The sequence below is a fragment of the Pedobacter jeongneungensis genome (genome assembly GCF_000633455.1).
GTDB lineage: Bacteria > Bacteroidota > Bacteroidia > Sphingobacteriales > Sphingobacteriaceae > Pedobacter > Pedobacter jeongneungensis_A.
In genome coordinates, this window is sequence record NZ_AYMG01000036.1 from 1 (window position 1) to 57,671 (window position 57,671).

At 36.9% G+C, this 57,671-nt stretch carries 50 protein-coding genes, 2 tRNA genes and 1 riboswitch (1 of these 53 running past the window's edge); of the genes, 34 read left to right on the forward strand and 18 right to left on the reverse strand.

The annotated features are described in order from the left end of the window. The 3 genes from U859_RS30715 to U859_RS0126635 form a co-directional block, all read left to right on the forward strand. The coding region (locus U859_RS30715) for a hypothetical protein (protein ID WP_037505867.1) at nucleotides 1–868 on the forward strand (868 nt) is incomplete at its 5' end. Nucleotides 869–984: 116 nt separating this feature from the next. Beyond that, the gene (locus tag U859_RS0126630) at nucleotides 985–1,557 is read left to right on the forward strand and encodes a hypothetical protein (RefSeq protein WP_162800060.1); all 573 of its coding nucleotides are present in this window, start codon (nucleotides 985–987) and stop codon (nucleotides 1,555–1,557) included. Then, complete coding sequence (locus tag U859_RS0126635; protein WP_025146282.1) at nucleotides 1,554–1,985, forward strand: hypothetical protein; 432 nt, start codon at nucleotides 1,554–1,556, stop codon at nucleotides 1,983–1,985. Before U859_RS0126630 ends, U859_RS0126635 begins: the two co-directional genes overlap by 4 nt. Nucleotides 1,986–2,056: 71 nt before the next feature. Here U859_RS0126635 and U859_RS0126640 read toward each other — a convergent pair whose 3' ends face one another. From U859_RS0126640 to U859_RS0126665, 5 genes are all read right to left on the reverse strand, one after another. Further along, complete coding sequence (locus U859_RS0126640; RefSeq protein WP_025146283.1) at nucleotides 2,057–3,373, reverse strand: HlyD family secretion protein; 1,317 nt, start codon at nucleotides 3,371–3,373, stop codon at nucleotides 2,057–2,059. Between the two features lie 49 nt (nucleotides 3,374–3,422). Further along, nucleotides 3,423–5,672, reverse strand: a complete 2,250-nt coding sequence (locus tag U859_RS0126645) for a peptidase domain-containing ABC transporter (protein ID WP_025146284.1) — start codon at nucleotides 5,670–5,672, stop codon at nucleotides 3,423–3,425. A gap of 1,452 nt (nucleotides 5,673–7,124) precedes the next feature. Beyond that, on the reverse strand, nucleotides 7,125–8,342 hold the full coding sequence (locus tag U859_RS0126655; RefSeq protein ID WP_025146286.1) for a site-specific integrase: 1,218 nt from the start codon (nucleotides 8,340–8,342) through the stop codon (nucleotides 7,125–7,127). A 249-nt stretch (nucleotides 8,343–8,591) separates the two neighbouring features. Then, a tRNA-Glu gene (locus U859_RS0126660) sits at nucleotides 8,592–8,663 on the reverse strand. A 70-nt stretch (nucleotides 8,664–8,733) separates the two neighbouring features. Continuing rightward, nucleotides 8,734–8,809: transfer RNA gene (locus tag U859_RS0126665), tRNA-Met, on the reverse strand. 114 nt (nucleotides 8,810–8,923) lie between these two features. Here U859_RS0126665 and era point away from each other — a divergent pair. From era to U859_RS0126685, 4 genes are all read left to right on the forward strand, one after another. Further along, entirely contained in the window at nucleotides 8,924–9,820 is an 897-nt protein-coding gene (gene era, locus U859_RS0126670; RefSeq protein WP_025146287.1) for a GTPase Era, read from the forward strand. Between the two features lie 16 nt (nucleotides 9,821–9,836). Then, entirely contained in the window at nucleotides 9,837–10,343 is a 507-nt protein-coding gene (locus U859_RS0126675) for a TlpA family protein disulfide reductase (protein WP_025146288.1), read from the forward strand. Between the two features lie 155 nt (nucleotides 10,344–10,498). Then, entirely contained in the window at nucleotides 10,499–11,800 is a 1,302-nt protein-coding gene (gene der, locus U859_RS0126680; RefSeq protein WP_025146289.1) for a ribosome biogenesis GTPase Der, read from the forward strand. 285 nt (nucleotides 11,801–12,085) lie between these two features. After that, nucleotides 12,086–12,595, forward strand: a complete 510-nt coding sequence (locus tag U859_RS0126685) for a GNAT family N-acetyltransferase (protein WP_025146290.1) — start codon at nucleotides 12,086–12,088, stop codon at nucleotides 12,593–12,595. Nucleotides 12,596–12,701: 106 nt separating this feature from the next. On the opposite strand, the gene U859_RS0126690 is transcribed toward U859_RS0126685, so the two are convergent. The 4 genes from U859_RS0126690 to U859_RS0126705 all read right to left on the reverse strand — a co-directional run bounded on the left by U859_RS0126690 (nucleotide 12,702) and on the right by U859_RS0126705 (nucleotide 17,022). Continuing rightward, entirely contained in the window at nucleotides 12,702–13,208 is a 507-nt protein-coding gene (locus U859_RS0126690) for a GNAT family N-acetyltransferase (protein WP_025146291.1), read from the reverse strand. Between the two features lie 243 nt (nucleotides 13,209–13,451). Beyond that, on the reverse strand, nucleotides 13,452–14,048 hold the full coding sequence (locus tag U859_RS0126695; protein WP_025146292.1) for a short chain dehydrogenase: 597 nt from the start codon (nucleotides 14,046–14,048) through the stop codon (nucleotides 13,452–13,454). 79 nt (nucleotides 14,049–14,127) lie between these two features. Beyond that, the gene (locus tag U859_RS0126700) at nucleotides 14,128–15,261 is read right to left on the reverse strand and encodes a histidine decarboxylase (RefSeq protein ID WP_025146293.1); all 1,134 of its coding nucleotides are present in this window, start codon (nucleotides 15,259–15,261) and stop codon (nucleotides 14,128–14,130) included. Nucleotides 15,262–15,414: 153 nt separating this feature from the next. Beyond that, complete coding sequence (locus tag U859_RS0126705) at nucleotides 15,415–17,022, reverse strand: S41 family peptidase (RefSeq protein WP_025146294.1); 1,608 nt, start codon at nucleotides 17,020–17,022, stop codon at nucleotides 15,415–15,417. Between the two features lie 189 nt (nucleotides 17,023–17,211). On the opposite strand from U859_RS0126705, the gene murQ reads away from it, so the two are divergent. From murQ to U859_RS0126755, 10 genes are all read left to right on the forward strand, one after another. After that, nucleotides 17,212–18,015: an N-acetylmuramic acid 6-phosphate etherase gene (gene murQ, locus U859_RS0126710; RefSeq protein ID WP_025146295.1), complete on the forward strand. Its 804-nt coding sequence runs from the start codon at nucleotides 17,212–17,214 to the stop codon at nucleotides 18,013–18,015. A 115-nt stretch (nucleotides 18,016–18,130) separates the two neighbouring features. Beyond that, nucleotides 18,131–18,697 (forward strand): hypothetical protein, encoded by a 567-nt coding sequence (locus U859_RS0126715; RefSeq protein ID WP_025146296.1) that lies wholly within the window; start codon nucleotides 18,131–18,133, stop codon nucleotides 18,695–18,697. A 37-nt stretch (nucleotides 18,698–18,734) separates the two neighbouring features. After that, the gene (locus tag U859_RS0126720; RefSeq protein WP_025146297.1) at nucleotides 18,735–19,490 is read left to right on the forward strand and encodes a Bax inhibitor-1/YccA family protein; all 756 of its coding nucleotides are present in this window, start codon (nucleotides 18,735–18,737) and stop codon (nucleotides 19,488–19,490) included. Continuing rightward, nucleotides 19,490–19,663 carry a hypothetical protein gene (locus tag U859_RS32115; protein ID WP_162800061.1) on the forward strand — a complete coding sequence of 58 codons (174 nt, stop codon included), beginning with the start codon at nucleotides 19,490–19,492 and terminating at the stop codon, nucleotides 19,661–19,663. The genes U859_RS0126720 and U859_RS32115 overlap by 1 nt, the downstream gene beginning before the upstream one ends. 117 nt (nucleotides 19,664–19,780) lie before the next feature. After that, nucleotides 19,781–19,886: riboswitch (SAM riboswitch) on the forward strand. A 134-nt stretch (nucleotides 19,887–20,020) separates the two neighbouring features. Further along, nucleotides 20,021–23,722 (forward strand): methionine synthase, encoded by a 3,702-nt coding sequence (metH, locus tag U859_RS0126730; RefSeq protein WP_025146298.1) that lies wholly within the window; start codon nucleotides 20,021–20,023, stop codon nucleotides 23,720–23,722. Between the two features lie 159 nt (nucleotides 23,723–23,881). Beyond that, nucleotides 23,882–24,835, forward strand: a complete 954-nt coding sequence (metF, locus tag U859_RS0126735) for a methylenetetrahydrofolate reductase [NAD(P)H] (RefSeq protein WP_025146299.1) — start codon at nucleotides 23,882–23,884, stop codon at nucleotides 24,833–24,835. 207 nt (nucleotides 24,836–25,042) lie between these two features. Beyond that, entirely contained in the window at nucleotides 25,043–26,434 is a 1,392-nt protein-coding gene (locus U859_RS0126740; protein WP_025146300.1) for a pyridoxal phosphate-dependent decarboxylase family protein, read from the forward strand. A 45-nt stretch (nucleotides 26,435–26,479) separates the two neighbouring features. Then, nucleotides 26,480–26,782, forward strand: a complete 303-nt coding sequence (locus U859_RS0126745; RefSeq protein ID WP_025146301.1) for a hypothetical protein — start codon at nucleotides 26,480–26,482, stop codon at nucleotides 26,780–26,782. A 78-nt stretch (nucleotides 26,783–26,860) separates the two neighbouring features. Beyond that, nucleotides 26,861–27,274 carry a tail fiber domain-containing protein gene (locus tag U859_RS0126750; protein ID WP_025146302.1) on the forward strand — a complete coding sequence of 138 codons (414 nt, stop codon included), beginning with the start codon at nucleotides 26,861–26,863 and terminating at the stop codon, nucleotides 27,272–27,274. Nucleotides 27,275–27,413: 139 nt separating this feature from the next. Beyond that, nucleotides 27,414–28,838: a sugar MFS transporter gene (locus U859_RS0126755; protein WP_025146303.1), complete on the forward strand. Its 1,425-nt coding sequence runs from the start codon at nucleotides 27,414–27,416 to the stop codon at nucleotides 28,836–28,838. Between the two features lie 98 nt (nucleotides 28,839–28,936). Here the strand turns inward: U859_RS0126755 and thrC are convergent, their stop codons facing one another. The 5 genes from thrC to thrA all read right to left on the reverse strand — a co-directional run bounded on the left by thrC (nucleotide 28,937) and on the right by thrA (nucleotide 34,911). Continuing rightward, entirely contained in the window at nucleotides 28,937–30,244 is a 1,308-nt protein-coding gene (gene thrC, locus U859_RS0126760) for a threonine synthase (protein ID WP_025146304.1), read from the reverse strand. Between the two features lie 91 nt (nucleotides 30,245–30,335). Further along, the gene (locus U859_RS0126765; RefSeq protein ID WP_025146305.1) at nucleotides 30,336–31,316 is read right to left on the reverse strand and encodes a homoserine kinase; all 981 of its coding nucleotides are present in this window, start codon (nucleotides 31,314–31,316) and stop codon (nucleotides 30,336–30,338) included. A gap of 46 nt (nucleotides 31,317–31,362) precedes the next feature. After that, nucleotides 31,363–32,001, reverse strand: coding sequence for a LysE family translocator (locus tag U859_RS0126770; RefSeq protein WP_051584787.1), 639 nt, complete (start codon nucleotides 31,999–32,001; stop codon nucleotides 31,363–31,365). Then, entirely contained in the window at nucleotides 32,001–32,453 is a 453-nt protein-coding gene (locus U859_RS0126775) for a DinB family protein (RefSeq protein ID WP_025146307.1), read from the reverse strand. The genes U859_RS0126770 and U859_RS0126775 overlap by 1 nt, the downstream gene beginning before the upstream one ends. A 4-nt stretch (nucleotides 32,454–32,457) precedes the next feature. Further along, on the reverse strand, nucleotides 32,458–34,911 hold the full coding sequence (gene thrA, locus U859_RS0126780) for a bifunctional aspartate kinase/homoserine dehydrogenase I (RefSeq protein ID WP_025146308.1): 2,454 nt from the start codon (nucleotides 34,909–34,911) through the stop codon (nucleotides 32,458–32,460). An 898-nt stretch (nucleotides 34,912–35,809) separates the two neighbouring features. Between thrA and pckA the strand changes: the two genes are divergently transcribed. The 9 genes from pckA (at nucleotide 35,810) to U859_RS0126830 (ending at nucleotide 46,586) form a co-directional block, all read left to right on the forward strand. Then, on the forward strand, nucleotides 35,810–37,405 hold the full coding sequence (gene pckA / locus U859_RS0126785) for a phosphoenolpyruvate carboxykinase (ATP) (RefSeq protein WP_025146309.1): 1,596 nt from the start codon (nucleotides 35,810–35,812) through the stop codon (nucleotides 37,403–37,405). A 298-nt stretch (nucleotides 37,406–37,703) separates the two neighbouring features. Then, nucleotides 37,704–38,534, forward strand: a complete 831-nt coding sequence (locus U859_RS0126790; RefSeq protein ID WP_025146310.1) for a MotA/TolQ/ExbB proton channel family protein — start codon at nucleotides 37,704–37,706, stop codon at nucleotides 38,532–38,534. A gap of 79 nt (nucleotides 38,535–38,613) precedes the next feature. Beyond that, nucleotides 38,614–39,228 (forward strand): biopolymer transporter ExbD, encoded by a 615-nt coding sequence (locus U859_RS0126795; protein WP_025146311.1) that lies wholly within the window; start codon nucleotides 38,614–38,616, stop codon nucleotides 39,226–39,228. Nucleotides 39,229–39,231: 3 nt separating this feature from the next. Next, nucleotides 39,232–39,738, forward strand: coding sequence for an ExbD/TolR family protein (locus U859_RS0126800; protein ID WP_025146312.1), 507 nt, complete (start codon nucleotides 39,232–39,234; stop codon nucleotides 39,736–39,738). Between the two features lie 18 nt (nucleotides 39,739–39,756). After that, nucleotides 39,757–40,575: an energy transducer TonB gene (locus U859_RS0126805; RefSeq protein WP_025146313.1), complete on the forward strand. Its 819-nt coding sequence runs from the start codon at nucleotides 39,757–39,759 to the stop codon at nucleotides 40,573–40,575. A gap of 242 nt (nucleotides 40,576–40,817) precedes the next feature. After that, nucleotides 40,818–41,717: a PstS family phosphate ABC transporter substrate-binding protein gene (locus tag U859_RS0126815; RefSeq protein ID WP_025146315.1), complete on the forward strand. Its 900-nt coding sequence runs from the start codon at nucleotides 40,818–40,820 to the stop codon at nucleotides 41,715–41,717. 134 nt (nucleotides 41,718–41,851) lie between these two features. Continuing rightward, nucleotides 41,852–43,522 carry a tetratricopeptide repeat protein gene (locus U859_RS0126820; protein ID WP_262496825.1) on the forward strand — a complete coding sequence of 557 codons (1,671 nt, stop codon included), beginning with the start codon at nucleotides 41,852–41,854 and terminating at the stop codon, nucleotides 43,520–43,522. A 221-nt stretch (nucleotides 43,523–43,743) separates the two neighbouring features. Further along, nucleotides 43,744–45,927 carry a peptidase domain-containing ABC transporter gene (locus U859_RS0126825; RefSeq protein ID WP_025146317.1) on the forward strand — a complete coding sequence of 728 codons (2,184 nt, stop codon included), beginning with the start codon at nucleotides 43,744–43,746 and terminating at the stop codon, nucleotides 45,925–45,927. Nucleotides 45,928–45,974: 47 nt separating this feature from the next. After that, nucleotides 45,975–46,586 carry a hypothetical protein gene (locus tag U859_RS0126830; RefSeq protein WP_025146318.1) on the forward strand — a complete coding sequence of 204 codons (612 nt, stop codon included), beginning with the start codon at nucleotides 45,975–45,977 and terminating at the stop codon, nucleotides 46,584–46,586. Nucleotides 46,587–46,640: 54 nt separating this feature from the next. Here U859_RS0126830 and U859_RS0126835 read toward each other — a convergent pair whose 3' ends face one another. From U859_RS0126835 to U859_RS0126850, 4 genes are read right to left on the reverse strand one after another with little or no spacing between them, the layout of a single operon-like run. After that, entirely contained in the window at nucleotides 46,641–47,531 is an 891-nt protein-coding gene (locus U859_RS0126835; protein ID WP_025146319.1) for a thiopeptide-type bacteriocin biosynthesis protein, read from the reverse strand. A gap of 1 nt (nucleotide 47,532) precedes the next feature. After that, the gene (locus tag U859_RS0126840; protein ID WP_025146320.1) at nucleotides 47,533–49,734 is read right to left on the reverse strand and encodes a lantibiotic dehydratase family protein; all 2,202 of its coding nucleotides are present in this window, start codon (nucleotides 49,732–49,734) and stop codon (nucleotides 47,533–47,535) included. Between the two features lie 13 nt (nucleotides 49,735–49,747). Continuing rightward, nucleotides 49,748–50,932: a lanthionine synthetase LanC family protein gene (locus U859_RS0126845; RefSeq protein ID WP_025146321.1), complete on the reverse strand. Its 1,185-nt coding sequence runs from the start codon at nucleotides 50,930–50,932 to the stop codon at nucleotides 49,748–49,750. Between the two features lie 52 nt (nucleotides 50,933–50,984). After that, on the reverse strand, nucleotides 50,985–51,179 hold the full coding sequence (locus U859_RS0126850; protein WP_025146322.1) for a class I lanthipeptide: 195 nt from the start codon (nucleotides 51,177–51,179) through the stop codon (nucleotides 50,985–50,987). A 257-nt stretch (nucleotides 51,180–51,436) separates the two neighbouring features. On the opposite strand from U859_RS0126850, the gene U859_RS0126855 reads away from it, so the two are divergent. The 8 genes from U859_RS0126855 to U859_RS0126890 form a co-directional block, all read left to right on the forward strand. Beyond that, nucleotides 51,437–51,808 (forward strand): NADH-quinone oxidoreductase subunit A, encoded by a 372-nt coding sequence (locus tag U859_RS0126855; protein WP_025146323.1) that lies wholly within the window; start codon nucleotides 51,437–51,439, stop codon nucleotides 51,806–51,808. A 229-nt stretch (nucleotides 51,809–52,037) separates the two neighbouring features. Continuing rightward, nucleotides 52,038–52,580, forward strand: coding sequence for an NADH-quinone oxidoreductase subunit B (locus U859_RS0126860; RefSeq protein ID WP_025146324.1), 543 nt, complete (start codon nucleotides 52,038–52,040; stop codon nucleotides 52,578–52,580). Beyond that, nucleotides 52,580–53,080: an NADH-quinone oxidoreductase subunit C gene (locus U859_RS0126865; protein ID WP_025146325.1), complete on the forward strand. Its 501-nt coding sequence runs from the start codon at nucleotides 52,580–52,582 to the stop codon at nucleotides 53,078–53,080. Before U859_RS0126860 ends, U859_RS0126865 begins: the two co-directional genes overlap by 1 nt. A 3-nt stretch (nucleotides 53,081–53,083) precedes the next feature. Further along, entirely contained in the window at nucleotides 53,084–54,298 is a 1,215-nt protein-coding gene (locus U859_RS0126870; protein ID WP_025146326.1) for an NADH-quinone oxidoreductase subunit D, read from the forward strand. Further along, the gene (gene nuoE / locus U859_RS0126875) at nucleotides 54,291–54,803 is read left to right on the forward strand and encodes a complex I 24 kDa subunit family protein (protein ID WP_025146327.1); all 513 of its coding nucleotides are present in this window, start codon (nucleotides 54,291–54,293) and stop codon (nucleotides 54,801–54,803) included. Before U859_RS0126870 ends, nuoE begins: the two co-directional genes overlap by 8 nt. 135 nt (nucleotides 54,804–54,938) lie before the next feature. After that, a complete protein-coding gene (nuoF, locus tag U859_RS0126880; RefSeq protein ID WP_025146328.1) occupies nucleotides 54,939–56,306 on the forward strand; it encodes an NADH-quinone oxidoreductase subunit NuoF in 1,368 nt (455 codons plus the stop codon). Nucleotides 56,307–56,365: 59 nt separating this feature from the next. Then, nucleotides 56,366–56,905, forward strand: coding sequence for an ORF6N domain-containing protein (locus U859_RS0126885; RefSeq protein WP_025146329.1), 540 nt, complete (start codon nucleotides 56,366–56,368; stop codon nucleotides 56,903–56,905). 69 nt (nucleotides 56,906–56,974) lie between these two features. Further along, nucleotides 56,975–57,671, forward strand: partial view of a 2Fe-2S iron-sulfur cluster-binding protein gene (locus U859_RS0126890; RefSeq protein WP_025146330.1) — the 5' portion only. 314 nt of this gene lie beyond the right edge of the window; the window shows 697 of its 1,011 coding nt (coding positions 1–697); the start codon lies at nucleotides 56,975–56,977; its stop codon lies beyond the right edge, outside the window.

Consider the following 57,671-nt stretch of genomic DNA (forward strand, 5'->3'; position numbering starts at 1 on the left):
TACTATTGCCGAAATCCCCACCACTTATAAAATACTAATTAATATTGAAATTACGTTTAATATATTTTTATTCATTAAAAAAACAATTATCTTCACGAATAATTTAACTTTATACATGAAAAGAAAAGCATTAAACTTTGACGAATTAGGCACATTCGAACACTTACAAAAAAGTGAACTGCTTTCCGTAAAAGGCGGAGAGTGGGAATGGGGAGTAGATCCTAATGGTAATTTTTACTACAGAGCAGTTGGAAGTGATACATGGGTAGGCTTTCAAACACTGGAAGCTACTGCTTCAGGTAGCTCAAATTATTCATCAATTAGTTCAACAACGCATCCGACATACGGTAATGTAAATATGACTCCTGGCCTAAGCGGGGCAGGTGGTGGTACTGGTGGATATACCGGTACATATAATCCTATTCTAGGAACGACATCAACGACTCTTTTTGGACATACAAATACAGTATTTGAAACGGCATTATTTGATAAATTATCAACAACAGTTTATAGCGGTGTGATAATGGGAGAGGAGGGATCCGCAGTTACGATAAATACAACATTGCTTAATGGTAAGCCATCTAGTTATAATTTGACGATTGGTAGTCAAACATTTTCAATATTGACAGATTGGGGAATTGGCATGAGTAATACTAGCGGTAATGTAATAACCAGTACTAGTATATCTTTGGCGGGGATTACCAATGGGTATGCCACATCTCAAAATGGTGTTGTAAATGGAGTTGATATTACCTTCAGACCTGGTGGGGTTACTGTAGGAGCAGCACTGTTAATTGCATTTGCACCAGAATTGGCGGCATGGTTTGCCGAGGTAGGCGCTGCACCAGCTTATGTTCCTGCATTCTAATACTACAAATGCGAGTTGCAAAAAGAATTTTTTTCTCGATAGCGATAGTATTAGTTGGTATATATATATTTAGTCTATCATCTAATATAAGCAAATTGGTAGTCTTACAGAAAGATGTGAAGCTACCAAACAAATCCAATCTATATAATTTTTTATTTAAAAATGATGTCAAGAAACTGAAATCTGGTTATACCTTCTATACTTCAAGCCGTAATCCTGTTTCAGTCTATTATTTAGATGACAATAAATATGAAATTATAATTACAAAGCTTGATTACAGCTCAACCATAGGGTTGTCCAAATCTCTAATGGTTAAACAGAAGTCATCTGCGCCGACCAGAGAGGAGGTTTATGACACTTCAATCATGTTAAGCACATTAAATTATGCAAGATTAGAACAACGGCCTAATTATGCAAAGTTATTATTGAATATTGATGGTGAAAATGAGATGATTGCAAGAGATGAAAATAATTTTTATCTCCGTTTTAATGTAAATAAAATTGGGTTGATAACGAACACAGGTGAAACTGATTATTATATTGAGAAGAAGTTTAATTTTGGTTCCAAAAAACCTTATTCTGAATTATTAATCTCCAAAAGACAAGATTCATTTTATCTTATATTACTAAGTTCTACTGAATTTTCAGCTGTCAATAGCCCGGACATCCTAAAAACAATTTTGAAATGAACTTTAATTTAAAACAATATTTATTAGTTAGCCTGATTTCAACTACTACGTTAATTTCTTGCAAATTTAACGTCACTCGTACTAATAATAAAGATGACATTAATGCCGCAAACTCCGTTGTTGACAAATATTATAGCTATCTGAATGACAAAGATTACCCTAAAATAATAACAATAATGGGCCCGACGTTTTTAAAAAATAATAACGTAGAACAATTTCTTAAAAATATCCAGACTGCAAATGTTGTCCTTGGTAAACAAAATGGTAAGTCATTATTAAATGCTACCTCGAAAATCACTAATGAGGTTGGAGGTTGTGTGCTAAGTTATAAGGTTTATTATCAAAATGATTCGACAAAACAGGATTTTGTTCTTGAAGATTCAAATGGCATTTTTAAAATCGCCAGTATGAGGATAACGAAGCTTTAAGTAAAGTTTACTAGAAGTGAGGATGCTCATGATTTAAACCATGAGCATCTATCGTTTAAGTAAAATCAAAACTATTTTCTTAAGGCATATCTTAAGTTATCAAATAGTCTTTCAATTAAACGACGATTATTCGTCACTATTTCAGCAGTTCCTTTGGTTTCAGCTTTAAAATTTAACTGGCTGCCATAGTTGGTTTTCATTTGGTTCGGGAAATTTACGAGGATCATATAACTTTCAGTTTCTGTTTTATCTATGTGAATGGAACTGCTGGCGAATGCAATAGCTGTGACCCTACCAGTTATAGAGCCATATTCCATATAGGGAAACGCATCTAGTTTTACAATTACTTCCTGCCCTTTTTTAATTTTTCCGCTACCTAAAGAAGGAACGATAACTTGCCCGATAAAACTTTGATTTTCTGGTACAATCGTAATTATTGGATCACCCGACTGAATAAATTGATTGTCTGCGTAAAATTTTTGGAATTGTAATTTCCCATCAAACGGGGCTCGGAATGTATACTTTTCAATCCAGCTTTTGATCCCATCATCTAAGTTGTTGTAGCTTGATATTAGACTAATCATTAATGCTTTTTGTTTTTCAGGTTTTTGAATTTTTATCTCTTGCAGTTTGCCTAAAGTTTGTTGGTAAGCTTGTTTTGCATTGATCATGCTATTTAACGCGTTTTGATAACCATCTCGACTTGATAGGTAATTTAATTTACTTTTGTCAAACTCGGATTCACTAATTACTTTTTTATGGAAAAGAATAGAGTCCCTATTATAAGATTTATGTATGAACTCCATGCTGCTGGAAGATAAGCTTACTTTCTCTAAAGCAGACGTTATGGCTTTCTTTTGTTCGGTCAGGAGCATCTGATAATTATTTTCCCCTTTCTCTAGAAGCCTATCCTCCTGATAATTTAACAATTCTTGTAGACTATTCGTAAACTCATAATATCTGGCATTAAGCTCACCTAATGAAAGGTTGATAGGCAGGGTTTTCTTAAAGTGCGAGAGATTTTCGTCATTCGGGTTGAAATTTCCCATGAGACTATCAATATGCAGGACTGTCTTGGCATCGGCCGAATTGTCGATGTAAGCAATAAGATCCCCCGCCTTTACGGAGGCCATTGATTTTAATTTGCCAAGTTTTAGTTTCCCGGAAATATTCGCAACAAGTTTCAGCGGGGCGCTTTGCGAACTGACGTTTATTTGGCCTTTAACAACATCAGGATACCTGATTAGATAGCCAAAGGTAATCAAAAGAAAAAAAATCAAACCTATAATCAATGAAACAATAAAGCTAAATCGTGTAGGCATTCGTTCGATTATATTCTGTACCTCTTCAGTTCTATGGTTTTGGAAATCTAAATTGTCGGGTTTCATTAATTTTGTAATTGCATTATAGATAATTAACTTTTAAAAATACAGATAACTACATTGTTTCAGTCAAAGAGATATGTAATTGGGATTGTACGAGCTGGTTGTAACGCCCATTCCGAGACACAAGATTCTCATGTGTACCGATTTCGACTACCATCCCATTCTGCATTACAACAATCTGGTCTGCCTTCCTTATGGTACTCAGCCGATGGGCTACAACAATAACTGTTTTATCTTTAAAAACATTATCTAAAGCGTCGACTATTTTTTGTTCATTGATTGAGTCCAAGCTATTTGTAGCCTCATCAAAAAATAAATATTCCGGATCCTTATAAAGCGCACGAGCAATTAAAAGCCTTTGCTTCTGACCTCCGCTGAGGCCTCTTCCCTGTTCTCCCATCATAGTATGATATCCTAATGGTAACTGTTCAATTTCTTGAGCGATATTTGCTGCATCCAAAGCTACCCTCAATCTTGTATAATCTATTTTTTCATCGTCCAGAACAATATTATTCATAATAGTGTCGTTAAAAATTTTACCATCCTGCATAACGGCGCCGCACTTATCACGCCATTGGCGCAAGTTTATGTTATTGATGTTCATGTTTCCGATCATAATATCTCCATGGCTGGGTTTATACAAACGGAGCAGAAGTTTTAATAAAGTCGATTTTCCACTACCACTGTCCCCAACAATTGCCGTGACCTTTCCTTCTGGTATAATCAACCTAATTCCGCTTAATACAACACGCCCGTTAGGATTATATTGAAAAAATACGTTATTCAAGGATAGACTCTTGTTTTGTGGAAGATCAGCATCGTTGCTTCCGACATTTTCGTGTTCGTCCTCTAACTGGTGAATTTCATTCAACCTCAGAAAACTTGTCTTAGCGAATTGAAATGAAATTATAAACTGTATGAATTGAATAACAGGAGCATTCAACATTCCAATAATAAATTGAGTTGAAATCATTACGCCGAATGTGATTTCACCTGAGATAACTGCTTTTGCACAATAAAAGGTTATAAATAGGTTTTTCATACTGTCAATGAACTGGGCTCCCAGATTTTGAGTATTTGTAACACTTAAAACCTTTATATTGACCTTATACAAACGGGCTTGGATATCTTCCCATTTCCAGCGTTTTTTCTTTTCATAATTGTTAATCTTGATATCCTGTATACTATTTATGGTTTCAACCCAATAGCTTTGATTTTTACTGACAAGATCAAAATATTGCCAATCTAATTTTTTACGTAACCGCATAAATGCCATTACCCAAATAATATATATAATACTTCCCGCCAGAAAAATATAAAAAATTACAGAGTTGTAGATGAACATTATAACTGCAAACACAAGAAAAGTTAATGTTGAGAAAATCATGTTCAATGAATTGTCCATTAAAAAACTTCTAATCCTTTCATGGTCTTGTGCTCTCTGCAGTATATCACCCGCCATCTTGTTCTCAAAAAAAGTTATTGGTAGCCGCATTAACTTTATTAAATAATCAGAAATTAACGCAACATTGACCCTAGCTGTAATATGAAGCATAATCCAATCTCTAACTAAATTGCTGAGTAGGACACTTAGGACAATAGATATATTGGCAATTAATACAATATTTACAAAATCTATATCCTGAGTCTGAATGCCTACATCTATAACGGCCTTACTGATGAAGGGTAAAAAGCCCTGTAATATTGTAACAAGAAGCATAACAATAAACAAATTGATGAAGCTTTTTTTATAGAGTGTAAAATAGCTTAGGAAATTTTCGAAAGTTTTTTTCCGCTCGATTTTTTCGTTTGCTTCTTTCTGGTAAAATTCCGCTTGAGGTTCCAGAGCCATCAATACACCTTTTTTGCTATCGCCCTTGATCCATTTTTCAGAAAATTCTTTAACATTGTATTTGACATGGCCTCTAGCAGGGTCAGAGACATATATTGTCGCATCAATAGGTAAGTCATCATCCCTTTTTTCTCTTGCGATTGTCTTTATATTATTGACTTTGTAAACGATAACGAAATGACTATTATTCCAATGAATTATAGCTGGAAGTGGCACCTTAAGTACTAAATCCTCTACGGTACATTTTATTGAGTGGGTCCGAAGACCTATTTCTTCTGCGGCATGGCTGATGTCTAAAAATGAGACGCCTTCCTTTGAAATACCACACTTATCACGTAAATATTGCAAGGAATAGAATTTCCCATAATATTTTGCTATCATTTTTAGGGTTGCTGGCCCACAATCCATCATATCAAGTTGCCTGTCGTTCGGAAAAGAGCTTAGTCTCATGTTGGGTATCGGTTATTGTTTTTGCGTTAAAAAAAATATGTAAATCATCCTTGCTTGATTTCAGGCCTTTACATATATCCTATAATAAATTTTTCACTGAAATGAACTTTGAGAATCTTTAGATTTCACGAGTTTCCTCAAATAATGATCATTTTGGATTGAGACAGTTACTAGGAATCACTAGTTATTGGTCTTAACTTAGTTGAGCGAAGATAAAACGAATTATTATTATTATCAAATCATTTGGCAGGCTGGGAATCTCGCCGAAAATGTATGCGCCTGTCAGGTTCCGGATAATCTGCAAATATTAAACTTATCCTGCATTTAGAGAAAAAAGAATTACCGCCACCATTTCTAACTGCCGAGATGGAGAGAAGCAGGGCAGAGAATGAAGCCGGCAAATCTTTGACAGGTTTTGACCGGAACAGACCGTGCATTTCCGTTATGGTACGCTACTAAGGGCTAGCTAACGTAGTAATATATTATTAATCACTCCCGGATGTGCACTTCGGAATGAAATGATGTGGCTACTTCTGGGTTCTTCTTCGGTTTTGTGCTACCCGATAACCATATTTGAATGCATCCAATAAAAAATCTTTACCACGGATACTCTAAAATATTCGACAGGCGGATCAGCTATTCCATGACAAACTGTACGCGCCGAACGAAGAATCAAACTTTTCTTCTAGGGCACCTCCCCCTAATTTTTTTAATTCAGTCCAAAATAAGGGCTTAGGCGTTAAAACCGCATTTAACATGATTTTATTGTTTAATGGGATTTGATTGCTTCAGGGTATATTTTAAGATATCCATCTATTTTTCCTGCTGTGGTACATTACCGGACTGAAGGAAGGGAAGGATGTCGTATTGACCGAGTTAAAGTGAGGGCCTGCAGGAAGAAAGAAACTTGAAGCCCGTGATCTTATGCGTTCAGAGGGAAAGGGACAATTTGGAATTGCCGGGCAATCAAATCCCCGTATAGTTCGACCTGAAAAAACTTTACAGCTTTGGGTTCTTCCCCACTTTTGCCGAAATACCCACTTCACAAAATAAACCATAATTATTGAACGCTTGAGATCGTATTAAATGCAACAGTAAACTTTGTGTCAAATCTGGCATCAAGAAACTATATTTCTTCAGTCAAAGATCTTTTCAGTACAAAATTAAAAATGCCAGTCTTTTAAAGGAGGAAGCGAGTATTCCTGGTAAAGAGGTGGCGTAGATCTTCCACTCAAATTCAACGTTTGGAAATAAGTCATAGGCAGTAAATCCAGAATTCCTTAACACTATAAATGCCCTTTGGTAGATTGTGAGAACCTCTTTCTTTGCATTGCTTAACAGTAATGCCATATGTATTTGGTTAAAGTCCCGTACAATCGGCCAACGAAATATTATAAAATGTACAAAGCCGCATATAGTTTTTGTGGCTTTGTACATTTATTAAATTATATTTTATATGTGGCTGAACCGCTGTTTAAGCTTGCCCATATCCTGGCTGACCTTGATGTCAAGAACCTTTGCATAGTGCTGAGTAGTTTTTAAAGCAGTATGTCCAAGTATTTTGCTTACTGTCTCGATTGGTACCCCATTCGAAAGCGTGATAGTTGTTGCGAATGTATGCCTGGCGATATGGAATGTCAAATGTTTATCTATGCAACAAACATCTGCTATTTCTTTTAGGTAAGCATTCATTTTTTGGTTGCTTAATACTGGTAATACCAAATCCCTATATTCGCATTCAGGATTTTCCTTATAACGATTTATTATTTCAAAGGCACTTGGTAAAATTGGTATATGGGATGATGTATCAGTTTTTTGTCTCCTTGTAAATATCCACTTTTCGCCATCTATCCCTATAACGATTTCTGTCCGTTTTAGTTTTTTGACATCAGCATAGGATAGTCCTGTAAAGCAACAAAAAATGAAAATATCCCTAACTTGTTGCAACCTCCCTATAACAAACTCTTTGACTATAATCTTATCTATTTCCTCTTGGGTTAGGTAGCTGCGTTCTTTGGCTTTTGCTGTTGATTTATAACCGATAAAGGGAGCGTGTTTTAGCCAGCCATTTGCCATACAGTGGTTGACCATCTTTTTAAGGTGTTTAATATATTTTGCGGCAGAAATATCGCTACACTTGCAATCGGCCCGTAGATAATGTTCAAAATTGTTAATGAAGGCATAGTTTAGTTCACTTATTTGGATATCATCCTTGACGTACTGTTTTCGAAGGAAACCTGTTAAGTGTTTTTCAGATGTAATGTAGCCTTTTAGTGTATTGGCTTCAAAGCCATTGCCAATTAATTCCTTTACCCTAGCATTGTGTTCTGTAAATAACTTCATTAGATAGATGCTTTTTTTTGATTTGCCGGTAAACTGTCCTTGTAGGCTCACTGCTGTAACCTGTTGCCCTGTGTCGAGTAAAGCCTGGTGAGCTATCCTCATCTTGCTTTGCAGACTATCGAGATAGGTGTTGAGTGTTCGGACATCTTCCTTTGTGCCAACAGCACGTCCGGCTGAACTATTCCATTTTCCGGGTTCACATTCACGGCCTATAGACATTTCCGCCCGTTTACCGCCTACGGTAATGCGCATATAAATGGCTTTTGGGCCTCCTTTGTAGACTTTTTGCTTTCTTAGATAATAAAGCAGATGGAAATTACTTTTCATAATTACTTACTTAGAGTGAAACAAAAGTAAGACAGCAGCTACCCCATGTCAAGATGTTTAGCGACTGAACATGTTAGTGTACAGTTTGTTATTGGGAATTCGGTGCGTAGTATTTTCCATTTTTGATACACACCGAAATACACACTTTTTTATTGCAATTTGGTGTGTATTTTAGGTTTTTGATATCAATAAAAAACCCTGCAAATGTTTGATTTGCAGGGTTTTGACATCATTTGACATTGATTTTTGTAGCCCGTAGGGGAATCGAACCCCTGTTTCCAGAATGAAAATCTGGCGTCCTCACCCCTAGACGAACGGGCCATTTTTCAGTTTCAAATTTCCAATTTTCAGTGGGCAATTAAAACTGCCAACTGAGAACTACCAACTGAATTGGTAGCGGGGACACGACTCGAACGTGCGACCTTCGGGTTATGAGCCCGACGAGCTACCAACTGCTCCACCCCGCACTCTATACAACTCGTTTTTTCTTTTGAATTAAATCCTTAACTCTGTTTCCGAATTGGAATGCAAAGATATAATTCGTTTCTTTGTGCTGCAAATTTTTTTTAAAAAATATTTTAATGGCGCATAAAGCAGGTTTTGTAAGTATAATAGGTAAACCAAATGTAGGTAAATCCACCCTCATGAATGTGCTTGTAGGCGAGCGGCTTAGCATTATCACTCCTAAAGCACAAACCACAAGACACCGCATTTTAGGGATCGTAAATGAAGAAGAATATCAGATCGTTTTTTCTGATACCCCAGGTATAATTAAGCCAAAATACATTTTACAAGAGAGTATGATGAGCTTTGTTAACGGATCTTTAACCGATGCAGATGTACTTTTATTTGTAACTGATATTAATGAAGAACATGATGAGGAAGACGTTCTGGAGAAAATCCTGAACCGCAATATCCCAACAATTGTACTCATCAATAAAATTGATCAGGCGAAGCAGGAAAAGGTTGAAGAGAAGATTGCTTACTGGCAGGAGAAGTTAAATCCGGTTGCGATTTATGCAATTTCGGCTTTACATAAACACAATGTAGACGGATTATTGGATCGCGTGTTGGAAATGTTGCCAGAGCATCCGCCATATTACGACAAAGAAGATTTAACCGATCGCTCTGAGCGTTTCTTTGTTTCGGAGATTATCCGCGAAAAAATCTTCCTCAATTATCAGAAAGAAATTCCTTACAGTACCGAAGTAATTGTAAAGAGCTTTAAAGAAGAGGAAATGAAAAATGGTAAAGGTGCAATGATCAGGATTACCGCAGAAATTGTGGTAGAACGCGATTCGCAGAAGAACATTTTAATCGGCACGGCTGGTAGTATGCTGAAGAAAGTTGGTACAGAAGCACGTTTGGAAATTGAGAAGTTTTTAGATAGCAAGGTTTTCCTGGAAATGTTCGTAAAGGTTATCCCTGATTGGAGAAGTAAAAAGAATTACCTGAAAAGCTTTGGTTACGACAATTAATTTCGATTTTTAGGGTATGAAAAAAAGTCTGACGTTTCTCCTGCTTTTAATTGGTATAGCGGCCTTCGCTCAGGAATCTAACAATGGTAAGAAATTGTGGGCTAAATCCATCCTGAATGAAAAAGCGCCGGAATTTGTGGTTGAAAAATGGATTTCAAAACAGCCCGATACCAAAGGAAAATTTGTGCTGATTGATTTTTGGGCAACCTGGTGCGGGCCATGCAGGGCATATATTCCTACCTTGAACGATCTTCAGAAAAAATACGCAGATAAACTTATAATTATTGGTGTTTCTGATGAGACGGAAGAAAAAGTTGAAGCTTTTGACAATCCAAAAATAAATTATTTTGAAGCCATTGATACCAAAGGAACAATGAAAGATCTGATTGAGGTTAAAGGCATTCCACACGCCATTTTTATCGACCCGAAAGGAATTGTAAGATGGGAAGGCTTTCCTTTGTTGCAGGGGAACCAGCTGACAGAAGAAGTAATAAAAGGACTTTTAGATAAGTATAAAAATTAATATTAATGGAGGTTACGAAAAATAACCGTACCTTTGCAGCCCGAAATAAATCGGTTAGTAGTTGATAGTCAATGGCTGATAGCCAAATAGTTTGAGCAGCTTGCATAAACATCACGACCGTTAACTATAAGCCATTAACTATCAATAGAACACCCATGAGTAATATTATAGCCATCGTAGGCAGGCCAAACGTAGGCAAGAGTACCCTTTTTAATAGATTAACAGAAAGCCGTAAGGCCATTGTAGATGATGTAAGCGGTGTAACCCGCGACAGGCATTATGGTGTAGGCGAGTGGACAGACAGACAATTTACAGTAATTGATACTGGTGGTTATGTAGCCAACTCGGAAGATGTTTATGAAGCTGCCATCCGCGAGCAGGTAATGATTGCCATAGAGGAAGCCAGTGTATTGATCTTTATGGTTGATGTAACTACAGGCATTACCGATCTTGATGATGATATTGCCCAGGTACTTCGTAGAAGTAATAAACCGGTTTATGTAACCGCAAACAAGGTAGATAATACCGCTTTATATAACGAAATTCATACTTTTTATGGTTTCGGATTGGGTGAAGTTTATCCATTATCTTCTATGACTGGATCTGGAACAGGCGAGTTGTTGGATGAAATTGTTAAAAATTTCGAAGATATTCCAGAAGAGGAAAATCAGTTGCCTAAAATTACAATTGCAGGTCGCCCAAATGTGGGTAAATCTTCTTTGGTTAATGCTTTAATCGGTAAAGAGCGTAATATCGTTACTGCAAATGCAGGTACCACCCGCGATTCGATCAAAATCCATTATAACCAGTTTGGTCATGAATTTATGCTGATCGACACTGCAGGATTACGTAAAAAAACCAAGGTTAAAGAAAACCTGGAGTTTTATTCGGTAATGCGTACCATCAAAGCTTTAGAAGAGGCTGATGTTGTGGTATTAATGATTGATGCGGTAGAAGGGATCGAAAGTCAGGATATCAATATTTTTCACTTGGCTGAGAAGAATAAAAAAGGTATTGTAATTTTGGTTAACAAATGGGATTTGATCGAAAAAAATACTCAAACGATGAAAGCTTTCGAAGAGCAGATTCACGAGCGTATCCGTCCTTTTACCGATGTGCCGATTGTATTTACTTCGGTATTAAACAAGCAACGTATTTTCAAAGCCATTGAAGCGGCTTTAGAGGTTTATAAAAACCGTAGTAAGAAAATTCCTACGTCTAAATTAAATGATGTAATGTTGCCATTGATCGAGAAATTCCCACCACCGGCATTAAAAGGAAAATTCATTAAAATTAAATATATCACTCAAATTAATGCGACTTCGCCAATGTTTGCTTTTTTCTGCAACCTGCCACAGTACATTAAAGATCCGTATAAACGTTTCATCGAGAACAAATTGAGAGAGAACTTCGATTTTTCTGGTGCACCAATTCAGATTTATTTCAGACAGAAATAGGTTTGAGGTAGAAGGTTTAAAGGTGAAGGACTTAAGGCCATATCCCTAAAAACAATATTATTTAAAAACAGAGTTGCATTCTATATGAAAGCAGCTCTGTTTTTGTTTATACAGCATTGTCATTCTGAAAGGTTTTTTTTAAGGAACATTGGGCTGCAGCGATTTTTATAGTGAGATCGTCATTGCCAACCCGATAGCAATCGGGTTGATTGGGAATCCTAATGCACTATTCAAAAGACGGGATTGCAAATCCCGACTAACGAGATAAAAATTTACCTTTACCACATGCAATTACAAGTAAAAAATAGCCAGCCAACAGATATCGATACCATTTTTGAATTTTATGATATGGCCATTGCCCATCAGAAAAAGGTTTTTAACAAGCATTGGCAAGGCTTTAGCAGAGAAATGGTACAAACTGAGATTGATGAAAATCGTCAGTATAAGATTTTGGTAGATGGCGTTGTTGCCTGTGTTTTTGCGGTTACGTTTAACGATCAGTTAATCTGGGGCGAACGCGACCATGATGCGATTTATATTCACAGGATTGTAACCCATCCCGAATTCAGGGGCTATTCTTTTGTAAAGGAAATTATTAAATGGGCTAAAGTTTTTGCTGCAGAAAACGGGATTAAATTTATCAGAATGGATACCTGGGCTGATAATGAAAAACTGCTCGAACATTATACCGCATGTGGTTTTGATTATGTTGGTGTGGTAACCATGGATAAAACCGAAGGATTGCCAAAACACTATGAAGGCATTAGTTTGAGTTTATTTGAGATTGTATTGTAATAAGCAATGGCAGGGAACAAGGTAGTCTTTATGCTATAGCTGTGCAAGCGAACATTATTCCGTGATTTTCCATGTCTACGTGGTAAATTACTCAGCGTAAGCAAACTTACTTCAACTCAATCTTCCAGCTCAACATATCATCTACTTCTCCAATATGGATAAAGTTGTTTTTTTCTAAAATAGAATAAGAAGCCACATTATCTTTCGTAGTGGCCGCAAAAACTGATTTCACCTTAGGTTGCTCCTTTGCCCATTCGATTATTCTGCCAACAGCCTCTGTCATAAATCCTTTACCCCTAAATTCTTCATAAGTACCATAACCGATTTCAATTTCACCATTTGGATCAGGTTCGCCTACGAAGCAGATATCGCCCACCATTCTATGATCAGGTTTTGATATAATGGTCCATAGCGTATGGTAGAGGTAATCTTTGTCTTTATCAAAAACATTAGGCAGTATGGTTTGCTCTAAAGCATCATGCAGAGAAGGTGAGATATTTTTTCTGGTGGGTAAAAGATCAAATTCCTTTTCCAGCGAATGATCGTCTTTAATATATTTTAAGAGCTGATTGTGTGTTAAAGGTTTTAAAATGAGGCGTTCAGTTTCTATCATAATTGCGATTGTTAGATAGACTAATATAATAGTTTGGCTTTTGAATAAGCAAAATTTTAGAACAAGCTTTTGTTAAAAAAAAATGGGATTAAAAAATATAGAGGATGTATCATAAATATTGAATTGTCAGCCTGAGCTTGTCGAAAGGCCTTCCCTAATCGCCTTTCGAGGCGTTTCGACAGGCTCAACGTGACAAACTTAGAGATCAAGTATGCTTATGATACAACCTCTTTTAAAAGAAAATTAATAAACTTTAATCACCTGTCCGGTAACAATACCCAGCACACTTTTCTCAAAAGCTTTTACTACTTTCTCCATCGTCACCGGGATTTCCCCTGGGAATGAATCAAAATAGGCCGGCGAATCTTCCACTACATTTGGACTGATTGCGTTTATACGTACCTCATTTTCGAGCTCTGGAGCGGCTGCCACTACAAAAGAATTTAAACCTCCATTTACAGCGCTTAGTACGGCTCCGGCAGCTATCGGATGATCGGCCAATATTCCGGAGGTTAAGGTAAACGAGCCACCTTTGTTAATGTAGTGCTGACCAATAAGTACCAGGTTAACCTGACCTAATAACTTGTCGAGTAATCCGCTTTTAAATTTTTCGCCTGTCATTTGCTTTACGGGTACAAAGGGGCCTTTTCCACTCGTACTGATCAGCGCATCAAAAGCGCCAATTTTTTCGAACATGGCTTTGATGGAGGATTCATCTGTAATATCAACCTGAACATCCCCTTTTGTATTCCCTACTCGGATCACTTCATGTTTTTCGGCGAAAGCATCGGCCACCTTTTTGCCCAATGTTCCTGTTGCGCCCACAATTATTATTTTCATATGGATCTGTTTAATGTTTATACCTGCTAATTTAACATTTGCTATTAAACACTAAGGTCATTTAAAAGTTTGTATTGACTCAATCCTGTAAGATCATTTCTGCTTTTAAGTCGTTGATAAAAAGATTGATATGCGCCTCGCTTACATTAGGCATGCATATGATGTGAGAATTTCCCTGTTCGGCAGCCAATTGCCACTTTTTACAAATCGGAGCAGATGGGGTAGGGAAATTCACGGTAATGGCATTTGGGTTCCGCCATGCAGCTATGCCCATTTCCTTAAGCTTCTCTTCAGTATAAGCTGCTGTTGCCAAACTGTACATCGCCCTGGCTTTTAAACCCGCAAGTCCCAGCCGCTTAATGGTGTGCCATAAAAATAGAGGGCTATGCCCGTTTCTCGATCCGGTAATGGTGGTATCAACACTTCCGATGTAAGCAACAGAACGGGCAATCCGATCGCGGTTCGATTTTTTGGCAACTACCACACCGCATGGCATTGGTGAACCGAAAAACTTATGCCCGCTAATCGCGATGCTGTCTGCACCATCTTCAAAGTCGAAAGCTGGCCTGGGTTCGATCAAAGCACTATAGGTTCCCGATAGTGCGGCATCGGCATGGATGTAATAATGCTGGATGGCCAGTCTTTTTAAAATAGTTTTGATCTTGGCCACATCATCACGGGCCTCGGTCATGGTGGTACCAATATTGGCCATAATAATTACTGGCATGTGGCGGTTCATCCTGATGGTATGTTCAAGATCCTCGTAATCGATTTCGCCGTTTTCCTGTGTGCGTATTACAATGTTACCCATATTAAGCAGGTGCAGGTTTTTTTGTACGCTATAGTGTGTGGCTTCAGAATAATAAACCATTCCTTTTGGATGTAGCTCTCTGGCCAGGTATAAGCCGTACAGATTGCCTTCTGAGCCACCATTGGTTACATAACCCCACCAATTATCTGCGGGAGCACGGAATAGTTCTGCAAAAAACTGTACGACTTCTTTTTCCAGTTCACGTGATCCAACACCATAGGTAGAAGTAACAAAAGGATCACCCAGGTTATTCATCGGATATTTTAAAAAATCAGCTAGTGCCTGATAATCAAAATCTTTCGAAACCGGATAACCCAGAAATAATTCGGTTTGTACCTTAACTTTTTCCAATAAATCGTTTAAAACTTCCTGATCTTTTGCCTGTAATTTTCTCGCGTCCATAACTGATGTGATTTGCAGACAAAATTAGCTAAATCAAAATATAGTATTAATAATTTAGCTTAAATAAGAATATTATGTTGATTTTTAAGTTAAATTCGGAATTTAAATCTAATTTAGGTTGTTGATCTAACCCAGGTGTAGTATAAAATATGGCTATTGCAGGTTAAGCAATGCCTGCCTTACCGCATTATCGGTTTGGTTTGCTGCTTTATAATAACCAACATCACCCAAATAGTACCGGCAAAGCAATGCTTTTAAATCATTTAATATTACGTTTTTTGCGCTGTATAATTGAAAACGATCTATAGGGACATTTTTACGTTGAAGAAATCCAATAAAATCTTTGAAGTCGTTATCATTTATGGTGAAAATATTGATGTTCTGTTCTACAAAACTGGCGTTATACTTTGTGGTTAATACATTAAATACATAATCAGAAAGTACCTTTTTACTCACCAGATTACTGTAGAATTTATTGTAACCAGTAGTATCCAATTTTACAAATACATCAGGCTGAATACCTCCTGTAGGTTTAATCTTTTTCGATGGCTGAACATTTACGCCTTCTGTTTTTTCAATAGAATCCTGAAAAGAGGTACGGTCACCTGTAAGTTCTCCGTCCATCATGCGTTCATCCAGTTCATGTTTGTAGGCGTCGTATCCTTTTTTGTAAGATTTTTGGATGCTGCGGCCCGATGGGGTATAATACCTGGCAATGGTTAAGTTAAGTGCTGATCCATCGTCGAAAGCAAATTGTTCCTGTACCAAGCCCTTACCAAATGAACGGCGGCCAACAATAATGCCCCTGCCTAAGTCCTGGATGGCTCCGGCTACAATCTCACTGGCGGAAGCCGTATTTTCATTAATCAATACTGCCAGTTTGCCATTTTGAAAGGCGCCTGTGCCGGTAGAAAAATAATCCGTACGGGGTTCGTGTTTGCCCTGTGTATAAACAATGAGTTTGTTTTCTGGTAAAAACTGATCGGCTAAGCCAGTTGCTGCGGTGAAATATCCCCCACCATTATCACGCAGATCGAGGATCAGCTTTTTCATGCCCTTCGCTTTAAGGTTGTTTGCCGCAACAGAGAAATCGTTATCGGTATTGGCCCCAAATTTACTGATGCGCACATAGCCTGTTTCATTATTGATCATGTAAGCCGCATCAATGCTGCTGATGTTAACCTTGCCGCGGGTAACCATAATCCGGTTACTTTGCAGGGCGTTGGGATGTAAGAGAACTACACTTACACCGGTTCCTGCTTTGCCTTTAAAACGGCCTGTAAGCTGATCTTTCGGCAAGTTTCTTCCACTTACGGTAGCGGTATCTATGCTAAGGATTTTATCTCCCAATTTTATACCTGCCTGGTACGCCGGACCATCTTTAACAACGCCCGTAACCATCATCGTATCATTAAGCATATAGTATTCTATACCAACACCTTCGAAATTGCCTTCGAGGTTATCGGTCATATCCTGCGCATCAGTTGGAGGCAGGTAAACGCTATGCGGATCGAGTTGATGTAAAACGCTGTCTATCGGTAAATTTTGAAGTGAATCGGTATTGATGTCATCAACATAATTACCGTTGATGATGTGAAGGATCTCGTTTAATTTTTCGTCGCTGTTTGCAGCAAGCTGCGGACTTTTTTTAACGCCAAATCCTTGATCTTTAATAAATTTTATGCCCAAAAACATGCCCGCTATTAAAATTACAGAATAGCTCGTGGCGATCAGTATGTTGTTCCGGGTATTTTTTTTCATCAGCGTTATGCAAATTTATGAAAATTAGCGGGTTGATATATTTTTTAACTGCATTTTAGTGTCTTTTGTTTCTAATTTTTAACATTAATTAACGCAAAGAATGGATTGATTGAAATTTATGAGCGATATTTTTGATTTTTTAGGGTAGATTTTAGAAAGAATTTACCGAATTTTATCAAAATTAAATTTATGAACAGAGTTACCGAGCAAGAATCTAACTATCAGCACATCGATCAGATGTCGGTTTTGGAAGTTCTGCAGGGCATTAATAACGAAGATAAAACAGTTGCTTATGCAGTTGAGAAATCTTTGCCTCAGATCGAAAAATTAACATCGGCAGTTGCTGAAAGGATGAAAAAAGGTGGCCGTCTTTTTTATATTGGTGCAGGTACCAGTGGCCGTTTAGGTGTAGTTGATGCCTCAGAGTGCCCGCCTACCTACGGTGTTCCCTTTGATTGGGTAGTGGGTATTATTGCAGGTGGAGATACGGCGATTAGAAAAGCAGTAGAATTTGCAGAAGATGACGCCGAACAGGCCTGGAAAGATCTTCAGGAATTCAATATCAATGAAAAAGATTGTTTGGTAGGTTTGGCTGCTTCCGGCACTACGCCTTATGTTATCGGTGGATTGAACACGGCACGCAAACATGGTATTTTAACCGGTTGTATTGTTTGTAATACTGGCGGACCAATAGCGGCAGAATCGGATTTTCCGGTTGAAGTGGTGGTTGGCCCTGAGTTTGTTACCGGATCTACCCGCATGAAATCGGGCACGGCACAAAAAATGGTTTTAAACATGCTGAGTACCACCGTTATGGTGCAGTTAGGGCGCGTGGTTGGCAATAAAATGGTCGACATGCAGTTAACTAACCATAAATTGGTCGATCGCGGTACACAAATGGTTGCCGACGAACTGAATATCGGTTATGATGAAGCTGCCGAGTTGCTAACCCGTTACGGTAGCGTACGTAAAGCAGTAGAAGCAGGACATTAAGAAATAAGAGAAGGATAGAATAATTGAATGATAGAAGGATTGAAGAAACGAGTGGGCGATGAAAATAAAAACATTCACTCATTCAAAACTCAATCATTCATTAATTACAAAGAGCATGCACGAGATTGAGCCTTATTACCAATGGAGAGATGATTATATTTCGGCAGAAGATGAGCGTTCGCCATTTTACAATACCGAATATTCGGAACTTTATTTTGATAAGCAGATATATAACTTTTTATTGCACCCTCAATGGGATGAATTTGGTTCGAATACGCTTTACATGAAGGTATTGTACGCCGATTATGACCGCAGTTATGCCATCATCGAATTTATAGGCGAATGGAACGACGCCATTAACAACGATATTATGCTAATGAAACGTGATATTTTAGAACTGATGATGGATGAAGGCATTAATAAATTTATCCTGATTGGTGAAAATGTATTGAATTTTCATGCCTCTGATGATAGTTATTATGAAGAATGGTTTCAGGAAGTAGAAGATGGCTGGATTGTTGGAGTAAATTTCCAGGAGCATGTAATTACTGAGTTTAGGGACAATAACATCGATTATTACATTAACTTTGGGGGCGCTTTTGATAACCTGCCCTGGCGTACATTAAAACCCCTGCAGTTCTTTAAAAAAGTTGAAGAACTGCTGACAAAAAGATTAAACTAAATACTTATTTTTATATAGTTAATACACAAAATTTAAAATGGAACAACAAAATTATCAATATCAAGACAACAGTGTTTTTGTACAGGAAAAATCTGTTTCTAAAAAATTCTTTGCAAACGTATTCTTATGGATGTTCGTTGCATTAAGTTTATCTACAGTAGCTGCGTATCTTTTTGGTACCAACGAACACTTAATGCAGTATCTTTTAAATATTAACCCTGCAACCGGAAAAGTGAGTATGTCAATCTTTGGCTATATCGCTATGTTTGCACCACTTGGCCTTGTTTTATTGATGGGTTTTGGTTTAAGCAGATTATCATTACCGGCATTAATTGGGGTATTTGTGCTTTATTCGGTGCTAACAGGGGTAAGTTTAAGTTTTATTTTATTAACCTACACTTCAGGTTCAATAGTGAGCTGTTTTGCTGGTGCTGCCGGTATATTTGGTATCATGGCCGTTATGGGTTATACAACTAATATCGATCTAAGCAAGTTTGGCCCCATTTTAATGGTTGGTGTAATTGGTTTAGTGATTGCGAGTGTAATTAATATGTTTATCCAGAGCGAACAGTTCAGTTTGTTTATGGCTTTCATTGGTATTGCCATATTTACAGCGTTAACTGCTTACGATGTACAAAAAATAAAAAGGATCGGTGAAGGGATTGAGGCTAGTGGCGAGCAGGTTCTTCAGATCGAATCTAAGAAAATGGCTATTGTTGCCGCTTTATCTTTATATCTGGACTTCTTAAATATCTTCCTTTTCCTATTACGTATTTTCGGGAGCAGAAAATAATGAATAAAATTTTAGCTGTTATTGGTTTCATATTAGTTGGAGCAGGCATTCAAGTGCTCATCAAGCTTTTTATAACAGAAAACATCTTTGTAGTAAGTTTAGGAAGTGGGATTTGGATAGGCTATATGGCAATTTGGTATAATAAGAAATTTGGGAAAAAGATAGTCAGCTAATTTTAGAAAAACAGAACAATATTCTTAAGGCTGCGCAGTTTTGCGTGGCCTTTGTAATTTTATTTGGTAGCGAAGCGATAAATTTTGGAATTGATGTAGCTTTGTTGCATTTTTGTATGCTTATTAAGAAAGACGGAGGGATTAGACCCAACGAAGTCTTAGCAACCTGTAACCATACAAGGTGCTAAATTCTATCCCGAATAAATTCGGGACCAGATAAGTTTAGGATTACGATTCACGTACCAACTTTTTAGATAAGCCTTTCAGAGACTTGAGATAACAGATTTGAGATTTGAGACAATGCGTCTAATCAACTCTCATATATAACCTCTCATATCTCAAATCTTACAACAACAAATGGGTATAAGAGAAGAATTAGAGAAACGTATTTTGGTGATTGATGGTGCAATGGGTACCATGATTCAGCGATATACTTTAACCGAAGAAGATTTTAGGGGAGAGCGATTTAAGGACCATCCCTGTGATGTAAAAGGCAATAATGATTTGCTTAACATCACACGTCCGGATATTATAAAAACGATACACCTGGAGTATATGGCGGCTGGTGCCGATATTATCGAAACCAATACTTTCAGTACGCAACGCATTTCCATGGCCGATTACCAGATGGAAGACCTTTCTTATGAAATGAGTTTCGAAGGGGCACGCGTAGCAAAAGAGGCTGCAGATGAGTTTATGGCTGCAAACCCAGACCGTAAATGTTTTGTAGCTGGTGCCATTGGCCCAACTAACCGTACCCTTTCTATGTCGCCAAATGTAAACGATCCAGGTTTTAGGGCAGTTTATTTTGACGAGTTAGAAGAAGCTTATTATGAGCAGGTACGTGGTTTGGTAGATGGAGGCTCTGATGTATTATTGATCGAAACCATTTTCGATACTTTAAATGCTAAAGTGGCCATTGTGGCCATTAAAAAATATGAAGAGGTTATCGGCCGTAAACTGGAAATCATGATTTCCGGAACAATTACCGATGCCTCTGGCAGAACGCTTTCCGGTCAAACGGCAGAAGCTTTTTTGAACTCTGTAATGCATGCTAAACCATTAAGTATAGGTTTTAACTGTGCATTGGGGGCAAAAGAAATGCGTCCGCACATTGAGGAGTTAGCCGCAAAAGCGGGATGTTACGTTTCAGCCTATCCAAACGCCGGTTTACCGAATGAGTTTGGTGCTTATGATGAGCAACCGCACGAAACTGCACATTTGGTAGATGATTTTATTGCCTCTGGTTTTGTAAATATTGTAGGTGGTTGTTGTGGTACCACGCCAGAACATATTGGCTGCATTGCCAAAAACGCCAGAAAAGCTGAGCCGCGCAAAATTCCGGTGCTCGAACCTTACATGCGTTTAAGTGGACTTGAACCAGTTACCATCACCCCAGATAGTATTTTTGTAAACATCGGAGAAAGAACGAATATTACCGGATCTCCGAAGTTTTCCAAATTGATTTTGGGTGGCGATTACGAAGCCGCATTAGCCGTCGCTTTACAACAGGTTGAAGGCGGTGCACAGGTGATCGATGTAAACATGGATGAGGGGATGTTGGATTCGGAAGCAGCAATGACCAAATTCTTAAACCTCATCGCTTCTGAACCTGATATTGCTAAATTGCCTATTATGGTCGATTCATCTAAATGGTCGGTTATTGAGAATGGCCTAAAATGTTTACAGGGAAAAGGAATTGTAAACTCCATTTCCTTAAAAGAAGGAGAGGATAAATTCCGTGAGAGTGCCCGTAAAATTATGCAATACGGTGCTGCGGTTGTGGTAATGGCTTTTGATGAACAAGGTCAGGCCGATAATTACGAACGTAGGAAAGAAATCTGTAAAAGAAGTTACGATATACTGGTACATGAAATCGGTTTCCCACCAGAGGATATTATTTTCGACCCGAATATATTAACCGTTGCAACCGGATTAGAAGAGCATAACAATTATGCTGTCGATTTTATAAATGCCACCCGATGGATCAAAGAAAACCTCCCATATGCTAAAGTGAGTGGAGGGGTTTCGAACATCTCCTTCTCTTTCAGGGGGAATAATACTGTCCGCGAAGCGATGCATTCTGCATTTCTTTATCATGCTATTCAGGCCGGTTTAGATATGGGTATCGTAAATGCGGGTATGTTGGAGGTTTATCAGGAAATTCCACCTGAGCTACTGGAAAGGGTAGAAGATGTACTCTTAAACCGTAGAGATGATGCAACGGAGCGCCTGGTAGAATATGCCGATACCGTAAAATCGAAAGGCAAGGAGGTTGTTAAAGACGAAGAGTGGAGAAAAGGATCTGTTGAAGAAAGGTTATCACATTCTCTGGTAAAGGGAATTGTGGAGTACCTGGATGATGATGTGGAAGAAGCCAGACAAAAATATGCCCGCCCGATTCAGGTCATCGAAGGACCATTGATGGACGGAATGAACATTGTCGGTGATCTTTTTGGTGCCGGAAAAATGTTCTTACCTCAGGTGGTGAAATCGGCAAGGGTAATGAAAAAAGCAGTAGCCTATTTATTGCCGTTTATTGAGCAGGAGAAACTGGATAATCCTGATCAGGATCAGAATTCATCAGCAGGAAGGGTATTAATGGCTACGGTTAAAGGCGATGTACACGATATCGGAAAAAATATTGTCGGCGTGGTATTGGCCTGTAATAATTTCGAAATTGTGGATATGGGTGTGATGGTTCCTGCACAGGAAATTATCAAAAAAGCCAAAGAAATTAAAGCCGATATTATTGGTTTAAGTGGATTGATTACGCCATCGCTGGATGAGATGGTTCACTTTGCCAAAGAAATGGAGCGTGAAGGTTTCACCATTCCATTGATTATTGGTGGTGCCACAACTTCTAGGATTCACGCTGCAGTAAAAGTAGCGCCCAATTATTCCGGGCCAGCCATCCACGTATTGGATGCTTCGAGAAGTGTTACTGTTTGCAGTACCCTGATGAATCCTGAAACAAAAGATGATTATGTTGCGGGCATTAGGGCCGAATACGATAAAGCACGTGAAGCGCATTTAAATAAGCGATCTGATAAACGTTTTAAAACCTTAGAAGAAGCGCGTCAAAATAAATTTAAGATTGATTTTAAGCAAGACTTGCCTGTTCCGGAATTTACGGGTACAAGGGTTTTTGATAATTATCCTTTAGAAGAACTGGTTCCTTACATTGATTGGACACCCTTTTTCCACACCTGGGAGCTTCGCGGCAGTTATCCTAAAATTTTCGATGATAAAAATGTAGGCGACGAGGCAAAGAAACTTTTTGATGATGCACAGACTTTGTTAAAACGGATCCTCGATGAGAAATTATTAACCGCTAGAGCCGTAATCGGTTTCTGGCCGGCGAATGCTGTAGGAGACGATATTCAGTTGACAGTTGATAGTTCCCAGTTATCAGACGGCTCCAAACTGAAAACTGAAAACTCCCAACTGGTAACTATCCATACCCTCCGCCAACAGGCCGAAAAAGTAGATGGACAGCCATACTATGCTTTATCTGATTTTATTGCGCCAAAAGAAAGTGGAATCCAGGATTATTTTGGTGGTTTTGCAGTAACAGCGGGTATTGGGATTGATGAACTGGTAAATGAGTTCGAATCCAATTATGATGATTACAACAGCATCATGGCTAAGGCCTTGGCCGATCGTTTGGCTGAAGCTTTTGCAGAACGCCTGCACGAGCGCGTACGTAAAGAATATTGGGGTTATGCACAGGATGAAAATCTGAGTAACCAGGAACTGATTAAGGAAGAATATGCAGGTATCCGCCCGGCACCAGGTTATCCTGCCTGTCCGGAACACACCGAAAAAGGAACTTTATTCCAATTGCTGGATGCAGAAAACAAAATCGGATTGCATTTAACCGAAAGTTATGCCATGTATCCAACAGCTGCGGTAAGTGGATTTTATTTCGCACACCCCGATTCGAGGTATTTCGGATTAGGAAAAATAACCAAAGACCAGATTGAAGATTACGCCATCAGGAAAAATATGCCGGTTGAAGAAGTGGAGCGGTGGTTAAGTCCGAATTTAGCTTATTAACCTATCGCTTTGTCATCCTGATCCGATAGCTATCGGATGCAACGAAGGATCTCTAAGCGAAGAACATATCATTTTGATGTTAGCAGTCATCAAAAAACAGGAACTGCCATTATGTTTGAGATGCTTCATAAGCATTCAGCATGACAACCAAACCAGGTTATGAAGATTACAGACCATATAAAAAACGCAAAGGGTAAAACCTTATTCTCTTTTGAATTATTACCACCTGTAAAAGGACAAAGCATCCAATGGATTTACGATGCGATAGAACCACTATTGGAATTTAATCCTCCTTTTATTGATGTAACATCGCTTCGTGAAGATTATATTTATAAAGAGCAGGCAAATGGTTTGCTCCAAAAGGTATCTTATCGCAAGCGCCCGGGTACCATTGCCATTTGTGCGGCCATTATCCATAAATATAAGGTTGATGCAGTACCACATTTAATCTGCGGTGGATTTACCAAAGAGGAAACCGAAAATGCGCTCATCGATTTACAGTTTTTGGGTATAGATAATGTTTTGGCATTACGTGGTGATGCCCGTAAAGCTGATGGAAATTTTGTTCCAACTCCTGGCGGACACTGTTATGCTACAGACCTGATTGAGCATATCAAAAATCATAATGAGGGTAAATTTCTGCATGAAGATGTAGAAACTTTTAAAAGTGATTTTTGTATTGGCGTTGCAGGTTATCCAGAAAAACATTTTGAAGCCCCTAACATGAGCACCGATTTCAAATACCTGAAAAAGAAGGTAGAGGCAGGTGCGGAGTTTATCGTAACCCAGATGTTTTTCGATAACCAGAAGTATTTCGATTTTGTAAAGAAATGCAGAGAGAACGACATCAATGTGCCGATTATACCAGGCCTGAAACCAATAAGTACCCTATCGCAGCTAAATGTGCTGCCTAAGATTTTCCATATCGATTTACCTGATGAGTTAACCGATGCACTATCGCATGCCAAAAATAACAATGAGGCTAAAGAAATCGGTACAGAAGCCATGATCAAACAATGTAAAGAACTAATTGATTTCGGTGCTCCGGTATTGCATTTTTACACCATGGGCCGCCCCGAGCAGACTAAAAAAATTGCGAAAGCTATTTTTTAGTAGACCATCGTTAGTCGGGATTTGCAATCCCGTCTTTAGATATCTTTTAATGGATTTCAAATCCACAGCACAGTGCGACGAGATTGCAAATCTCAACGAACAAAAGAGGCACGAAGCAATCTAAAGCACTGGGTTAATTAGCGATCGTGTAGGATTGCTTCGTGCCTCGCAATGACATATTTTTCTTTATTCCTTAAACAGATCACTATGAATAATTTAAATATCGACCAACAAAATCTCGATGCCATACTAGCCGAGGTTAAAAAACAAGGAATTGATTATTTAAACCATATTCATGAACGGTCAACAGCCAGTTCGGGAGAAGTGCAGATTATTGGTGATTTAAACGAGCAAGGTACTGGTGCTATTGAAGCCTTAAAGCAATTTAATCAGCGTTTTGAGCCCATTATGGTGGCATCATCAGGACCGAGGTATTGGGGTTTTGTAACCGGAGGAACAACACCTGCTGCTATCGCAGGCGATTGGCTCGCAACCATATACGATCAAAACACACAGAGCGCAAAAGGAGGCGGAGATATTTCTGCTACAATCGAACTCGAAACCATTCAGCTGTTGCTTTCGCTATTTAATCTCCCTAAAGATTTTTTTGGTGGATTTGTAACGGGAGCCACTTTATCAAATTTTACTTGCCTGGCCGTTGGCAGGCAATGGATTGGCAAGCAGCTGGGTAAAGATTTTGCGAGAGAAGGGGTGTCGGGTAATGTAAAGGTACTATCTGCTACACCACATTCATCTGCTATTAAATCATTGTCGATGTTAGGTTTGGGCAGTGGCAATTTTATTCAGGTAAATGTAATGCAGGGTAATCGCGAAGCTTTGGATGTTGCTGATCTGGAACTGAAAATCAAAGCACTAAATGGCGAACCATTCATTTTAATTTCAAGTGCCGGAACAGTAAATACGGTCGATTTCGATGATTTTGAAGCCATAAATGCATTAAAAGAGAAATACAATTTCTGGTGGCACATTGACGCAGCATTTGGCGGTTTTGCGGCTTGCTCTCCAAAATACGACCACTTGGTTAAAGGCTGGGGAAATGCCGATAGTATTACGGTAGATTGCCATAAATGGTTAAATGTACCTTATGAAAGTGCGGTATTTTTTGTAAAGGAAAAACATCAGCTGTTGCAGGTAGAAACCTTTCAGAATTCAAATGCGGCTTATTTGGGAAATCCTATGGATAACTTCAGTTATCTTAATTTTCTACCCGAAAATTCCCGCCGCTTAAGGGCTTTGCCTGCTTGGTTTACCTTAACGAGTTATGGAAAACAGGGTTATCAGGAAATTGTAGAGCGGAATGTTGACATGGCTCTACAATTTGCCGGTTTCATCAGCGAAAATCCAAACTTCGAGCTGTTAGCGCCTGTCCGTTTAAATACGGTTTGTTTTTCTTTAACAGATGAAAGTTTAGTTCCATCATTCTTAACTAAACTAAATGCAACCGGAAAAGTATTTATGACCCCTACATTTTATAACGGAAAGAAGGGGATCCGAGCCGCTTTTGTAAACTGGAGGACAAAAAATGAAGATATTGAACTGGCTACGGTTGCCATGAAAGAAATTCTTACAGAACTTTAACCTTAAATTTATTGTTTTAAGGGCGTATAACTTATATTTGTATCAATGAAGTTTAATACCCTTAAATACATCATCATTAGCTGCATTGCACTAACTTTTTTTCTAAAAGTAAGTCATGTGATTTCGTATTTGAGCTATTCTGCAGATTGTATTGAGGTTTTATCTACTAATGATGATGCTACCGAAAAGGAAGAAAAGAAAGTAGAAACCGAATATGCTATAAATCAGATCTTACTTCATACCGATATTTATTTCCCGCTCCAAACTGTTAAGAAGGTAATCATTCCTGGTCACGCTTTTAAATTGGCTTATTTCCCCGAAGTTTTAACGCCACCTCCTTCTATTTAGCATATCCTTTCAGTTTATTCTTTGTTTCGCATAACAGTGAAGCAAATAGTCTATTTTAAAAATTACAAATAATAAGATATGAAACGAGCAATTTCATTCGCAGTGCTGTTAGCCGCTGCTTCATTAAAAATCAGTGCACAAGAAGTTGTGCAAAACAATATTAAACCTGTAGAAGATGCTTTAAGTCGGGTTACTAAGCTCGAGCCGGTAAGTTTTAATTACGATAAAGCCTGGGCCGAAAAATTAAAATTATCTGCCAGGCCACAATATGGTTTCATAGGTGCTGATGCTAAAGCCACTGTTCCGGAAATCGTTTCCGTACAGGCTAAAGATTATCCGGCAGGTAAAAATGCATTTAAAAGTGCAACCATTACCAAGGTTGATTATGAAAGTTTAGTTCCGCTTTTGGTAGCGAGTATAAAAGAACAGCAGCAACAAATTGAAGAACTGCAGCGTGAGCTGAAAACATTAAAATCGCGAAGCGCCAAATAATAATAGATCCCGATGAAAATCGGGATTTTTTTGTCTGATATTAGTTGCTGAAAGTAAAAAAATGGTAACTAATCTGTGGTTAAACCCTCCTAATGTAATTATTGGGCTAGCTTTACCCAATTAAATAATTTAAATATAAATGAATAACAAAATTGCCGAAAGCCAGTCTCGATCAAATTACGCCGTTCCCTTAGTTACCATTACCCTTTTATTTTTCATGTGGGGGTTTATCACCTGCATGAACGATATTTTGATTCCATATTTGAAGCAGCTTTTTAAATTGAGCTTTTTTGAATCGATGCTGGTGCAATTTTGTTTCTTCGGTGCTTATTTTGTAGGTTCACTGATTTACTTTTTGATTTCTTATACCAAGGGTGATCCGATTAATAAAGTCGGGTATAAAAAAGGAATTCTTTTTGGAATCGTACTCGCCGCCATTGGCTGTGCTTTATTTTTCCCAGCAGCAACTTATTCGGTTTATCCATTGTTTTTAGGAGCATTGTTTGTATTGGGTTTAGGATTTACCGTCCTTCAGATTACGGCTAATGCCTATGTTTCATTATTAGGCCCGGAGGATAGTGCCTCTAGCCGTTTAAATTTAACACAGGCCTTTAACGCTTTTGGAACTACCATTGCCCCAATTTTAGGTGGCCACCTGATTTTCGAATTCTTTTCGGAAGCCGATGGAAGTTTCAGTGCCTCTGCCACACGTATTCCTTATTTAATTTTTGCCGCAATATTATTATTGGTTGGTCTGCTTATTTTTTATGTAAAACTACCTTCATTTCAGCCTGAAGAGGAAGAGCAGGTAAAAGGCTTGGGGGTATTAAAATTCCCGCATTTAACCAGGGGAATTATAGCCTTGTTCTGTTATGTTGGTGCCGAAGTCGCTGTGGGCAGTTTTATCATTAGTTTTTTAAGGTTACCAGAAATAACCGGATTGGATGAGGTGGTGAGTAAAAATTATTTATCCCTTTATTGGGGCGGGGCAATGATTGGACGTTTTGTAGGCTCAATTTCCCTTAACCATACACTAAGCCAATCGAAAAAGATTATTTATATGTTGGGAACTGCTGTTTTGGTGTTTGCCTTAATTTATGGCATTGTTGATTTAACTTTTGCACAGATCAGTTTTTTCCTGGTATTTATTGCTTTAAATTTCTTAGGATTTTTAGTTGGTAAATCTGCTCCAGCAAGAACGTTAGCAATTTTTTCTGCTATAAATGTACTGTTGTTGATATCAGCAATGGTAAACAAAGGCGAATTGGCGATGTACAGCGTTTTGGGGATCGGGATTTTTAATTCGATTATGTTCTCGAATATTTATACGCTGGCGATTGCTAAACTGGGTGCTTATACCAGTCAGGGATCGTCGCTATTGGTAATGGCCATTTTAGGAGGTGCCATTATGCCGCTTATTCAGGGGGCTGTTGCCGATAAAATCGGTGTTCATCATTCATTTATATTGCCATTGATCTGCTACCTGTTTATCTTGTATTTCGGTATTTATTGCTCGAAACGGTTGAAAGGTATCGAGCAGACGAGTATGAAATCAGGACATTAATTTCAAAATACGTCATTCCCGCGCAAGCGGGAATCTTAATGCTTATTCATGTGCATTAGGATTCCCAATCAGGTTGGGGATGACGATCAATATAATTATTACCCTTTAAGTAAGTAACCCTTAAATCCTTCAAAATCCACACCCAACTGATCTGCATGTTTAGGTCTGCTTTCCAAAGCTTTTACCTGATCTGGGATTTCTATTTTAGCTGCAATATCCGCCGGGAAAATATCCGGGAACTTACAGGCATGTGCAGTAGATAAGAAAACAGCCACACTTTCATCAGATGGATTTTCGTTTCTGTATTTTTCAATTGCCAAATACGCAATCGCTGTATGCGGACAGGCAACATAATTTAGTTTATTGTCGAGTTCTTTAATACCTCGTAATGTTTCTTCGTCAGTAAAGCGATAAGAAGTAACCACTTTTTTAACCGCTTCTACATCCTGATCAAAAAGATCCATAATACGTACCCAGTTGCTTGGTGCACCAACATCCATGGCGTTTGAGTAGGTTTGTGTAGACGGTTTCGCTTCATAAACACCACTTTCTAAAAAGCGGGGAACCGTATCATTAACGTTGGTAGCGGCAATAAACTGTTTAACTGGTAATCCTAGTTTGTAAGCCAGCAGGCCAGCACCGATATTTCCGAAGTTTCCACTTGGTACAGAAAATATTACATCATTTAAGCCTTGCTTTTTCAGTTGGGCATAAGTATTGAAATAATAAAAGGTTTGAGGAATCAACCTTGAAATGTTAATTGAATTGGCTGAGGTTAACCGGAATTTTGCATTCAGTTCATCATCTGCAAAGGCTTGTTTTACCAAAGCCTGGCAATCATCAAAAGTGCCTTTAACTTCAACGGCTCTTATATTTTCTCCATTGGTAGTCAATTGTAATTCCTGTATAGGGCTTACTTTTCCCTCCGGATAAAGGATCGTTACCCTGGTATTCGGAACGCCTAAGAAACCCAGAGCTACAGCTCCGCCGGTATCACCAGAAGTAGCGACCAAAACATCCAAGAGTTGTTCACCATCTTTTAAGAAATAAGCCAGTACACGGCTCATAAAACGGGCGCCGAAATCTTTAAAGGCCAAAGATGGACCATGAAATAATTCCAGAACAAAAGTTTTATCATCTAATTTTACCGCCGGAGCTTCAAAATTAATCGCATCATCAATTAAAGCTTTTAGATCTTCTGCAGGAATTTCATCTTTTAATAATGTCGAGGCTACTTTATAAGCAATTTCAGGTAGAGAATACTTCTCAATATTTTCGATAAAATCTGTATCAAGCTGCGGGATTTCTACCGGCATATATAAGCCTTTATCCTGCGGCATACTGTTAAAAACGGCTTCTTTAAAAGAAACACGTAAATCTTTATTATTGGTTGAGTATAGTTTCATGTTTAAGAGGTTGGGGGGCTGGAAGGTTAAAGGTTGAAAGGTTTTGGGCTTTTAACCCTCAGCCTTTATGCCCTCTACCTTCCAGCCTTATTTACATCACCTTCGGTCCTTCCGCGTTAACCGGAGAAACAAAAGCTTTGCTGTTAATATTTATTTTATGTAGGTGTTGCTGTTGCGATTTGGTTATTTTTCTGGCCGTCTCTTCGTCTTTGGTTAAGGCAAATACAGATGGGCCAGAACCTGAAATTCCGAAACCGATTGCCCCGTTTTCCATTGCCAGTTTTCTCATTTCTTCAAAACCAGGAATTAGTATCGAACGTGTCGGTTCTACCAAAACATCTTTCATACTGCGGCCAATCAGGTCAAAATCATTCATAAACAATCCGCTAACCAAACCTGCCACATTTCCCCATTGGGTAACAGCATCTTTTAAAGCAACCTTACTGCGTATCATCTGGCGTGCATCTTTGGTAGGTACATCTACTTCAGGGTAAACAATTGCGGCATACATGCCTGCAGGTGTGGGTAACGAAATTACATCGAGTGGCTCGTAACTTCTCACCAACACAAATCCGCCCAATAAAGCAGGCGCAACATTATCGGCATGGCCATAGCCACAAGCCAGTTCTTCGCCTTTCATGGCAAAAGGAACCAATTCTTTGGCCGTTAATAAATCGCCCATTAATTTGTTAATGGCAAATAAACCTGCAACTGTACTGGCCGAGCTCGAGCCCAATCCGCTACCAATGGGCATTTTTTTGTGCAGTTCAATTTCTACACCCACATCTAAACGATCGATATGTTTTAAATAATGCTGCACACTGGCACTTACCGTATTTTTAGCAGCATCCAATGGTAAACGGCCGTCATCGCCGGTAATTCTTTTGATCACTACTCCTGGTGTATCGGTAAAACGCATTTCCACTTCGTCACCCGGTTCATTTACTGCGAAGCCCAGTACGTCGAAACCACAAACAACGTTTGCTACAGTTGCGGGCGCAAATACCCGGATAGAAGTGCCAACTTCTAAATCCGCTGGAGCTAGCTCATTATCATTTATATTCTTTTGCATCTTTTAATACTGATTGCCTTATTGGCTGTTTGGTAAAACTTAAATGTTATTTTTTGGTTAAGGCTATTTTTAGCCCCAATAGAATAAATACTACCCCTGAAGTTTTGTTCATCCAGATCTCGATATTTTTATTTCGGTTAAAGTGCTTAGCTACGTTGCTTCCTGTTAATGCTAAAAATGAACACCAGATTAAGGTAATGAAGAAAATAATAAGACCAAGTAACAAATAGGGGACTGGATTATTAATCTCTTTGCTATTGATAAACTGGGGTAGAAATGCAAGAAAGAAGAGGGCTATTTTAGGATTTAAAATATCACTAAGAAGCGCCGTAAAAAACATTTGTTTCATTCCGGTAACTTTACTTTCAACGGGCTTTATCTCAACGTGTTCATCTTTGCTGGCAAAAGACCGGTAGCCCAGGTAAATGAGATAGGCTGCGCCCAGGTATTTAACTATGCTAAAAGCAATGGCTGATTTCGATAAAATTTGAGAAAGGCCAAATGTAGCTGCACAAGTATGTACAAGCAAGCCCAAACTCACGCCTAGAGCAGAGTATAAACCTGAATTTTTCCCTTTAGAAATACTTCTTGTTAAAACCATTATGGTATCTACACCGGGCGTAATAACCACTATAATAGCAGCTAATATAAATGCACCTAAATTTTCGATTCCTAACATAGCCATTATACCGTTATTTGCTTTAAATGATATTTTAAATGCAACACATAATCTTCAATAAAGTAAGAAAGTGTGTGTAGATCTATTTTCCCTTTACCTGTATCGCAATTGTTTTGCAGCTTTTCTTCCGGAATATTTTCAATTACCCGGCAAATCTGATCATTCAACAATTTCCAAAGCATTTTAACATCAGCGATATCAGTTCCCTGATAATTTTGATAAAGCACCCATTCATCCTGATGATAAACAATTTTAACACCCTGCTCATACTGGCCAACAATTAACCGACGGATATTATTCGATGCACTATCGATCAAATGACCCAATAATTCTTTTTTAGACCATTTTGAGGGTTGCGGTTTATCGTTCCAGGCTTTTTCCGTGATGTTTTCAAAATCAATCATTGCCTGATCAACCAGGCTTAGGATTTCATTTTTATGCGTTAAAACCGGATTCATTACACTAGTTGTTTAAAGTACCAACGTTAATGATATCCGCAAAAACACCGGCGGCCGTTACTTCTGCACCTGCACCAGGACCTTTTACCACCAACGGACGGGTTTTATAACGGTCAGTAGTAAAAGAAATAATGTTGTCACTTCCCGATAGCATATAAAAAGGATGAGTATCATCCACCATTTGCAGGCTGATCTCTACATTGCCATCTTCCAATTTACCGATATAGCGTAAAACCTTTCCCTCACTGGCTGCAGTTTGTTTCAGGTTTTCGAAGTAAGCCGCATTAGCTTGTAGTTCCGAATAAAAGTCTTCTACCGATGTCGCATTTAAACAGGCTTCTGGCAAAATATTATCGATTTTCACATCACTGGCTTCTAAAGGATAACCTGCATCGCGGGCAAGGATCAGCATTTTACGCATAAAATCTTTTCCATTTAAGTCATCGCGAGGGTCTGGTTCCGTATAGCCTAGTTCTTGTGCTTCCTTAACTGTTTCATAAAAACCGGCTTCTCCTTTAAAATTATTGAAGATGTAAGAAATCGTTCCTGATAAAATAGCTTCAATCCGGGCAACCTTATCGCCGCTCATCATTAACTCTTTAAGTGTGCGTATAATAGGTAAACCAGCACCAACATTGGTTTCATAATAAAAATCGACACCAAATTTACGGGCGGTATCTTTAAATGATTTATACTGCGCATAACCTGCAGAGTTTCCTTTTTTATTACAGGTTACCACAGAAATGCTGCTTTCGAATATGCCCTGATAAAATTCTATTGGCGATTCTGCAGCGGTATTATCCACAAAAACACAGTTGGGTAAGTTTAAAGCTTTCATTTTGGCTACAAAACCTGCTAGATCTGCTTTTTCACCATTTGCATCTAGTTCGGTTTCCCAATTTTCGAGCGATAAACCATCTGCACTGAAAATCATTTTACGGGTATTACTAATGCCGGCAACCTTAACCTGTAAATCGTTATTGGCCGCCAGGAAGGGCATTTGCTCTTTTAATTGATTAAATAAGGTTTTGCCAATGTTTCCTGTACCTAAGCAGAAAATATTTAATGTCCTTTTCAGGTCGGTAAAAAAAGCATCGTGTACCGCGTTAACCGCTTTCGATAAATCATCTTTACTAATGATTACCGAAATATTATATTCAGATGAACCCTGTGCAATAGCCCTTACGTTAATACCATTACGGCCCAATGCATTGAACAAACGTCCGCTCATCCCTGGGGTACGTTTCATGTTTTCGCCAACTATCGCCAAAACAGAAAGGTTATTTTCCACTTCTGGCAGTTCTAATTTTTTAGCATCCAGTTCCAGTTCAAATTCTTTTTTGATTAAAGCAATGGCCTGCGAAGCATCTGTTGGTTTAACTGCGAAGGTAATGCTATGCTCTGATGAAGATTGTGTAATCAATACTACATTGATCTGCTCGCGCGAAAGCAGTGAAAATAATCTCCCGCTAAAGCCTGCCTTGCCAACCATACCGCTACCCGTTAAATTAATGATGCTGATCTGATCGATAGAAGAAATTCCTTTTATCGGCAAACTCGAAGTTTTTACGTCGCTTTTAATATATGTTCCACTAAAATCCGGTTCAAAAGTGTTTTTGATCACAATCGGGATTTTCTTCATAAAAGCAGGGATCATTGTTGGCGGATAAATTACTTTCGCCCCGAAATAACTCAATTCCATGGCTTCAGTATAACTTAACTCCGGTAACGAGAAAGCTTTTTTAACAATACGCGGATCAGCCGTCATCATACCGTTTACATCTGTCCAGATTTCTATTTCCTCTGCATTTAAGGCTGCCCCCCAAACCGCTGCCGTATAATCAGAACCACCACGACCTAATGTAGTTACCCTACCTGCCGCGTTACTGGCAATAAACCCGGTTACAAAAAGTACCTTGTCTTTATTATCCTGGTAAAAATTGTTGATCAGCATTTCAGTCAGCTCCGTATCTACTTTTGCCTGACCAAAGTTGCTATCGGTTTTAATCAGGTCAGAACCATTTACATAAAGTGTTCCACCAAAACTTTGCGAAGCAATATGGCTGATCATAAAGGTAGAGCAGCGCTCCCCATAACTTAAAATCTGGTCTTTCGTTTGCAAACTTAGCTCACGCAGATTAGTTACCGCCTGCAGCAGATCTTCCAGTTCGTTAAAAAAGATTTTTAAACGCGTAAACACCGGGTTCTGTGCTGCAGCAGGTAAAAGCGTGCGGATTACAGCAAAGTGTTTTGCTTCAATTTCTTTTAAATGGGCATCATAATCTTCACCCCGTTCGGCCATTTCGGCCATATCGGTAAGCAAATTGGTTACACCGCTCATTGCCGATAATACAACTACCGGGCTGTTCTTCTGTTTTTCTTCGCCAACCAGGCGTAAGAGGGTTTTAATGTTCTCGGCCGAACCTACGGATGTGCCGCCGAATTTGAGTACTTTCATTAGTTTATATTAGGTTAAACTGTTTGTTGCCGTACCGATCTGTGGTTTAAAATGCTCGTTCGTACAGGTTTCATTCAGCATGGGTTTAAAAAAAAAGCGTCCCGATTTTCATCGGGACGCTTTCTGTGTTTTATGTTTTTTCAATTTACAACAAATTAGCCCCGCTGGTTTATACCGGTGGTAATAATAATCGTTGTAATAATTGAAGTGTTAAATTTCATCTTGTCTTCGTGTACTTTGTACACCGTAAAGTAGAAGATTATTTTTTTAAAATGCAAATGTTTTTTCAATTTTATTTCGAAATTTCTATTAAAACGTTTAAGTAAATGAAATAGCCGCATTATTCATTCTGCTGCTTTGGAGTGCTTGCTCGATTCTTTTCGGAGGGTAACCAAAGGGCGGGGTGGTTTTTGATAATTTGAAAAGATCCTTCAGTATTCCTCCCGATAATGCAGCCCTGCTAATCGCTATAGTCCCGATGGGAGTGCTGTTTTGTTGTTGGGGATTCGGGAGCTGCCGCTTTTATCAGGTTTAATTAACGTGGGCTGGTGCTACTATTTAAGTTGGTTGCCTTTCCAGCGTCTAATTATTCCCCTCTTTTGGAGGGGTGCCCGCAGGGCGGGGTGGTAAATTGATGTTTTTTATCTAAGATGCATAACTTACACTCAATCCCATATAGGTGTGTACTAAAAAGAATTCAAACACACTAAAACCATTTACCAAATTTAACTTAGTGTATTTTTTTAAATTTTTTATGTTCAAAAATACTTTTTAAGTAATTGTAAATGAGATATATAAATCATAGTGTATTTGCTACAATATGTAAAAAATTATGTTTTAAAACTCGTTTTTGTGCAACATAAGTCTTTACCTTTGCTCCACTAACTAACTTATTGTTATGAGCAAAAAGAAACTGCAAGCGCCAGATTTAAGCTACTTAAATCTAGGCGGGAACATTGCTGTAAAGTACCAGTTATCTCCAGAGGAGTTAATTGATGATGCATTATTAAATAATGAAGGTACAATGGCTGCATCGGGAGCGCTGGCCATTGATACAGGGAAATTTACCGGACGTTCGCCTAAAGACAGGTTTATCGTGTGCGATGACGTAACTGAAGACCAGGTTTGGTGGGGCGATGTAAACATTAAAATCAGTCCTGAAAAATTTGATCAGTTATTTGATAAGCTCACGAGTTACCTTGGCGATAAAACAATTTATGTAAGGGATGCTTCAGCATGTGCCGATCCGGATTATGCAATATCCATCCGCGTAATTACAGAAACGGCTTATCAGAATCTTTTTGCTCATCATTTATTTATCCGCCCTGATGAAGATGCTTTAGTCAGTAGGCCAGAGTGGACCATTATTGCTGCGCCAGGCTTCCTGGCCGATCCTGCTGTTGACGGAACCCGTCAGGAAAATTTCTCTATCATCAATTTCACCAAAAAAATGATCTTGATCGGTGGAACAGGTTATACTGGTGAAATTAAAAAAGGAATCTTCTCTGTACTTAACTTCATTCTTCCGGTATATAAGAATACACTTTCTATGCACTGCTCTGCAAATGTGGGCAAGGATGGAGATACCGCTATCTTCTTCGGCTTGTCTGGAACGGGCAAAACCACTTTATCTGCCGATCCCGAGAGAGGTTTGATTGGCGATGACGAGCATGGCTGGGGTAGTGATTCCGTATTCAACTTTGAAGGAGGCTGTTATGCAAAATGTGTTGATTTAACGGAAGAAAAAGAACCTCAGATCTTTAAAGCTATTAAATTTGGATCCTTATTAGAAAATATCAACTTTTTCCAGGGAACAAAAGATGTTGATTACTCCAATATCGATAAAACCGAGAATACCCGCGTAGCCTATCCTATAGATTATATTGATAATGCCATCCTGCCCTCTGTGGCTGCGGTACCGAAAAATATTTTTTTCCTTACCGCTGATGCATTTGGGGTATTGCCTCCAATATCCAAATTAAACGTAGAACAGGCCATGTTCCACTTTATGAGTGGTTATACCGCTAAAGTTGCGGGTACAGAAGCTGGTGTTACTGAGCCCCAGTTAACCTTTTCGGCATGTTTCGGTAAAGCTTTTCTTCCATTGCATCCTTCAAAATATGCAGCTTTATTGGGGGAGAAGATGAAAAAGCACAAAGTACACGTTTGGCTGGTAAATACAGGATGGAGTGGGGGAGCTTATGGCGTAGGTAAAAGGATGAAATTAAGTTATACCCGTGCTATGATCAAGGCTGCCCTAAACGGAGATTTAAATCACCATCATTATAAACAGCATCATGTATTTAAATTAATGATGCCGTTAATTTGTCCGGGGGTGCCCGACGATATTTTAGATCCGTCTAAAACATGGGATAATCAGGAAGAATATTTTTTAAAAGCTTATCAGCTCGCAGATGCCTTCTCAGAAAATTTTAAGCAATTTGAACTGACAAAAGTACCAAAAAGCAGACACGAAGCGTTAAAATTATGTTAAATGCACTTTAAAATGCATTTTTTGAGCGAAAAATTTGCAATTCGATTTTTTTTTAGTTTTTATTGTGAAAGAATTGCCTCGGCTGGGGCAATTTTTTTGTTATACACCCTATGTGGTTTACCGAAACTAAATTCTAAGTAACGATTTAATTGCTTATTGATTTATTAATTTGTAATTTAAAATCAATTTATAAATTTGTTTTTCGCAACAATTTCGGATAAGAAACGTTGAGTGTATTACAATAAGAAAAAACAGCTAAAAATTAAAAACAAGAACTAAAACTAAAATTTCAAAAAAAATGGCAAACGCACCAAAACCAACAACTGTTAAAAAAGAGAGCTCTTCTAGTGCTTCAAACGTATTTGCAACATTCGTTATTCCAATCTGTATCGTTATTGGATTCTGTGTTTGGAGATTCGTATTCGGAGAAGGAAGTAACTTTATCGATGGTGACAGAGAGAAATTACCATTAGCTGGTAACTATCTTGGAACAGCTTACAAAGGAGGCCCTATCGTAGCAATCTTAGTTGGATTACTATTAGTGGTAATTGTATTCTCTATCGAACGTTTCATCGTTATTGGTAAAGCAAGTGGAAAATCTAGCTTAGATACTTTCATTCGTAAAGTACAAGGTTTATTAAGCGCAGGTAACATCGAGGCTGCAAAAGCTGAGTGTGATAAACAACAAGGTTCGGTTGCTAACGTAATTAAATCTGGTTTGAAAAAATACAGCGAAGTTGAAGCTGATACCAACATGGATGTTGAGCAATCAATCGTTGCGATCCAAAAAGAGGTTGAAGAAGCTACAGCTTTAGAAATGCCAATGTTAGAGCAAAACTTAACTGTTATTGCAACTTTGGTATCAATTGGTACATTAGTAGGTTTATTGGGTACAGTAACAGGTATGATCCGTGCATTCGCCGGTTTAGCAAACTCTGGTGCTCCAGATCAGTCAGCATTAGCGGTAGGTATCTCTGAGGCACTTATCAATACTGCAACAGGTATCTTGGTATCTACTGTAGCAATTATCATGTACAACGTATTAACTTCTAAAATCGATAAGTTAACTTACGCAATCGATGAGGCTGGTTTCAGCATCGTTCAAACATACGCTAGTTCGCATAAATAAGAATTTTGAAAAAATTTTTGCCGGCTTTATGGAAAACCGGAAAAAAGATCATCATTATTAAAAACTAGTAAAAAATATTATGCCTAGAATTAAAGTTAAAAGAACAAGTACAGTAACAGATATGACCGCCATGTGTGATGTGGCATCATTGTTACTTACTTTCTTCATCTTAACTGCTACAGCAAGGCAACCAGAACCACTAGCCGTTTCTACACCTTCATCTACGTATGAATTTAAGGTGCCGGTAGAAAACAATGCAATATTAACCATTGGGCAGGGTAAAGTTTTCTTTGAAGTAGCAGGGGTCAAAGTAAGAGCGAAAACATTAGAACTAATGGGCGAACAGTATAAAATATCGTTCACTCCATTAGAAGTACAACGCTTTTCTTCGATAGGAAGTTTCGGTGTTCCGATCCAGAATTTAAAATCACTTATTGCCTTAAATGGTGCTGACCGTATGAAACCAGGGATTCAACCTGGAATACCTTCAGATTCGACTGACAATCAGTTAAATGCATGGGTGTTAAATGCCCGTAGAGCAACTAAGGAGATTAATAATCAGGATATGCGTATCAGTATTAAAGGTGATGCCAAAGAAGAATATCCGGTAGTTAAAAAGATTATTGATGTACTTCAGAAACAAAGCGTAAACAAGTTTTTATTGGTTACCAACTCTGAAGCTAAAAAGAAATAAGAAATGGCAGAATTAAACACAGGCGGGAAGAAAGCCACCCCAAGGGTTGATATGACTCCAATGGTGGATCTAATGTTTCTTTTGGTAACATTCTTTATCTTAACAACAGTAATCTCTACGCCACAAGCGATGGATATTGCAAAGCCAGATAAAAACGAAAAGTTACCTGAGAACAGATTGGAGCTGAAAGCAAGTAAAACAATGACAATTTTATTGGGTAAAAGCGATAAAGTTGCATGGTACATGGGAGTAGCTGGCGAAAGCGCACCAACAATAGAATCTGGTTCACAAATCGAAGATGCTATTGTTAAAAATAGAAAAGCAGCTGATGCCTCAGGCGTTGCCGGAGACTTTGTTGTACTGGTAAAACCAACATCAGGTTCTACATTCCAAAACTTTGTAGATATGATGGATGAGTTGGAAATTCTTAAAGTGAAGGTTCGTCAGATTGATGATGATAATATCCTTGACAATGAGAAACAGTTCATGAAAGAAAAAGGAATTTTATAATCAGTAAAACCAATAGTTATGTCGAAGTTAGATATATTCAGAAAAGAATGGCTTGAAGTGGTTTTTGCCGATAAAAACAAAAACTATGGTGCGTACCAATTGCGTAAAAGCAATGGTGCCAACACTACAAGAGCCTTAATTATTGGATCTATTATCTTCCTCGTTTTATTTTTCTCTCCAAAAATCTATAGCCTTATCAAAGGTTCAATGGATCAGCAGGAAGATCAGGTAAAAGCACAGGAAGTAATTTTAGCTCCACCACCACCGGTAAACCCGGAAACACCTCCACCGCCACCGGTAGAGCCACCGCCACCAAAGGTTGATCAGGTGAAAATGCCACCTCCAATTGTAAAGCCCGATATCGAGGTTCGTGATGAACCACCTACAGTTGAAAAATTGAAAGAAGCTGATCCAGGTCAGAGAGATATCAAAGGTGATCCAACAGCAGATATTGTTATCGCTGAACCGGTAGGTGAAGGACCAAAAAGAGAAGCTGCTGTTGCGGTTGATGATAATAAAGTTTACGACTTTGTTAGTATCGAGAAACAACCGGAGTACCCAGGAGGTATCGCTAAATTTTATAAATACCTATCGGGAGCAATTAAATACCCGCCAATGGCACAAGAAAACAACGTTCAGGGTAAAGTATTTTTATCATTCGTTGTAGAGAAAGATGGTAAATTAACAGATATCCAGGTTACCCGCGGTTTGGGTAGCGGAACTGATGAAGAAGCTATCCGTGTATTGAAAGCTAGTCCACGTTGGAACCCAGGTATCCAAAATGGTAAGCCGGTAAGGGTAAAATACAACATCAACGTTAACTTTACATTGAACTAATAGTAGATGTTAAATTTTGATATTTTTAAGCAAAAATCGCCTAAACAGCGGTTTTTGCTCATTTTAGGCCTTATCATGTTCGTCTTTTATGTGATATTGGGCTTCGCATTTATATTTTACGAACCAATTGCCCTTCGTTTAAGCACTATTCCACAATGGGGCCGCATCGCAATCGGTATCTTTTTGATTATTTATGCTTTTGTAAGACTTTTAAGCCTGGGTAGGCGCGACTAATCATCTCAATGAAAAATTTCCTTTTAATATTTTGTGTATTAGCTTTACTTGTATCCTGCAAACGCAAAAACAAGGCAGATGCAGTTAAAGAAACCAGAACAAGCGGTACCTTAAAAATATTGGTCGATGAAAGTGTTGGGCCGATTGTTCAGGATCAGATCGATATTTTTAGTCTGGATTATCCCGATGCAAAATTTGAATCAACTGTAAAACCTGAAGAAAAATTATTGCCTGCATTTCTAAATGATAGTGTAAGGGTAATCGTTTTACCAAGGTTATTAAGCAAAGCAGAAGAAAAGTATTATAACCAGCGTAATATTAAAATCAATACTTCACGTTTTGCTATTGATGGCATTGCTTTAATTACCAATCAGGGCAATATTGATAGTACAATTAACGTTAAAGAGGTTATTGATATATTACAAGGGAAGAAATCAGATAAGAAATTGGTCTTTGATAACGCTTATTCAAGTACCTTTCAATATTTTAAAGAATTGGCTCATATCAGTCAATTTCCAGCTACAGGTGTTTATTCTAAAAATTCGAGCAATGAAGTAATTAAACTTATTGCTGAGGATAAAAATTTTATTGGTATTTTGGGCGTAAATTGGATTACCAGTAAAAATACCGAGGTAAGTGAGTATCTTTCTCAAATAAAGGTATTAGGTGTAAAGAATGTGAAGGGTGGGCCTGGCGATGACAAGTTTTATAAGCCAACTCAGGATAATTTGATTAATGGTGTTTATCCTTTCTTAAGAAATATAAATATTATAGATTGCGAAGGAAGAGATGGTTTAGGCACAGGATTTGCAACATGGTTAAGAAGTCAGAGAGGACAATTGATTGTACTTAAATCTGGACTCGGGCCACATAAATTAATGCCGAGGGAAATTAACCTGACAAAGTAAAATTAAATTAAAAATTATAAATTGAACCACGAAGTAAATCTAAAGAGACACTTCATTTTTATTAAATAAAAAAAACAGAATATCCGATGAAAATTTTAAAGAAAGCAATAACCTTAAATGTAGGTTTGGTGTTGATGGGTTCTGCAGTTTTTGCTCAAGATTTAAATGACGCGAAAAAAGCCATTGACGCTGAACAGTACCAAAAAGCATCATCAGTGCTTAAATCATTGGTGAGCTCAAAAGCATCAGATGGTAATAATTATTACAATCTTGGTTTGGTTTATTTGAAAACCGGTTATATCGACTCAGCCAGAGCGGTATTTACCAAAGGTGTTACCGCTGATCCTAAAAACAACCTAAACCTGATTGGTTTAGGTGAAGCAGATATGTTGTCAAACGATCCAACTTCTGCGAAAACTAATTTTGATAAAGCTGTAGCTTTGGCTCCAAAAGATTACAAAACTTATTTGTATATCGGTAAAGCTTATTTAGCGCAGGATAAACCAAGTGATGACGTATCTAAACCTGATTTTACCAACGCTTTAGCTAACATTACTAAAGCTGATGAGTTAGATTCTAAAGATAAAGATGCCGAAGTTTTCTTGGCCCAAGGTGATGCTTATGCTTTACAGAAGAAAAACTCTGAAGCTTTAGGTCCATACATGCGTGTTGGAGATGTTGACCCGAACAATAGAAGGGCTAAAACTCAGATCGGTAAAATGTACAAGGAGTCCAGAGCTTTTCCAGAAGGTGAAAAAGAATTACAGGATGTAATTGCTGCTGATGCAAATTATGGCCCAGCCTACCGTGAGTTAGGTGAGTTATATTTACAGTGGAGCAGCTTTGGTACCGATAAGGAAAAAGCAGCAAAAGGAATTGAGAACTATAAAAAATACATGGATTTAACAGATAAATCTTTAGAATCTCAATTGCGTTATGCTCAGTTCTTGTTTTATGCAAAAGATTTCCCAACCTTAGAGCAAGTAGCTACAGCAATTCAAGCACCTGCTAATGATCCTAAAAGTGCAATTGTATCAAGGATGAAAGGCTGGGCAGCGTATGAAAATAAAAACTATCCAGCGGCTTTAACAAGCATGAATGAGTTTTTTGCTAAAGAAAAAGATCCAAATAAAATCTTAGGATTTGATTACTTATATTTAGGTAAAGCCCAGTTAAAAGCAGGTCAAGACAGTTTAGCTTTAATTAACATCACAAAAGCAGTTGAAAAAGATTCAACAAATGCTGACGCACTAGCTGAAGTCGCTAAAAGCTTCTATGATGCTAAGAAATATGCAAAATCTTCTGAGATTTACGAAAAAGCCATAAAAGCCAATCCTAATGGAAAAGGTGCTCTTTATAACTACTATTATAATGCAATGGCGAATTATTTTGATTATGCAGCTAAATTAACTGCTAAGCAAAATCCTTCAAAAGATATTTTAGTAAAGGCTGATTCTTCAATTGCCAAAGTAACGCAATTGGCTCCTGAAACTTATGATGCTTATTTAACAAGAGCGCGTATCAATAGTTTGTTGGATGACGAGAAAGAACCGAAAGGTTTAATGCTTCCTTTTTATGAGGAGTATATCAAAAAAATAACTGAGAAGCCAGAATTAGCTACAGCGAATGCTAAAAAACTTTCAGAAGCTTATGATACTATTGGTGGTTTTTACTACTATAAAGACAAAGAAAAAGCTAAAGAATATTTTAACAAAAGTGTAGCTGTTTATCCTTCTGGAACATTTGCAGCTGCTAAATTAAAAGAGTTGGCAGCACCTGCACCAGCAAAAGGTAAAGGCAAATAATTAAAAAGTTAAATAATTTAGAAAAGGCAGAGTTTGGTTACTCTGCCTTTTTCTTTTTAAATTGATTTAAATGTTGAGTTAGTAAAAATTATCTTTAAAAGGTTTAAAGATTTTATGTTTTTATTCTAAAAAAAATTAAATTAAAAAGATTTTGTTGTATTGGTACAATGAAAAGATCAATGTAATTGGTAGTTCCAACCTAACAAATAATTATTTATTTTATGACAAAAAGAGCTTTTAAATTATATAGACAGCTTGACGCAATGGACTGTGGCCCTACATGTCTTCGAATGATTGCCAAGCACTATGGAAAGAATTTTAGTTTACAAAAGCTTAGAGAATTTTCTGGAATAACACGTGACGGCGTATCATTGTTAGGAATTAACAATGCAGCTAAAAAACTAGGCTTTAGGTGTTCAGCCGCTAAAATATCTATTTCTAGTTTAAATGATCTTACATTACCCATGATAATACATTGGGATCAAAATCATTTTGTTGTTCTATACAAAATTAAGAATGGTTTTTATTATGTAGCAAATCCCGCAAAGGGATTATTAAAATATAATTATAACGACTTTTTACAACACTGGCTTGGAGATGACGAATTGGAAGGCATTATCCTTTGCCTGGAGCCAACTGAAACCTTTTATCAATTAAATAGTGATGAGCTTGATAAGTTGAATTTGAAATATTTGTGGGGCTATATTAGGGCATACAAGCGTTTGATAATTCAACTATTTGCTGGTTTAGCTTTTGGGATAGTAATTCAACTTACATTGCCTTTTTTAATGCAGGTTATTGTAGATATAGGGATTAAGACCAAAGATTTAAATTTTATTTATATAATACTTCTGGCTCAAACAATGTTAACCATAGGAAAGGTTAGTATTGATTTTATTCGATCTTGGATCTTATTACATATCAGCACTAGAATAAACATTTCGATTCTTACTGACTTTTTTATAAAATTAATGGGATTGCCAATGAGTTTTTTTGATACTAGAATGACAGGTGATATAATGCAAAGAATTGATGATCAGAAACGTATCGAATCCTTTTTAACTGGTTCAACTTTAAGTGTTGTATTTTCATTTTTTAATTTAATAGTTTTCGCACTAATCCTGTCCCAATATAATCTAAAAATACTTTTAATTTTTTTAGCTAGCAGCATTTTATATTGTCTTTGGATTATTTTCTTTCTGAAAAAAAGAAGAACTCTTGATCATGAAAGATTTGATATCTCTGCAAAAAATCAAAGCGCGATAGTTCAGCTTATATCAGGCATGCAAGAGATAAAGCTTAATAATAGCGAAAAGATAAAGAGATGGGAATGGGAGCGTATTCAATCGAAATTATTTAAATTCAATGTCCAGAGTCTAACATTAGGACAATATCAACAAGCAGGGACAGTTTTAATAAATGAAACCAAAAATATTCTTATAACTTTCTTAGTTGCAAGTTCAGTTGTGAAAGGCGATTTAACGTTAGGAGCTATGATGGCCGTACAGTATATTATTGGACAGCTTAACAGTCCAATTGATCAAATTTTGGGATTTGTTCAACAATTCCAAGATGCAAGGGTCTCGTATGAAAGACTGAATGAAATAAAAAATATGGCTGGTGAGGATGATGATCAGGAAAGCGTGGCTAAAGAATTAGGAGATAATAAAAGCATTTTGTTGAAAAATTTAACATTTTCTTACCCAGGTTCTTCAGCTCGTCCAATTTTGTCAAATATTAATTTGGCATTTCCATCAGGTAAGACGACGGCTATTGTAGGAATGAGTGGGAGTGGAAAAACAACCCTGCTTAAATTAATGTTGAGATTTTATGAGGTTGATGCAGGATTAATAATGATAGGAAATATTCCTATTAATAAGATAAGTTTCAAATATTGGAGAGACAAATGTGGAGTAGTTATGCAGGATGGTTTTATATTTTCTGACACTATAGCAGGTAATATTGCAGTTAGTGAGGAAACTCCTGATATTTTAAAATTGAGATACGCCGTAAAAATTGCGAATATTGGAGATTTTATAGATAATCTTCCTCTAGGATTAAATACAAAAATTGGAGCTGAAGGAAATGGGATAAGTCAAGGTCAGAAACAGAGAATTTTGATAGCAAGGTCTGTTTATAAAAATCCAGATTTTATTTTTTTTGATGAAGCAACTAATGCTCTTGATGCCAATAATGAATCTATAATCATTAATAATTTAAAGGACTTTTTTAAAGGAAAAACAGTTGTAGTTGTTGCGCACAGATTGAGTACAGTCAAGAGCGCTGATAACATCGTTGTCTTGAATAACGGTATTGTATCTGAACAAGGATCTCATAATGAGCTAGTTAGTTTGCGTGGGAGGTATTTTAGTCTTGTGAAAAATCAGTTAGAATTAGATAGTTAAAGAATTATTTATATAATTCCATACAGTGTTTCAATTTAATAGTATGTATGAAGACAACAAATAGTGCTGAAATTGATGAAATAATAGCTTCAGTTCCATCTTGGAAAATTAGGTGGGGAACAATTCTGGTGATTATTTTTTTGTCAGTAATTATGAGTTTTACATCACTTATTAATATTAATGAAGATGTAAAAGTTTCCATCCAAATAATCGGAAGAAATAAAATGGATGTATTTCAACAAGATGTTAATAGAAATCAAAAAGTATTGTGTTTATATGAAAACAATATTAATTCTAAGGAATTGGCTGAAGATAACGTTTCAGAAAGAAGAAAAGACATAGATGATCAAAATTCATTAAATAGGAAATACGTAGCTAAAATTAAAATATTCGGTTATAAAGAACATAATATAAAAAAAGGAGATATCATGAATATAAATCTTGATAATTTTTCTAATAAAAATTATCAACCTATTATTTGCAAGATAAATTATATATATGGGAGGTATTATTTAGGGAACTTTACGGGTATAGTAAAGTTCGAAATAATGAGCAAAAAAAATATTTATTTGGAAAACGGAATATTTGCAAATGGTGAAATAATTACAGGTAGCAATTCTTTGTTAAAAATGTTTTTTAAAAATATTTTTAGATTTTAAATTATCAATTACATTTTTCATTGTAAAATAATAAAGTTCCTTTGTTCGGTTTTATTAAGGGAGATTTGAAGAGGTTATATTTGTTTTTTTTGAATCTTTTGGGGTTAGAATATCTAATGTTTTGTAGATTTTACTCAAAAAATAGTAAATAACTAACTCATTTTCTCTTGACTTGCTTATGAAAATTCTATTAAAATGCATATGGGTAATATTTTTTAAAAGATTTACTAAGTCTATTTTTCTATCAATTGAAGAAAAATTTTGGAGAATTTTATCTATTGCAATTTGATTTTTATCCTTTAAGGAGAATAATTTATATTCTATGGGGTCCTTATTTAGTTCTTTAAAAACTACATCATTTAGCTTCTTATATTTAATACTGATCTTATTCCTCAACGTACTATCTACAGAAAATTCTTTTTCATAATATTTGAAATATTCTTCAAAAAGTAGATGCTTTTGATTCGTTGTCATCTGAAAAGAGTTTAATAAATCATCAATTATTTTACAGCCGAAGACCCAACGGTCATCTTCTTTCTCTTTTTCCTTTAATGTTTTTAATGCATGTATTATCAATATGCTATTATATCCAAATATAGATTCTACATGTGTAATGTTTTCAATGCCATATCTTTCAACTTCACGGGTATAAACTTCTGTACTTACATTGGAAATTAATCTATTGTTAAGATGATTCGTAAGTTTGGTATTCAATAGAACAATGAAATTAGAGATCCGATTTTGTTCTACTTGAAAACGTAGTCTTAGATGATAGCCATTCTTGTCATTATATCTTACGAAGAAGAAATTGTAAATAATTTTAACTTCATAATATTCTTTAACTAAGTCATATAAATCGGTTGTTAATAACCTATCTAAAACAGTAAGATTGCCATAAATTTTAATATATATCCATTCGTCCCCAAATAAGAATTTTCTTTTCATGTTAATTTATTGTATTGGGCTTTATGAAACTTGCAATTATTTGATTTGTATGTATACCACTTTCACTTTTAATTAGCATGTTATCATGATTAAAGAGATATTCTTCAACAACATAGAATCCTCTTGCTAATTCGATAAAAAATAAATCTAATAATATTAAGTCTGTAAAGTCAATAAATAATTTATTATCACCTGATACAACATAAACTTTGCTTGGGATTCTTTTGTTTACTAATATACTTCTGGCTATAGATTCAAAGTCGGGACTATCTTTTTGAGGTAATATTTTTAAATCATCTTTCTTAAAAAACCATGTAGCAGGAGAGATAATAATATTTTTGTATATAACCCGTGGATAAAATGTTACATCTTTTTTTATTCCAGTCCAACTAAATGAAAGATAATTTCTTTTATCTTGATTTTGCAAGTTGCATAGAAACTGATATATAGGAAGTGAATCTGAACTATAATTATGTGCTGATGTTAGTATAGGTTGTATAAACTTGTTTAATTGTTTACTTTTTATTTTTATTTTTTTTCCATCCTTCACAGAAATTACAATATCATTCAAATTAATAGTTTTAGATGCATCTAATTTTGTGTTAGTTAGGTATGGGATCTCAAAATTCCTCAAAACAGGTCTAAGGATAACATTGCCTAGTCTTGCTTGAGGTATGTGTACTATTTCTGCCAGAACTGTATCCTTAGGTATTAGTGACTCTTCATGAACGACTATTTGTTCAACCAGTTTTTTAATATCTTCATTTGTGTGACAAAATCTTGAAATAAGGTTTGCAGCTGAAGAACCGCTTACTGACCTCATTAATAATAAAGGCTTTTTTAAATTTGAACCTGCACTAATGACTTCGATCAAGCTGGAAAGGGTATCTGGTAGATCATCCCAATTTTCTTCTAAGTGAGAAAGATCAGCGTCTGTAATTTCTATCTCTTCCGTGAACCAGTTTTTGTCGCGTTGATTTATTTTTCTAAGTAAGATTTCTGAAAACAAATTTGCTTGTTCATTATTAGAATTTTTAACTTGTATTCCCAAATCTTTTAATAATAAATTGGAGGCATAATCATTTGAATCGATACCAAATCCTATTCCTATATCAACATCTAGCGCTTCTAATATAGGTATTTCCTCATTTTCGTATCTTTCAAAAAAATCTTTTTTGAATTTCTCCAAAAGAATATTTTCATTTTTAGGCGTTATCTTATTTAGTAATAAAATTCCTTCTTTAGCTGAACTGTAGAAATCGTCGCTTAATGTGGCCGAATTTTGTTTAATGGTAAGGTCTGTCTGTAGAAGATATCTTTCATCATATTCTATTCCTATATTAGAAATACTTTCTTTGATTCCTTTAAAAATGGATGTATTTGCAAAACCGATATTTTCTTTATCTGACTGCTTTAATTTTTGTTTAATAGATGTTAAAATGCTTACTAAAGTATTATTCATTCCTTCATCTTGAAGGTTGACAATTCTACTTATTAAAATATCAATAGGGTCATCATCTAAAGTTGCAAACGCTTCCGAATCTGCAACTAAAACCTGGCTTTCTATTAAATTTTTTAGATACTCCAAAGATTCAGTTTCATCAAAGCCCTCATTAACTAAAAATGATATAAGCGATTTTACTCTACCATCATTTTTAGCAAATTCTATAAGGTGTATTAGATGTTCATCATATTCTATTTCAACTAAGAAATAGTGCCTTTTGTTTTTTATGTATTTAAATTCAATGTATCGTAAAAAACTATTTTCAACAGTTAATAAACTGTCATTAGGTATCCATTTTATTTTCTCCAGCAAATAGGGATCTGAACTTATTAGACGAGAAATTGCAGAAATAATTCCCATGTCTAACCGGGTTTTGGAAATAAAGTCTTCTGATTTTAAAGTTATTTTTGAAACTGTTCCAATTGTTCCTACTCCGCAACCAGCAAAAAGACCAAATGGTGTGCACCTCGATTTTATTCGTAATATATATTTTAATACAGAATTTCTAATTTTAAAGGGAAGTTTAATGAAATCAATATTTTTATCGGTATAAACTTGATCATGTAAATCTGGAGATGCTAAATATATGGCTTCACCAAATGCTTTGTCTTTAAATACGTTAATATTATCCTTATCTATATTAAATAAGGGCGTTTGGAAAATAAAATTATCTAAAATCTCATATCTCTTGTTGTTCATTTATTAAATAAATTTAAGCCATAAAGAAAACCTCATGCCATTTAGGAGAAGTATTGCTTTTATATAACGATAAAATAGAAAGAAGTATTCCTTCTCGACCATGTAAGATACCTTTTTCAGCTAAAGAATTTACATCTGCTGGTTGTAATCTGTGGAAACTGTCATCATATAGATTGTATAGTTTTATTAATTCATTATACCAAAATTCTGCAGCATCTTTAAATATGGGGTTTTTTCTTCTTCTATATATACTTGAGTATACTGAAATTATACCACTAATTCCATGACACATGTAAGTATTATCAATTAAGTTATCTTTAATATTTACTCTTTTGGCTGTTTCTTCTAATAGTTTTTCAGTTCTTTCTTCAATGCAAATATCCTTAGTCCAAATGGCTACTAGATTCATAACTTGAAGTGTTCCTAAATCGCCATAACACCAAGCTAATCTTGACAATTCATTGAGTTTGGAACCACTCTTATATGATGATTCATCTATTTTGCTTGGCCAAAATGCACCTGCAATTGTTTGATTTTGTATATTATTAAAATAGAATTTAAATATCCCATCAATCATAACTTTGCATAGATCAGCACTAATTTTTTGTTTATAACATTTTCCAAGGAAGTACAATATCCCTGTGTGACCGTGTGCTAAACTAAGATCATAAGTATTCTGATTCTGTTTACGTGGAAAAATGTTCTTCCATTTAATTTCATCATCACTTTTTATAGCATTAATATAGAGTGAGTTTATAATATCGATTACACACTCTGTTTTTCCTCTTTTGAGAAGATATATCCCAATTCCAATAGAGCCATGTAAAATATCAAAATTTTGATATTTGAGATACATTTTAAGTTGTTCGATGACGAAATCGTCGATTTCTTCTAACAAAAGATCAGGATTAATATCTATTAAACCTTCTTCGTTTAAGATTAAAATTAACCATCCTGCACCTGATAATCCATTAGAAAAGGTTGCATTCAAAGTGTTGAGGTTTTCTATAAGGTAGAATAAGTGATTAATATCAGCATTTATAGCGCTTTTTATATTATCATTTTGGAAATGTTTACCGAATTCGATTTTAGCTAAGATCTGACTACTTAACCCAGAAAATAATGATAATGAATCTAATCTTTTATGTATGGTAAATATATAGTTGTCTATTATTCTTTTTGATTTACTATTTAGCATGTTACGAATTTAAGGATTTGCGTAGGGAAAATCTCCCTACGCAAAATTTAATCTAGCAACCGAGTGTACAAACTTCTGTGTCACATGCAATCTGGGTATCACATAGACAAGTATCTCTATCTGTTGCTGGGGGAGGTCCTGTTACTATAGTATTAATGTTTCCTTGTCCACCCATAACGTTTGCTATCTGCTTTTCAGAGAGTTCAGCAATTACCTGTTTTTTTAAAACTAATTTTTTCTTTTCCATATGAATTTGTTGTTTTTAAATTGAAAACCAATTTACATTTTTTTTAGTCTGATTAATGCCGTTGACTATTTTATAACACAACATATGTGTAAAAACCCACTTGTAGGGATTAAATACTAATTATTTAGTTTGTAATTTTTTAGTTACACAAAATGTATTGTATTCAATGCTTGATGGCTTTACTAATGTAATGAGATAATTAAATCTTTTGGTTACTCTGCCTTTTTCTTTTATTTTTGCATCACAAAATAAAAATTATGCAAGCGCAAAGTTCCTCTATAGATTTTTTACCAATTATATTCCAAGTAATTGTTGCTTTAGGTTTTGTGGTAACCACATTGGTTGCTACCCACTTTTTAGGCCCAAAACGTAAAACAAGCGATAAACTGGAAACCTTTGAAGCTGGTGTTAAATCAGTAGGTAATGCCCGTCAGCCTTTCTCTATCAAATACTTCGTTGTAGCCATCTTATTTGTGCTTTTCGATGTTGAGGTAATTTTTATGTATCCTTGGGCGGTTAATTTCCGTGCATTGAAAATGGATGGGATGATTGAGATGTTCATCTTCATGGGTACATTATTGCTAGGTTTTATCTACGTGATCAAGAAAAAAGTTTTAGACTGGAACTAATCAGTACGCAATTATCAGTTGACAATTTGCAGTTTTTAGTTCGTGTTTTTGAACTGGTAACTGCTGAATGGCAACTGCAAAACTGAAATGTGTATCGCTTACACTAACTAGATCTACTTTTAGTTATTTAGAAAGGTTCTAAATCTGGTAAAGCTAGTTTAATTGCCTTTAAAATATTGTAAATTTGTTGCTCATTCTGCAAAGGGATGAGCATTTTTTGTTTATAAACATGAGTGAAATTAATATAGTTGATGCGCCTCCAGGAACCGAAGGACCTGGCTATTTTGCCACTTCCCTAGATAAAGTGATTGGTTTGGCCCGCTCAAATTCATTATGGCCATTACCTTTCGCAACTTCTTGTTGCGGAATTGAGTTTATGGCGACCATGGGTTCTCATTACGATTTAGGTCGTTTTGGAGCAGAACGCTTAAGCTTTTCTCCACGCCAGGCTGATGTTTTAATGGTTATGGGAACTATTGCTAAAAAAATGGCTCCGGTGCTAAAACAGGTTTATATCCAAATGGCAGAGCCACGTTGGGTAATGGCGGTTGGTGCCTGCGCAAGTAGCGGTGGTATTTTCGATACTTATTCTGTATTACAAGGTATTGATGAAGTGATTCCTGTGGATGTTTACGTTCCGGGCTGCCCACCAAGACCAGAGGCCATTTTAGATGGTTTTCAGCGTATTCAGGATTTAGTGCGAAATGAATCGGGCAGAAGAAGAAATTCTGATTATTATAAAGAGCTTTTAGGTCAATATGGTATTAAATAATGGAAGAAACGACATTAAATAACGACATACACGTTAAGCTGACTGAAAGGTTTGGCGAAAAAGTTACTGCTGTTTCTGAGCCATATGGTTTATTAACTTTTGTAACTTATAAAGATGTTATCATCAATGTGCTTTCGCATCTTAAAGAAGAATTAAAATTCAATTTCCTTACTGATATCACTGCAGTTCACTACCCGGGCAAAGACCATGGTATTGCTGTTGTTTATCACCTGCACAACATGGTAGAGAAAGTAAGGATCAGGATTAAAGTTTTCATTTCTGAACAGAACCCAACTATCCCGACTGCAACAACTGTTTGGAAAGGTGCCAACTGGATGGAGCGCGAAACGTACGACTTTTTCGGAGTTAAATTTGAAGGTCACCCAGATTTACGCCGTATTTTAAATATGGATGATTTAGGTGTTCATCCGATGTTGAAACAATATCCATTGGAAGACCCGAACAGGGTAGATAAAAAAGACGAATTTTTTGGAAGGTAAACTATGAATCATAACCATCCGGTATTTACAGATAACGACCCGCAAAGTGAGCTGGTAACCTTAAATCTAGGTCCAACACACCCTGCAACCCACGGCGTTTTTCAAAATGTTCTGCAATTAGATGGCGAACGTATTGTAAGCGGCGTTTCTACTATTGGGTACATTCACCGTGCTTTCGAAAAGATTGCCGAGCATCGCCCATTCTATCAAATTACACCACTTACCGACCGTTTAAACTATTGCTCGTCGCCTATTAACAATATGGGCTGGCACATGACGGTTGAAAAGTTGTTGAATATTCAAATGCCGAAACGTGTAGATTATCTTCGGGTAATTGTTATGGAGCTTTCGCGTATTGCCGATCACATTATCTGTAACACGATTATTGGTCAGGATACGGGAGCAACGACCACTTTCTTATACTTATTTCAGTTCCGTGAGCATATTTACGAAATCTTTGAAGAAGTTTGTGGAGCACGTTTGACTACAAATATTGGTCGTATCGGTGGTTTTGAAAGAGATTTCAATGATATTGCCTTTGCTAAGATTAATAAGTTTTTAAAAGAATTCCCTGTAGCCTTAAAAGAGTTCGAAAACCTTTTAACACGTAACCGTATCTTTATTGATAGGACTGCAGGAGTTGCAGAGGTTACTAAGGAAACTGCTTTAGAATACAGCTGGACTGGTCCGCTTTTACGTGCTACCGGTGTTGATTACGATGTTCGTGTAAGCGATCCGTATTCTTCTTACCAGGATTTCGATTTTGAAGTTCCTGTGGGTACAAGCGGCGATATTTACGATAGGTATTTAGTGCGTAACGAAGAAATGTGGCAAAGTGTACGCATTATCGAACAAGCTTTAGAAAAACTAAAATCAGAACCAAAAGGCATTTTCCATGCTGATGTTCCTGAATTTTATCTTCCTCCAAAACAAGAAGTTTACAACAATATGGAAGCATTAATCTATCACTTCAAAATTGTGATGGGCGAAATTGATGCGCCAAAAGCAGAAGTTTATCACGCTGTAGAAGGCGGAAATGGTGAATTAGGGTTCTATCTGATTAATGATGGGGGACGTACACCATATCGTTTACACTTCCGCAGACCAAGTTTTATAAACTACCAGATGTTTGCACCAATGAGCGAGGGCATGTTATTGTCTGATGCCATTATCAACATGAGTAGTATGAATATTATTGCAGGAGAATTAGATGCTTAAAGTAGAAGAACAAACACCTGTAGTGTTTTCATCAGAATTGCTGGCCAAATTTGATGAGGTAAAGAGCCGTTATCCGGAAGATAAGAGCAAATCAGCTTTGCTACCACTTTTACACCTGGTACAAGCTGAGTTTCTTTGGGTACCAACATCAGCTATGGATAAGGTTGCCGAATATTTAAATATTCAGCCAATTGAAGTTTATGAAGTGGCAACATTTTATACCATGTACTTTTTAAAGCCACAAGGTAAATATGCTTTGGAGGTTTGCCGTACGGGCCCTTGTTGCCTGGTAGGTGCCGAAAAAATATTAAGCCACTTGGAAAATAAGCTGGGTGTTAAAGAAGGTGAAGTTACTGCCGATGGTTTATTCAGCTTCAGAGGAGTTGAATGTTTAGCTGCCTGTGGTTTCGGTCCGGTATTGCAAATTAGTCCGGAATATACTTTCTATGAAAACCTTACTGAGGCAAGTGTAGATAAATTGATTGAAGATTTGAAAAATAAATAAGATTTGAGAAACTAGATATGAGACTTGAGATATGAGAAACTAGATTTGAGATATGAGATAGGCAATTCGTCTAAAATCCCATATCTCCAGTCTCACGTCTCATATCTCCAGTCTCACATCTCATATCTATAAACAATGAGCCGTAAATTACTACTAGAGCATATAAACGTACCAGGCATCAACACGCTTGAAGTCTATCGCCAAAAAGGCGGGTATCGTGCTGTGGAAAAAGCCCTGAAAACTTTAACACCTGAAGAAATTGTTGAAGAGGTTAAGAAATCAGGCTTACGCGGTCGCGGAGGTGCGGGTTTCCCAACGGGGATGAAATGGAGCTTTTTGGCCAAACCAGAAGGTGTTGCACGTTATTTGGTGTGTAATGCTGATGAGTCTGAGCCAGGAACTTTTAAAGACCGTTATTTAATGACATACATTCCCCATGCTTTAATTGAGGGAATGATTGTATCTAGCTTCGCTTTAGGTGCTAAGGTTTCTTACATCTATGTACGTGGCGAAATGATGCCTCAAATCCGCATATTAGAGAAAGCCATTGCTGAAGCTAAAGCTGCAGGATGGTTGGGTAAAAATATTTTAGGAACAGGTTACGATTTAGAATTATATGTTCAGCCAGGTGGTGGCGCTTACATTTGCGGTGAAGAGACTGCTTTGTTAGAATCACTTGAAGGTAAGAGAGGTAATCCACGGATTAAACCACCATTCCCTGCAATTGCAGGTTTATATGGTTGTCCAACAGTGGTAAACAATGTGGAGTCGATTGCTGCAGTTGTACCGATTATCAATGATGGTGGCGATGAATATGCAAAAATCGGTATTGGTAGAAGTACTGGTACAAAATTAATATCGGCATCTGGTAATTTAGTAAAGCCCGGTGTTTACGAAATCGAATTGGGTTTGCCGGTAGAAGAATTTATCTACTCGGATGAATATTGCGGCGGTATTGCTAATGGTAAACGCTTAAAAGCAACAGTTGCAGGTGGATCATCTGTACCTATTTTGCCTGCCAATTTAACTTTAAAATATGCTAACGGCGAGCCACGTTTAATGAGTTACGAGTCTTTATCTGAAGGTGGCTTTGCAACAGGAACCATGATGGGATCTGGTGGTTTTATCGCTTTTGATGAAGATCAGTGTATTGTTCGTAATACCTGGAATTTTGCCCGTTTTTATCACCATGAAAGCTGTGGACAATGTTCACCTTGTCGTGAGGGTACTGGCTGGATGGAAAAAGTATTGCACAAAATCGAACACGGCCATGGTAAAATGGAAGATGTAGATTTATTGTGGGATATTCAACGCAAAATTGAAGGTAATACTATTTGTCCGTTGGGTGATGCAGCAGCCTGGCCGGTAGCCAGCGCAATCCGTCACTTCAGGGATGAATTTGAATGGCACATTAAAGAACCAGTTAAGAGCCAGAGTCAAAATTATGGTATTGCTAATTACGCAACACCTATTGAAAAAACTCCGGTAACAGAAGAGAAATAGAATCATAAGGTCGCAAAATGCGACCTTATAAAAAATAACTTAACACAATGAATATGTAAATGAAAGAAGAAATATCATCATTAATCATCCCCAACGAAGTAATAGTTAATAAAATATATCTTTTTAGAGGAGTTAAGGTGATGTTAGATTCTGATTTGGCAGAACTCTTTGGCGTTGAGACTAAACAGTTGAAACAACAGGTTAGAAGAAATGCAGAGCGTTTTCCTGAACATTTTATGTTCGAATTAACTAAAGAAGAAAATGAGGTTCTAAGGTCACAAATTGTGACCTTAGAACAGGGAAAATACTCAAAATACCTCCCGTTTGCATTTAGCGAACATGGTATTTTGCAACTATCAAACGTTTTAAAAAGTAAACAGGCGATAGAGGTAAGTATTAAAATTATTGATGTATTTGTACAGCTTAGAACGATGGTTTTAAGTAATACGGAGATAAGGTTAGAAGTAGAAAAGATAAAAAAGAAGGTAGACAATCAGGATAAAAATATTGAAGTGATCTTCAGGTATTTTGATGAACTGCTGGAACAGCAACAAAGGCCAAGAAAAGAAATTGGTTATAAGATCCCTAAAGGGAAATAATATAAAATAGAATTGGTTCGTGGAGACACAAACCAGAGCGAGACAAAAAATAAAAGAATATCATTAACCATGAGTGAAAAAGTTAAGGTTACGATAGATGGGATAACAGTAGAGGTTGATAACGGAACAACCATTCTGAATGCTGCAAGGCAAATCGGAGGGGATATTGTTCCGCCAGCAATGTGCTATTATTCTAAATTGCAAGGCAGTGGCGGTAAATGCCGTACCTGTATTGTAAAAGTGACTAAAGGTTCGGAGAAAGATCCACGCCCGATGCCAAAGTTGGTGGCTTCTTGCCGTACTACGGTAATGGATGGAATGGAAGTACTTAACATTACTTCTCCGGAAGTTTTGGAAGCGCGTGCAGGTGTTGTGGAGATATTATTGATTAACCACCCTCTAGATTGCCCTGTTTGCGATCAGGCAGGAGAATGTGATCTTCAGAATTTAGGTTATGAGCATGGTTTGCAAAAAACGCGTTATGAGTTTGAGCGCCGTACTTTCGAACGTATCGATATAGGTGATAAGATCCAGTTGCACATGAACCGTTGCATTTTATGCTACCGTTGTGTTTTCACTGCTGATCAGATTACCAATAAACGTGTTCATGGTATTTTAAACCGTGGTGATCACTCTGAAATTTCTACTTATATCCAACAAGCTGTTGATAACGATTTCTCAGGAAATGTAATCGATGTTTGTCCTGTTGGTGCCTTAACCGATAAAACTTTCCGTTTTAAAAATCGTGTTTGGTTTACCAAACCTG

Coding starts and splice junctions, on each gene's coding strand:
- U859_RS0126635 (WP_025146282.1), top strand. CDS start 1,554: ATGAACTTTAATTTAAAACAATATTTATTAGTTAGCCTGATTTCAACT.
- U859_RS0126640 (WP_025146283.1), bottom strand. CDS start 3,373: ATGAAACCCGACAATTTAGATTTCCAAAACCATAGAACTGAAGAGGTA.
- U859_RS0126645 (WP_025146284.1), bottom strand. CDS start 5,672: ATGAGACTAAGCTCTTTTCCGAACGACAGGCAACTTGATATGATGGAT.
- U859_RS0126655 (WP_025146286.1), bottom strand. CDS start 8,342: ATGAAAAGTAATTTCCATCTGCTTTATTATCTAAGAAAGCAAAAAGTC.
- era (WP_025146287.1), top strand. CDS start 8,924: ATGGCGCATAAAGCAGGTTTTGTAAGTATAATAGGTAAACCAAATGTA.
- U859_RS0126675 (WP_025146288.1), top strand. CDS start 9,837: ATGAAAAAAAGTCTGACGTTTCTCCTGCTTTTAATTGGTATAGCGGCC.
- der (WP_025146289.1), top strand. CDS start 10,499: ATGAGTAATATTATAGCCATCGTAGGCAGGCCAAACGTAGGCAAGAGT.
- U859_RS0126685 (WP_025146290.1), top strand. CDS start 12,086: ATGCAATTACAAGTAAAAAATAGCCAGCCAACAGATATCGATACCATT.
- U859_RS0126690 (WP_025146291.1), bottom strand. CDS start 13,208: ATGATAGAAACTGAACGCCTCATTTTAAAACCTTTAACACACAATCAG.
- U859_RS0126695 (WP_025146292.1), bottom strand. CDS start 14,048: ATGAAAATAATAATTGTGGGCGCAACAGGAACATTGGGCAAAAAGGTG.
- U859_RS0126700 (WP_025146293.1), bottom strand. CDS start 15,261: ATGGACGCGAGAAAATTACAGGCAAAAGATCAGGAAGTTTTAAACGAT.
- U859_RS0126705 (WP_025146294.1), bottom strand. CDS start 17,022: ATGAAAAAAAATACCCGGAACAACATACTGATCGCCACGAGCTATTCT.
- murQ (WP_025146295.1), top strand. CDS start 17,212: ATGAACAGAGTTACCGAGCAAGAATCTAACTATCAGCACATCGATCAG.
- U859_RS0126715 (WP_025146296.1), top strand. CDS start 18,131: ATGCACGAGATTGAGCCTTATTACCAATGGAGAGATGATTATATTTCG.
- U859_RS0126720 (WP_025146297.1), top strand. CDS start 18,735: ATGGAACAACAAAATTATCAATATCAAGACAACAGTGTTTTTGTACAG.
- U859_RS32115 (WP_162800061.1), top strand. CDS start 19,490: ATGAATAAAATTTTAGCTGTTATTGGTTTCATATTAGTTGGAGCAGGC.
- metH (WP_025146298.1), top strand. CDS start 20,021: ATGGGTATAAGAGAAGAATTAGAGAAACGTATTTTGGTGATTGATGGT.
- metF (WP_025146299.1), top strand. CDS start 23,882: ATGAAGATTACAGACCATATAAAAAACGCAAAGGGTAAAACCTTATTC.
- U859_RS0126740 (WP_025146300.1), top strand. CDS start 25,043: ATGAATAATTTAAATATCGACCAACAAAATCTCGATGCCATACTAGCC.
- U859_RS0126745 (WP_025146301.1), top strand. CDS start 26,480: ATGAAGTTTAATACCCTTAAATACATCATCATTAGCTGCATTGCACTA.
- U859_RS0126750 (WP_025146302.1), top strand. CDS start 26,861: ATGAAACGAGCAATTTCATTCGCAGTGCTGTTAGCCGCTGCTTCATTA.
- U859_RS0126755 (WP_025146303.1), top strand. CDS start 27,414: ATGAATAACAAAATTGCCGAAAGCCAGTCTCGATCAAATTACGCCGTT.
- thrC (WP_025146304.1), bottom strand. CDS start 30,244: ATGAAACTATACTCAACCAATAATAAAGATTTACGTGTTTCTTTTAAA.
- U859_RS0126765 (WP_025146305.1), bottom strand. CDS start 31,316: ATGCAAAAGAATATAAATGATAATGAGCTAGCTCCAGCGGATTTAGAA.
- U859_RS0126770 (WP_051584787.1), bottom strand. CDS start 32,001: ATGGCTATGTTAGGAATCGAAAATTTAGGTGCATTTATATTAGCTGCT.
- U859_RS0126775 (WP_025146307.1), bottom strand. CDS start 32,453: ATGAATCCGGTTTTAACGCATAAAAATGAAATCCTAAGCCTGGTTGAT.
- thrA (WP_025146308.1), bottom strand. CDS start 34,911: ATGAAAGTACTCAAATTCGGCGGCACATCCGTAGGTTCGGCCGAGAAC.
- pckA (WP_025146309.1), top strand. CDS start 35,810: ATGAGCAAAAAGAAACTGCAAGCGCCAGATTTAAGCTACTTAAATCTA.
- U859_RS0126790 (WP_025146310.1), top strand. CDS start 37,704: ATGGCAAACGCACCAAAACCAACAACTGTTAAAAAAGAGAGCTCTTCT.
- U859_RS0126795 (WP_025146311.1), top strand. CDS start 38,614: ATGCCTAGAATTAAAGTTAAAAGAACAAGTACAGTAACAGATATGACC.
- U859_RS0126800 (WP_025146312.1), top strand. CDS start 39,232: ATGGCAGAATTAAACACAGGCGGGAAGAAAGCCACCCCAAGGGTTGAT.
- U859_RS0126805 (WP_025146313.1), top strand. CDS start 39,757: ATGTCGAAGTTAGATATATTCAGAAAAGAATGGCTTGAAGTGGTTTTT.
- U859_RS0126815 (WP_025146315.1), top strand. CDS start 40,818: ATGAAAAATTTCCTTTTAATATTTTGTGTATTAGCTTTACTTGTATCC.
- U859_RS0126820 (WP_262496825.1), top strand. CDS start 41,852: ATGGGTTCTGCAGTTTTTGCTCAAGATTTAAATGACGCGAAAAAAGCC.
- U859_RS0126825 (WP_025146317.1), top strand. CDS start 43,744: ATGACAAAAAGAGCTTTTAAATTATATAGACAGCTTGACGCAATGGAC.
- U859_RS0126830 (WP_025146318.1), top strand. CDS start 45,975: ATGAAGACAACAAATAGTGCTGAAATTGATGAAATAATAGCTTCAGTT.
- U859_RS0126835 (WP_025146319.1), bottom strand. CDS start 47,531: ATGAAAAGAAAATTCTTATTTGGGGACGAATGGATATATATTAAAATT.
- U859_RS0126840 (WP_025146320.1), bottom strand. CDS start 49,734: ATGAACAACAAGAGATATGAGATTTTAGATAATTTTATTTTCCAAACG.
- U859_RS0126845 (WP_025146321.1), bottom strand. CDS start 50,932: ATGCTAAATAGTAAATCAAAAAGAATAATAGACAACTATATATTTACC.
- U859_RS0126850 (WP_025146322.1), bottom strand. CDS start 51,179: ATGGAAAAGAAAAAATTAGTTTTAAAAAAACAGGTAATTGCTGAACTC.
- U859_RS0126855 (WP_025146323.1), top strand. CDS start 51,437: ATGCAAGCGCAAAGTTCCTCTATAGATTTTTTACCAATTATATTCCAA.
- U859_RS0126860 (WP_025146324.1), top strand. CDS start 52,038: ATGAGTGAAATTAATATAGTTGATGCGCCTCCAGGAACCGAAGGACCT.
- U859_RS0126865 (WP_025146325.1), top strand. CDS start 52,580: ATGGAAGAAACGACATTAAATAACGACATACACGTTAAGCTGACTGAA.
- U859_RS0126870 (WP_025146326.1), top strand. CDS start 53,084: ATGAATCATAACCATCCGGTATTTACAGATAACGACCCGCAAAGTGAG.
- nuoE (WP_025146327.1), top strand. CDS start 54,291: ATGCTTAAAGTAGAAGAACAAACACCTGTAGTGTTTTCATCAGAATTG.
- nuoF (WP_025146328.1), top strand. CDS start 54,939: ATGAGCCGTAAATTACTACTAGAGCATATAAACGTACCAGGCATCAAC.
- U859_RS0126885 (WP_025146329.1), top strand. CDS start 56,366: ATGAAAGAAGAAATATCATCATTAATCATCCCCAACGAAGTAATAGTT.